The sequence below is a fragment of the Nakamurella alba genome (genome assembly GCF_009707545.1).
GTDB lineage: Bacteria > Actinomycetota > Actinomycetes > Mycobacteriales > Nakamurellaceae > Nakamurella > Nakamurella alba.
Genome location: NZ_WLYK01000003.1, coordinates 227,209 through 284,879, shown reverse-complemented (window position 1 = coordinate 284,879; position 57,671 = coordinate 227,209). Strand labels below are relative to the sequence as shown.

46 protein-coding genes, 3 tRNA genes and 1 riboswitch (2 of these 50 only partly in view) are annotated in these 57,671 nt (G+C 71.6%); of the genes, 28 read left to right on the top strand and 21 right to left on the bottom strand.

From position 1 onward, the window contains the following. Both GIS00_RS11555 and GIS00_RS11550 read right to left on the bottom strand, forming a co-directional pair. A protein-coding gene (locus tag GIS00_RS11555; protein ID WP_154768569.1) for an antibiotic biosynthesis monooxygenase crosses the window boundary here: on the bottom strand, nt 1–961 show its 5' portion. Its footprint begins 29 nt before the window's first position; 961 of the gene's 990 nt are visible here — the first part of the coding sequence; the start codon lies at nt 959–961; its stop codon lies off the left edge, out of view. A 19-nt stretch (nt 962–980) separates the two neighbouring features. Then, the gene (locus GIS00_RS11550) at nt 981–2,351 is read right to left on the bottom strand and encodes an amidohydrolase family protein (RefSeq protein ID WP_322097873.1); all 1,371 of its coding nucleotides are present in this window, start codon (nt 2,349–2,351) and stop codon (nt 981–983) included. Between the two features lie 404 nt (nt 2,352–2,755). Between GIS00_RS11550 and GIS00_RS11545 the strand changes: the two genes are divergently transcribed. Both GIS00_RS11545 and GIS00_RS11540 read left to right on the top strand, forming a co-directional pair. Continuing rightward, nucleotides 2,756–3,331, top strand: coding sequence for a MarR family winged helix-turn-helix transcriptional regulator (locus tag GIS00_RS11545; RefSeq protein WP_322097872.1), 576 nt, complete (start codon nt 2,756–2,758; stop codon nt 3,329–3,331). Beyond that, nucleotides 3,331–5,268: an MDR family MFS transporter gene (locus tag GIS00_RS11540; RefSeq protein ID WP_154768567.1), complete on the top strand. Its 1,938-nt coding sequence runs from the start codon at nt 3,331–3,333 to the stop codon at nt 5,266–5,268. The genes GIS00_RS11545 and GIS00_RS11540 overlap by 1 nt, the downstream gene beginning before the upstream one ends. 296 nt (nt 5,269–5,564) lie before the next feature. Here GIS00_RS11540 and GIS00_RS11535 read toward each other — a convergent pair whose 3' ends face one another. Then, the gene (locus GIS00_RS11535) at nt 5,565–7,013 is read right to left on the bottom strand and encodes an aminotransferase class V-fold PLP-dependent enzyme (protein WP_154768566.1); all 1,449 of its coding nucleotides are present in this window, start codon (nt 7,011–7,013) and stop codon (nt 5,565–5,567) included. A gap of 40 nt (nt 7,014–7,053) precedes the next feature. Beyond that, nucleotides 7,054–7,169, bottom strand: a riboswitch (SAM riboswitch). Nucleotides 7,170–7,361: 192 nt separating this feature from the next. On the opposite strand from GIS00_RS11535, the gene GIS00_RS11530 reads away from it, so the two are divergent. The 7 genes from GIS00_RS11530 (at nt 7,362) to GIS00_RS11500 (ending at nt 12,369) form a co-directional block, all read left to right on the top strand. After that, nucleotides 7,362–7,434: transfer RNA gene (locus GIS00_RS11530), tRNA-Glu, on the top strand. A gap of 32 nt (nt 7,435–7,466) precedes the next feature. Next, nucleotides 7,467–7,543 (top strand) — tRNA-Asp (locus GIS00_RS11525). A gap of 43 nt (nt 7,544–7,586) precedes the next feature. Next, nucleotides 7,587–7,663: transfer RNA gene (locus GIS00_RS11520), tRNA-Phe, on the top strand. A 114-nt stretch (nt 7,664–7,777) separates the two neighbouring features. After that, entirely contained in the window at nt 7,778–8,854 is a 1,077-nt protein-coding gene (locus tag GIS00_RS11515; RefSeq protein WP_196073231.1) for an acyltransferase family protein, read from the top strand. A 205-nt stretch (nt 8,855–9,059) separates the two neighbouring features. Continuing rightward, nucleotides 9,060–9,650, top strand: coding sequence for a DUF4956 domain-containing protein (locus tag GIS00_RS11510; protein ID WP_322097871.1), 591 nt, complete (start codon nt 9,060–9,062; stop codon nt 9,648–9,650). Continuing rightward, complete coding sequence (locus GIS00_RS11505; RefSeq protein ID WP_322097870.1) at nt 9,647–10,522, top strand: polyphosphate polymerase domain-containing protein; 876 nt, start codon at nt 9,647–9,649, stop codon at nt 10,520–10,522. The genes GIS00_RS11510 and GIS00_RS11505 overlap by 4 nt, the downstream gene beginning before the upstream one ends. Then, nucleotides 10,519–12,369, top strand: coding sequence for a carbohydrate-binding domain-containing protein (locus GIS00_RS11500; RefSeq protein ID WP_154768565.1), 1,851 nt, complete (start codon nt 10,519–10,521; stop codon nt 12,367–12,369). The genes GIS00_RS11505 and GIS00_RS11500 overlap by 4 nt, the downstream gene beginning before the upstream one ends. 166 nt (nt 12,370–12,535) lie before the next feature. Here GIS00_RS11500 and GIS00_RS11495 read toward each other — a convergent pair whose 3' ends face one another. From GIS00_RS11495 to GIS00_RS11485, 3 genes are all read right to left on the bottom strand, one after another. After that, nucleotides 12,536–13,381, bottom strand: a complete 846-nt coding sequence (locus GIS00_RS11495) for a metallophosphoesterase (protein WP_154768564.1) — start codon at nt 13,379–13,381, stop codon at nt 12,536–12,538. A gap of 193 nt (nt 13,382–13,574) precedes the next feature. Next, the gene (locus tag GIS00_RS11490) at nt 13,575–14,294 is read right to left on the bottom strand and encodes a GAF and ANTAR domain-containing protein (protein WP_154768563.1); all 720 of its coding nucleotides are present in this window, start codon (nt 14,292–14,294) and stop codon (nt 13,575–13,577) included. Nucleotides 14,295–14,519: 225 nt separating this feature from the next. Then, the gene (locus tag GIS00_RS11485) at nt 14,520–15,035 is read right to left on the bottom strand and encodes a tRNA (cytidine(34)-2'-O)-methyltransferase (protein ID WP_322097869.1); all 516 of its coding nucleotides are present in this window, start codon (nt 15,033–15,035) and stop codon (nt 14,520–14,522) included. Between the two features lie 138 nt (nt 15,036–15,173). Here GIS00_RS11485 and GIS00_RS11480 point away from each other — a divergent pair, with 138 nt between their 5' ends. After that, nucleotides 15,174–15,533 (top strand): PASTA domain-containing protein, encoded by a 360-nt coding sequence (locus tag GIS00_RS11480; RefSeq protein ID WP_154768561.1) that lies wholly within the window; start codon nt 15,174–15,176, stop codon nt 15,531–15,533. Nucleotides 15,534–15,619: 86 nt separating this feature from the next. On the opposite strand, the gene GIS00_RS11475 is transcribed toward GIS00_RS11480, so the two are convergent. The 7 genes from GIS00_RS11475 to GIS00_RS11445 form a co-directional block, all read right to left on the bottom strand. Then, nucleotides 15,620–17,101: a sugar porter family MFS transporter gene (locus tag GIS00_RS11475; protein ID WP_154768560.1), complete on the bottom strand. Its 1,482-nt coding sequence runs from the start codon at nt 17,099–17,101 to the stop codon at nt 15,620–15,622. Nucleotides 17,102–17,440: 339 nt separating this feature from the next. Continuing rightward, nucleotides 17,441–18,982: a malate:quinone oxidoreductase gene (locus GIS00_RS11470; protein WP_154768559.1), complete on the bottom strand. Its 1,542-nt coding sequence runs from the start codon at nt 18,980–18,982 to the stop codon at nt 17,441–17,443. 285 nt (nt 18,983–19,267) lie between these two features. Further along, entirely contained in the window at nt 19,268–21,283 is a 2,016-nt protein-coding gene (locus tag GIS00_RS11465) for an ABC transporter ATP-binding protein (protein WP_154768558.1), read from the bottom strand. Continuing rightward, nucleotides 21,280–23,013, bottom strand: coding sequence for an ABC transporter ATP-binding protein (locus GIS00_RS11460; protein WP_154768557.1), 1,734 nt, complete (start codon nt 23,011–23,013; stop codon nt 21,280–21,282). The genes GIS00_RS11465 and GIS00_RS11460 overlap by 4 nt, the downstream gene beginning before the upstream one ends. A 400-nt stretch (nt 23,014–23,413) precedes the next feature. After that, complete coding sequence (locus GIS00_RS27525) at nt 23,414–24,046, bottom strand: TetR/AcrR family transcriptional regulator (protein WP_230313453.1); 633 nt, start codon at nt 24,044–24,046, stop codon at nt 23,414–23,416. Between the two features lie 403 nt (nt 24,047–24,449). Continuing rightward, a complete protein-coding gene (locus GIS00_RS11450; protein ID WP_154768556.1) occupies nt 24,450–26,153 on the bottom strand; it encodes an MDR family MFS transporter in 1,704 nt (567 codons plus the stop codon). Then, nucleotides 26,150–26,830 carry a TetR family transcriptional regulator gene (locus tag GIS00_RS11445; protein ID WP_154768555.1) on the bottom strand — a complete coding sequence of 227 codons (681 nt, stop codon included), beginning with the start codon at nt 26,828–26,830 and terminating at the stop codon, nt 26,150–26,152. The genes GIS00_RS11450 and GIS00_RS11445 overlap by 4 nt, the downstream gene beginning before the upstream one ends. Nucleotides 26,831–26,938: 108 nt before the next feature. On the opposite strand from GIS00_RS11445, the gene GIS00_RS11440 reads away from it, so the two are divergent. The 4 genes from GIS00_RS11440 (at nt 26,939) to GIS00_RS11425 (ending at nt 35,762) form a co-directional block, all read left to right on the top strand. Then, on the top strand, nt 26,939–31,990 hold the full coding sequence (locus GIS00_RS11440; RefSeq protein ID WP_407666852.1) for an Lhr family helicase: 5,052 nt from the start codon (nt 26,939–26,941) through the stop codon (nt 31,988–31,990). Nucleotides 31,991–32,172: 182 nt separating this feature from the next. Beyond that, on the top strand, nt 32,173–33,099 hold the full coding sequence (locus tag GIS00_RS11435; protein WP_322097867.1) for a DNA-formamidopyrimidine glycosylase family protein: 927 nt from the start codon (nt 32,173–32,175) through the stop codon (nt 33,097–33,099). Between the two features lie 213 nt (nt 33,100–33,312). After that, nucleotides 33,313–34,383, top strand: a complete 1,071-nt coding sequence (locus GIS00_RS11430) for a DNA polymerase domain-containing protein (protein ID WP_154768553.1) — start codon at nt 33,313–33,315, stop codon at nt 34,381–34,383. 314 nt (nt 34,384–34,697) lie between these two features. Next, the gene (locus GIS00_RS11425) at nt 34,698–35,762 is read left to right on the top strand and encodes an ATP-dependent DNA ligase (RefSeq protein ID WP_322097866.1); all 1,065 of its coding nucleotides are present in this window, start codon (nt 34,698–34,700) and stop codon (nt 35,760–35,762) included. 66 nt (nt 35,763–35,828) lie between these two features. On the opposite strand, the gene GIS00_RS11420 is transcribed toward GIS00_RS11425, so the two are convergent. Then, complete coding sequence (locus GIS00_RS11420) at nt 35,829–36,341, bottom strand: M15 family metallopeptidase (RefSeq protein ID WP_230313452.1); 513 nt, start codon at nt 36,339–36,341, stop codon at nt 35,829–35,831. A gap of 526 nt (nt 36,342–36,867) precedes the next feature. Between GIS00_RS11420 and GIS00_RS11415 the strand changes: the two genes are divergently transcribed. Continuing rightward, nucleotides 36,868–37,602, top strand: a complete 735-nt coding sequence (locus GIS00_RS11415; protein ID WP_154768552.1) for a TetR/AcrR family transcriptional regulator — start codon at nt 36,868–36,870, stop codon at nt 37,600–37,602. Here GIS00_RS11415 and GIS00_RS11410 read toward each other — a convergent pair. After that, nucleotides 37,542–38,609 (bottom strand): GtrA family protein, encoded by a 1,068-nt coding sequence (locus GIS00_RS11410; protein ID WP_154768551.1) that lies wholly within the window; start codon nt 38,607–38,609, stop codon nt 37,542–37,544. The two genes, GIS00_RS11415 and GIS00_RS11410, sit on opposite strands and share 61 nt — an antisense overlap. A 141-nt stretch (nt 38,610–38,750) precedes the next feature. On the opposite strand from GIS00_RS11410, the gene GIS00_RS11405 reads away from it, so the two are divergent. Further along, entirely contained in the window at nt 38,751–39,629 is an 879-nt protein-coding gene (locus tag GIS00_RS11405) for an alanyl-tRNA editing protein (RefSeq protein ID WP_154768550.1), read from the top strand. Between the two features lie 151 nt (nt 39,630–39,780). Here the strand turns inward: GIS00_RS11405 and GIS00_RS11400 are convergent, their stop codons facing one another. From GIS00_RS11400 to GIS00_RS11390, 3 genes are all read right to left on the bottom strand, one after another. Next, entirely contained in the window at nt 39,781–40,680 is a 900-nt protein-coding gene (locus tag GIS00_RS11400) for an alpha/beta fold hydrolase (protein ID WP_154768549.1), read from the bottom strand. A gap of 202 nt (nt 40,681–40,882) precedes the next feature. Continuing rightward, nucleotides 40,883–42,037 (bottom strand): dipeptidase, encoded by a 1,155-nt coding sequence (locus GIS00_RS11395; protein WP_154768548.1) that lies wholly within the window; start codon nt 42,035–42,037, stop codon nt 40,883–40,885. Between the two features lies 1 nt (nt 42,038). Next, a complete protein-coding gene (locus GIS00_RS11390) occupies nt 42,039–43,217 on the bottom strand; it encodes a pyridoxal phosphate-dependent aminotransferase (RefSeq protein WP_154768547.1) in 1,179 nt (392 codons plus the stop codon). An 85-nt stretch (nt 43,218–43,302) separates the two neighbouring features. Between GIS00_RS11390 and GIS00_RS11385 the strand changes: the two genes are divergently transcribed. Further along, nucleotides 43,303–44,586 carry a DUF445 domain-containing protein gene (locus tag GIS00_RS11385; protein WP_154768546.1) on the top strand — a complete coding sequence of 428 codons (1,284 nt, stop codon included), beginning with the start codon at nt 43,303–43,305 and terminating at the stop codon, nt 44,584–44,586. A gap of 66 nt (nt 44,587–44,652) precedes the next feature. On the opposite strand, the gene GIS00_RS28390 is transcribed toward GIS00_RS11385, so the two are convergent. Continuing rightward, nucleotides 44,653–44,787, bottom strand: a complete 135-nt coding sequence (locus GIS00_RS28390; RefSeq protein WP_255454972.1) for a hypothetical protein — start codon at nt 44,785–44,787, stop codon at nt 44,653–44,655. A gap of 95 nt (nt 44,788–44,882) precedes the next feature. Further along, the gene (locus GIS00_RS11380) at nt 44,883–45,521 is read right to left on the bottom strand and encodes a helix-turn-helix domain-containing protein (RefSeq protein WP_196073230.1); all 639 of its coding nucleotides are present in this window, start codon (nt 45,519–45,521) and stop codon (nt 44,883–44,885) included. A 184-nt stretch (nt 45,522–45,705) separates the two neighbouring features. Here GIS00_RS11380 and GIS00_RS11375 point away from each other — a divergent pair, with 184 nt between their 5' ends. The 4 genes from GIS00_RS11375 (at nt 45,706) to GIS00_RS11360 (ending at nt 48,572) form a co-directional block, all read left to right on the top strand. Then, nucleotides 45,706–46,341 (top strand): nucleoside/nucleotide kinase family protein, encoded by a 636-nt coding sequence (locus GIS00_RS11375; RefSeq protein WP_154768544.1) that lies wholly within the window; start codon nt 45,706–45,708, stop codon nt 46,339–46,341. Nucleotides 46,342–46,429: 88 nt separating this feature from the next. Continuing rightward, nucleotides 46,430–46,993: a helix-turn-helix domain-containing protein gene (locus GIS00_RS11370; protein ID WP_154768543.1), complete on the top strand. Its 564-nt coding sequence runs from the start codon at nt 46,430–46,432 to the stop codon at nt 46,991–46,993. Nucleotides 46,994–47,120: 127 nt separating this feature from the next. Continuing rightward, on the top strand, nt 47,121–47,975 hold the full coding sequence (locus tag GIS00_RS11365; RefSeq protein WP_154768542.1) for a hypothetical protein: 855 nt from the start codon (nt 47,121–47,123) through the stop codon (nt 47,973–47,975). 276 nt (nt 47,976–48,251) lie between these two features. Further along, the gene (locus GIS00_RS11360; protein WP_322097865.1) at nt 48,252–48,572 is read left to right on the top strand and encodes a DUF2516 family protein; all 321 of its coding nucleotides are present in this window, start codon (nt 48,252–48,254) and stop codon (nt 48,570–48,572) included. A 100-nt stretch (nt 48,573–48,672) separates the two neighbouring features. On the opposite strand, the gene GIS00_RS11355 is transcribed toward GIS00_RS11360, so the two are convergent. Continuing rightward, on the bottom strand, nt 48,673–49,194 hold the full coding sequence (locus tag GIS00_RS11355; protein WP_322097864.1) for an inorganic diphosphatase: 522 nt from the start codon (nt 49,192–49,194) through the stop codon (nt 48,673–48,675). A gap of 261 nt (nt 49,195–49,455) precedes the next feature. On the opposite strand from GIS00_RS11355, the gene dacB reads away from it, so the two are divergent. The 7 genes from dacB to folP form a co-directional block, all read left to right on the top strand. Further along, nucleotides 49,456–50,895: a D-alanyl-D-alanine carboxypeptidase/D-alanyl-D-alanine endopeptidase gene (gene dacB, locus GIS00_RS11350; protein WP_196073229.1), complete on the top strand. Its 1,440-nt coding sequence runs from the start codon at nt 49,456–49,458 to the stop codon at nt 50,893–50,895. Between the two features lie 58 nt (nt 50,896–50,953). Further along, nucleotides 50,954–52,045 carry a zinc-dependent metalloprotease gene (locus GIS00_RS11345; protein WP_154768539.1) on the top strand — a complete coding sequence of 364 codons (1,092 nt, stop codon included), beginning with the start codon at nt 50,954–50,956 and terminating at the stop codon, nt 52,043–52,045. 20 nt (nt 52,046–52,065) lie between these two features. Then, a complete protein-coding gene (gene tilS, locus GIS00_RS11340) occupies nt 52,066–53,055 on the top strand; it encodes a tRNA lysidine(34) synthetase TilS (protein WP_322097863.1) in 990 nt (329 codons plus the stop codon). 180 nt (nt 53,056–53,235) lie between these two features. Continuing rightward, complete coding sequence (gene hpt / locus GIS00_RS11335) at nt 53,236–53,763, top strand: hypoxanthine phosphoribosyltransferase (RefSeq protein ID WP_407666851.1); 528 nt, start codon at nt 53,236–53,238, stop codon at nt 53,761–53,763. Nucleotides 53,764–54,026: 263 nt separating this feature from the next. Beyond that, nucleotides 54,027–56,615 carry an ATP-dependent zinc metalloprotease FtsH gene (ftsH, locus tag GIS00_RS11330; protein WP_154768537.1) on the top strand — a complete coding sequence of 863 codons (2,589 nt, stop codon included), beginning with the start codon at nt 54,027–54,029 and terminating at the stop codon, nt 56,613–56,615. Beyond that, nucleotides 56,612–57,202: a GTP cyclohydrolase I FolE gene (gene folE / locus GIS00_RS11325; RefSeq protein ID WP_154768536.1), complete on the top strand. Its 591-nt coding sequence runs from the start codon at nt 56,612–56,614 to the stop codon at nt 57,200–57,202. The genes ftsH and folE overlap by 4 nt, the downstream gene beginning before the upstream one ends. After that, a protein-coding gene (folP, locus tag GIS00_RS11320; RefSeq protein WP_230313451.1) for a dihydropteroate synthase crosses the window boundary here: on the top strand, nt 57,199–57,671 show its start. It continues 556 nt past the right edge of the window; only the first 473 of its 1,029 coding nucleotides appear in the window; its start codon is at nt 57,199–57,201; its stop codon lies off the right edge, out of view. The genes folE and folP overlap by 4 nt, the downstream gene beginning before the upstream one ends.

The following is a 57,671-nucleotide window of genomic DNA, read 5'->3' as shown; positions in this document are numbered from 1 at the left end:
ATTGCACGGTGCCGAAGACGGCCAGGCAGATCGCGATCACCAGGAGCGCGGCGGCCAGGCCGAGCAGGGTGATGCGGAGGCCGGCGCCGTCGACCGGGTCGAGCCAGCGCCGGAACCGGCCGGTCACGAGTGGCATCAGCAGGTAGGTCATCAGGCCGACGGAGAGGATCTGGCTGAGCCACATCGCCAACCATTCCGGTGCACCGGCGTCCGCGAGCAGCGGTCCGACGAACCGGGACAGCAGCATCACGGTCGGGTACAGCACCAGCAGGACCAGCAGGGCCGACTTCCACTGCGGCGTCGTCCGGGCCTGTCCGTCGGAGACCCGGACGATCGAGCCGAAGGGGGTGCTGGCGGTCAGTTCGGTGAAGTCCTCGCCGAGCGAGGACCGCAGGCCCGGCAGTTCTCTCGCCCGCTCGTCGGAGTGCATCCAGGTCTCCAGCTGGGCCCCGGTGCGGAACCGCAGTACCGAGATCCACCGGGTGCTGCCGTCCGGGCCGTCTCCCTGATCGGGCGCCGGCTGCACGGCGACGCCCTGGAACCCAGGGAATCCGGCGGCGACCTGGGACAGTCGGCGCTGACTGTCCAGGAAGTCCTGGGTGCGCGCGGCCTCGACGGAGTGCTCGAAGACGGCGGTGCCGGCCGGCGGCATGGTGGTGCCGCGGGCGGCCAGCTCGGCCGCGCGGTGCACCCCCCGCTCCCGCCCCTCCGCGAGAACCCGCTGCCGGTCCCCACTGTCGAGCCAGGCGTCCAGGGCGGACATGGACCCGAAGGCGATCCCGACGGACCAGTCCAGCTCGGTCGCGTCCGGCGTCGCCGAGCCGCCCTCACGGAACCCCGGGTGCGCACGCGCCGCGTCGATCAACCGGTCCGCCCACTCCCGGAACGCGGCAGGGTCGCCGGAACGGTGGTACACGGTCATGCCGACCGCTGCGGGTCCGGCCGCCGCCGGGCGGGTCATCTGCTCTCCGGGCACCGGATCAGGGTGCCACGACGCGGCGACCCTGCACCCACACCTGGCTGATGGCCGGCTCGCGCATCGTCATCAGCAGGGCGAACAGTGTTTGATCCCGGGCCATCTCGGGATCGTCGGACCGGATGCCGTGGTCGATCGCAGCGGCCGTCGGGCCCCAGCCCGCCGGGTCGACGACCAGGAAGTCGGCCTCCTTTCCGGCGTCGAGATTGCCGAACCGGTCCTCCATGTCGAGTGCGCGGGCGCCGGCCAGTGTTGCGGTGAAGAGCATCTCGGCCGGATGCATCGAGATCGCCGCGTCGCCGGGCTCGGAGATGTGCACCTTGAACGCGTCGGACATGACCTCGGAGATCAGCCAGGTGTCGCCGCCGCCGAAGTCGGTGCCCGCCGCCACGTTGACCCCGGACGCGATCGTCCGGCGCCACGGCATGGTCCCGGATCCGAGGAACTGCTGGGACACCGGACAATGGGCGATGGACGTCCCGGTCTCCGCCATCCGGGCGAGCTCGCCGTCGGTGCAGTGCACGGAGTGGGCCATGATGCTGCGCCTGCCGAGGAAGCTCTTGCCGCCGACCTGCGAACCGGGCAGGAACTTCCCGTCGTAGGTGTCGAGATAGGTCTCCACCTGGTAGCTCTGCTTCACCGAGTCGACCTCCCCGGTGCCGGGGCGGTTGTTCTCGTTGAGGTGGGAGTGGAAGTAGACGCCGTTGCCGCGCACCGAGTCGTACAGCTCGCCGAGGTTCTTGAGCGTCCCGGTGGTGACCGAGAGCGAGAACCGGGGGACCACCGCGACGTGCAGCAGTGCGGTGGCCACGTCACCGGTGTCGGCGGCGTGCCACTTGTCGATCTCCGCCTTGGTCAGCCGCAGCGCATCTGCTTCCGACGAGATGAGGGGCTTGGCGGAGTCCGGTCCGACGGTCTGGATCCCGCGTCCGCTGACGATCCGCAGCCCGGCCCGCTGTGTCTGCTCGAAGAGGGCGTCCTGGGCGTGCGGGAACGCGGAGCCGAAGACCATGGCCGCGGTGGTGCCGGCCGCCGTCCGCCGCCGGACGAACTCCAGTGCCGCCCGCTCGGCGAACTCCGGGTCGGCCAGCCGGGACTCGGACGGGAAGATGCAGGCGTTCAGCCACTCGAGCAGCTGCCCGCCGCCGTAGGCGTCGCCGGCGAAGGTCTGCGGGAAGTGGATGTGGGTGTCGACGAATCCGGGCAGCAGGAAGGCCGGTCGGTGGTCGTCGATCTCGACCCCGGCGTACTCCGCCGGCAGGTCGGCGTAGGCGCCGCTGAACAGGATGCGGCCGTCGTCGCCGATGACGAGTGCCCCGTCCTCGATCGCCACGAGGTGCGCGGCGCTCTCCTGCACGGTGGGCGATCCGGTCACATGGATGAGGTGTCCCCGATGAATCTGCACACGTAGAGCCAACCATCGGTGACCCGCGGTGGTCGAGGGTCGTCGTCCATCGGAGCAGCGGATACGTCCGACGGAGCAGCGGTGATCGCGGACGGTGACCGATGCCCCGGTCATCCACGGCTCTACCGGGTTCCGCCACTGGTGGGGACCGCCGGTGGTCCTCGGATCGCAGGCCGGGATCGGCACCGTCGGCGTCCGCAGGGGTACGTCGCGCGGCCGGTCGGTACCGGGGATGCAGAGCGGATCGTCCGCCGTCGGCGGATGTCGTTTGCGTTCCTCACGATCCGGTCGCATGATGGCGGGCGGCCAAAAGTTGCTGAGTGCACGCAACTAATCGTGGATGGAGTGTGGTGATGTCGGCAGCGGTGGCTCCCGTGGGTGCGCCTGATGTGGCGACCCTGCCTGCGACGTCCTGCGACGCGATCAGCGAGGCGATGGCCTCGCTGGTGCAGGCGCACGGGGCCATCAAGGTGCGGATGATGGCCTCTGACACCGAGCTGCCGGCGCTGTACCTGCTGTTCAGGCTGGTCAAGGGGGGCCCGAAGCGGGCGTCCGACCTGGCGGCGGAGATGAGCGCGGACCCGTCGACGGTGTCCCGCCAGGTCGCGTCGCTGGTCCGGTCCGGGCTCATCGAGCGGACCGCGGACCCCGCCGACGGGCGCGCCTCGGTGCTGGCGGCCACTCCGGCCGGTCTGGAGCACGTCCGCATCGCCCGCGAGCGCCGGCTCGAGGCGATGGCGCCGATCGTCGCCGACTGGCCGGAGCAGGACCGTGCCTGCTTCGCCGATCTGCTCGCCCGCTACACCGCCGGGCTGGAGATGCACCGCGACCAGGTGCTCTCCGTGCTGCTCGCCCCGATGACCGCTGACCCATCCCTCGCCCCACAGACCCCCGGGCCGGCCGCCGCCGCTCCGGTTGTGCTCCCCGACCCCGCCGAAAGGTCGATCTGATGTCCTCCGGTCCCGCCGAACCCGGCACCGCGGTACCCGCCGCGCCTGCTGCCGCTCCCGATGCCCCGACGCCCGCCGGTCTGACCCACCAGCAGATCCGCACCATCCTGATCGGCCTGGTCGCCGGCATGTTCCTGGCCGCGCTGGACCAGACGATCGTCACCACTGCCATCCGCACCATCGGTGACGAGCTGGACGGGCTGTCGGTCCAGGCCTGGGTCACCACCGCCTATCTCATCACCTCGACGGTGAGTACCCCGCTGTACGGCAAGCTCTCGGACATCTACGGGCGGCGACCGCTGTTCATCACCGCCATCACGCTGTTCATCATCGGGTCGGCGGCCTGCACGTTCGCCACGTCGATGTACGAGCTGGCGGCGTTCCGGGCGTTCCAGGGACTCGGTGCGGGCGGCCTGTTCTCGCTGGCGCTGGCGATCCTCGCCGACATCGTCCCGGCCCGGGAGCGGGCCAAGTACCAGGGCTACTTCCTCGCCGTCTTCGGCGCCTCGTCGGTGATCGGCCCGCTGGTCGGCGGTGCCTTCGCCGGCGCGGACAGCATCCTCGGCATCTCCGGATGGCGCTGGGTGTTCCTGATCAACGTGCCGATCGGCATCATCGCGCTGGCCATCGTGGCCCGGGTGCTGCACATCCCGCACACCCGGCACGACCACCGGATCGACTGGTGGGGGGCCACCACCCTGGTCATCGGCCTGGTGCCGCTGCTGATCGTCGCCGAGCAGGGCCGGGAGTGGGGCTGGGGCTCCGCGCGGGTGCTGATCCTGATCGCGGTGGGCGTGATCGGTGTCGCCGCCTTCGTCCGCGTCGAGTTCATGATGAAGGACGAGGCGCTGATCCCGATGCGGCTGTTCCGCAGCAGCACCTTCTCCCAGGGCATGGTGCTGAACGCGCTCGTCGGCATGGCGATGTTCGGCGCGATCAGCTGCCTCCCGCTCTACCTGCAGCTGGTCAAGGGCGCGACGCCCACCAGCTCGGGGCTGCTGCTGATCCCGCTGATGCTCGGCGTGATGGCCGGTTCGGTGATCTCCGGTCAGCTGACCAGCAGGACCGGGCGCTACAAGATCTTCCCGGTGATCGGCACCGGTCTGCTGGTGGTGGCCTTCCTGCTGCTGCTCACGGTGCAGGTCGACACGCCGTTCTGGCTGCTCGACATCTTCTTCGTGATGGTCGGTCTCGGGCTGGGCCTGAACATGCAGACGCTGCTGATCGCGGTGCAGAACGCCGTCCCGGCGCGGGACATCGGCGTCGCCACCTCGTCCGCGACGTTCTTCCGGTCGGTCGGAGGCACGCTGGGTGTCGCGGTGTTCCTGTCGCTGCTGTTCAACTCGCTGCCGGACAAGATCATGTCCGCGGTGTCGGCGAAGTCGTCGGACCCGGTGTTCCAGGCCGCGGTGGCGCAGGCCTCGGGTGCGACCACCCCGGCCGCCGCGCAGCAGTACCTGGGCGGGCTCGGCGCCGAGCTGCAGAACGACTCCTCGTTCCTCTCGACGATCGACCCGATCATCGCCCACCCGTACCGCGAGGGTTTCGTCTCCTCCACGCATCTCGTGTACATCGTCGCCGCCTGCCTGACGGCGCTGGCCTTCGCGATCGTGCTGTTCCTGAAGGAGACGCCGCTGCGCACCATGTCCGCGCTGCAGGAGCGGCAGGCCGAGGAGGCCTCCCTCAAGGCCGAGACCCTCTCCGCCGACGCGCCTGTCGCTTCCTCCGTGTCGACGGGAACGGTCTCGGTGGGGGCGGCCGCGGCCGGTGCCGTCGGAACGGCGGAGGTCTCGTCGGGCGTGTTCGACGAGTCGGAAGATTCTGATCCGGGCGCCGGCGCGCACGCAGGCGCCGGGATCCCGGTGCAGGATCTGCTCGAGAAGTCCGACACCCCGGTCGATCCAGAGGGTGAGGGCACCGGCCGGCACGAGGCCTGACCCTTCACGCCGCCCCACACGCCCTGGTAAGGCGAGGATCTGGCCCCGGGTGGCGCGAGGATCAACTTCGCCTGCGCGTGCGAAGTGGACGACTCGCGCCCCACCAGTCCCAAACGCGGCACTTTCACACGCGTCGGGGAAGTTGATCCTCGCGCGGGTGGGGGGGGCAGCGTCGACGCTCGCGGCCGGGGGCGAGAGTCCGCCTGCACGTATGAAAGTGGCGACTCGCGCCCCACCAGTCCCAAACCCGGCATTTTCACACGCGTCGAGGAAGTTGATCCTCGCGCGGTGGGGGGTCAGGACTGCCAGGCGGCGATGCGGGGGAGCTCGCGGTCGTCGGCGACGGGGGCGGGGCGGCCGCTCGCGGTGGTGTAGCGCAGACGCGGCCCGCGGGAGGCGATGTCGGACACGGCGGCGACCAGCCGGTTGACGTGCTCGGTGGTGGTACCCAGGCCGATCGAGGCGCGCAGGGCATGGCCGCTGCCGTCCGGGGACGAGCAACCGGCCGCACCGAGCAGTCTGCGGACCAGCGGCTGGGCGCAGAACGCGCCGTCGCGCACGCCGATGCCGTGCTCCGCCGACAGCGCCGCGGCCACCTCGGCCGAGGACTGGCCGGCGATGGTGAAGGTGACGACGCCGATGGTCTGGGCGTCGGCGGCGGCGAAGAGTCGGTGCACGGTCACCCCGGGGATGTCCGCGAGACCCTGCTGCAGTGCCTCGGTCAGCCCGGCCTCCAGGCAGGCCAACCGGTCCCGGTCGGCGCCGGCGATCAGGTGGCAGGCGGTGGCCAGCGCCACGGCGCCCGGCACGTTCGGCGACCCGGCCTCGTGCCGCTCCGGCACCGGCTTGAAGGTGACCTCGTCGTCGGTGACCGTCGCGGTCGCGCCACCACCGAGCCGGTACGGCGGCGCCGCCTGCAGCCAGTCGGTCCGGCCGATCAGCGCGCCGGCGCCGAACGGGGCGTACAGCTTGTGACCGGAGATCGCCACGTAGTCGACGCCGAGCTCGTCGATGGAGAAGGCGCGGTGCGGTGCGAGCTGCGCGGCGTCCAGGGCGATCCGGGCGCCGCGGGCCCGGGCCACGGCCGCGAGCCGGGCCACGGGCCACAACTCGCCGGTGACGTTCGAGGCGCCGGTGACCACCAGCAGTGCCGGACCGGCCGGCCGGGTGCGCAGGGCCTCGTCGGCGGCGGCGATCGCGGCGGCGGGGGAGGCCGGCGCCGGGAGGCGCAGCACCCGCGCGGCCGAGCGCTCCCAGGGCAGCAACGCGGCGTGGTGCTCGGTCTCGAAGACGACGACCGTGGTGCGGGCCGGCAGGCAGTGCGCCAGCAGGCCGAACGCGTCGGTGGTGTGCTGGGTGAAGACCACCGCGTCGTCCGCGCGGCCGCCGACGAAGGAACGGATCGGGCCGCGGGCGCCCTCGTAGAGCGAGGTGGAGATCTGCGAGTGCCAGCCGGCTCCGCGGTGCACGCTCGCGTAGGTCTGCAGCAGTCGCTCGACGGTGTCGCTGACCTCGCGCAACGCCGGGGCGGAGGCGCCGTGGTCCAGGTTGGCGTACTCGATCCGGCCACCGCCGGTCAGCGGGACGGTCGCGCCGGCGCCGGCGATCTCCAGACCGGGGGCGTGCGGGTGGCCCACCCGGGGCAGCCGGGCGATCGGGACGACGGCCAGCGGGTCGATCAGCCGGTGGGTGCGCAGCGCGGACGTCGCGTCGGGACGGTCGAGCAGGGCGGTTTCGGTGGGCATCGGACACCTCCGGGGTCAGGGACCACCGGATGCGATCGGAGGCCCGCGCTTGTCCGGGCACGACATGTGCCGGACCAGGTCTTCACCCGGGGCACCCCACCGCGGTAGGAGGGTTGCCGGCCAGCAAGCCGGGGCTGTCTGCTGGCACTCATGACCTTCGCCGCCGACTGTAGCAACGACCGGCGGCGCTGGGAACCCCGGTGTGACACGACCCGCCGGCGAACCGCGCCTGGCGCGACGATCGGCGCCCGAATCGCCTCTGACGTGCTGTTTTGTTAGTCCCGAACCCGTGTCGTATGCTTTCCGGGCTCCCAACGGATAGCCGTTGGAGCTGAGCCGCGAGGTTCAGCCCCCATCGTCTAGCGGCCTAGGACCCCGCCCTTTCACGGCGGTAGCACGGGTTCGAATCCCGTTGGGGGTACGGGCAGGTCTTCGTGACCTGTTCAGCCACGAGGCCCCGTGGCGCAGTTGGTTAGCGCGCCGCCCTGTCACGGCGGAGGTCGCGGGTTCAAGTCCCGTCGGGGTCGCCACCAGGGGCCGGGTTCGAAAAATCGGACCCGGCCTCATGTGTGAGGCCAGGTAGCTCAGTTGGTACGAGCGTTCGCCTGAAAAGTGAAAGGTCGCCGGTTCGATCCCGGCCCTGGCCACCACCACACGCTCCGGGTTTCCGGACGCGTCGCGCGATCCGTCGGTCAGTCCCGGATCACACCGTCTCCCACCCGGGTTCCGCGATCGGTGGGGCCGCTGCCGAGGGGGCGTACGAGTTGGGCCGGATCCAGGGTCTCGATCTGCTCCGTGGGCTCGCCATCTTCCTGGTACTGATCCGGCATTCCTGGCCGGGCACCTTCGGCGGGGCCGGCATCGTCGGCGTGGTCATCTTCTTCGCGCTGTCGGGCTACCTGATCACCGGCCTGCTGGTGAAGGACCTGCAGCACTTCGGCCGGGTCCGCTGGGGCCGCTTCTACTTCCACCGCGCCGTCCGGCTGCTGCCCGCGCTGTACGTGCTGCTCGCCGTCTACGTGCTGGTCAACATGACGTGGAACTGGCTCGGCGAGACGACGGACCAGACGGTCTGGGGCGTCATCACCGGCGTCACCTACACCGCGAACATGCCGTACCTGACCAAGGGTGCGGCGCTCGGCCACCTCTGGACACTGGCCACCGAGGAGCAGTTCTACCTGCTCTGGCCGCTGCTGCTGGGTCTGGGATTCCGCTACCGCAAGGTCCGCATCGCCGCTGTCATCGCGATCGTCGTGGTGTTCGCCGGCCTGATCTGGCAGCTGTGGTGGCGCTCGGACAACGTCGCGGCCATCTACACGATGCCGTTCTCCTTCTCCCCGGCCATCGTGCTCGGCTCGGTCGCCCGCCTCGGCAAGGCCCGGCTGCAGCGGATCCTGCCGCCGGCCGGCGTCGCGCGGGCGGCGCTGTCCACCCTGGCGATCGGCATCCTGTTCGCGCTGTGCCTGCTGCCCGAGGTCAAGCAGTACCCGGTGATGTACGTGCTGGGCGGTCCGCTGATCGCGGTCTGCACCATCGTGCTGGTGCTGCACGTGGAGCACTGGCGCACCCTGCCGCGGGTGTTCGCGCCGATGCTCTGGCTGGGCACCATCTCGTACGCGGCCTACCTCTGGAACTACCCGATCATGCGCTGGGTGCTGCACGAGTACGGCCCCCGCCACCCGTGGTGGCCCTGGCTGACGATCCTCTACACGCTCGCCGCCGCCACCGCGTCCTGGTTCCTCATCGAGAAGCCCCTGCAGCGCTGGCGGCGTCGGGTCGACGCGCGGCACGCCGAGCGGAAGGCCCCGGCCCCGGTGGGTCGGCACGCCGTCGCCGGCTGATAGGGAACCTCGACGACGCCGCGGCCGGATCCGCGGCCCCGAGCCGGCGGCGACCGATGGTCGTGCCGGGTAGCGGCGGCCGCACTGCGACGGCTGTCGGGGACCTGAGCAGATGCTGTCCGGGGTCATGGCCGGCGCACAGGAAGCTCAAAGCCCGGCCCGGATGAATGGGCGGTGAACAACCACCGACCCCCGGGAGAACACCGTGACCACCGCCGTCTTTCTCGCTCTCGACCTCGTCGCCGTCGTCGCGCTCGTGGCGGTCTACTTCCGCCGGCACCACCGGCGCGACCTCGTCGTCTCCTACCTGTGCGTCAACATCGGCGTGCTGGCGGTGACCCAGGTGCTCGCGGTCAGCACGGTCGGTGCCGGTCTCGGTCTCGGACTGTTCGGGGTGCTGTCGATCATCCGGCTGCGCTCCTCGGAGATCGCGCAGCACGAGGTCGCCTACTACTTCGCCGCTCTCGCGGTCGGATTGCTCGCCGGCTTCGGTGCGGTCGGCAGCACCTGGGTGCCCGCGGCGCTCATCATCCTCGTGGTGGCGGTGATGGCGGCCGCCGACCACCCGCGACTGCTCCGCCGCTACCGGCAGCAGGTCATCGTGCTGGACCGGGCCATCGCCGACGAGACCGAACTGGCAGCACATCTCGGGCATCTGCTGGGCGCGGAGGTCAAGGGCGTGACGGTGCAGCGGCTGGACCTGGTCAACGACACCACCACGGTCGACGTCCGGTACCGCACGACCGCCGGTGTCCCGGCGGCCGCGGCGCGCCCCCGGCTCGAGGTGGCCTCGTGACGGCGGCGACGATCGACACCGAACCCGAGGTGCTCGCGCCACTGCTCGGTCTCGGGACGATCCAGCTCGACGAGCTGATCGAGCGGGCCGCGCTGCAGACCCGGGTCGACCGCAAGTACCTGGTCGACATCGACCGACTGGCGGTGGTTCTCGCGGATCTCGACGGGACCACGCGGGTGCTGGAGGTGGACGGGCGCCGGGCGATCGACTACGCCTCGACCTACTACGACAACGCCGAGCTGCACAGCTACCACCTCGCCGCCCACCGGCGGCGCCGTCGCTACAAGGTGCGGGCCCGGCGCTACGGCCAGGGAGCGACCTTCCTGGAGGTGAAGACCCGCGGCGCGCGCGGCAGCACCGTCAAGGAGCGCACCGAGCGGCCGATCCCGGAGGCAGACCTGCTGCTGGACGACGACGGGATCGCCTACGTGGACACCGCTCTCGAGGCCGCCGGCATCGGCGCACTGCCGGACCGGCTGCTGCACCCCACGCTGCGGACGCACTACACGCGCACCACGGTGTTCCTGCCGGCCACCGCCTCCCGGGCGACCCTGGACATGGACCTGCGGTGGAGCGACTCGGTCGGCCGCGGCGCCGGTGTGCCACGGCTGGTCGTCGTCGAGACGAAGTCCGGGGCCACCCCGTCCGGGTTGGACCGGTTGCTCTGGTCGCACGGCCACCGGCCGGTCGGCCTCTCGAAGTACGGCACCGGTATGGCGCTGCTGCACCCCGGACTGCCCGCCAACCGCTGGCGCCGGGTGATCGACCGGGTGCTGCTCCCGCAGCTCGCCCCCGCTCAGCCCGCCGCCATCACTGACATCCCGAGCAGCACAGCATCTCTCGACCACCACAACCCCTGGAGTACCCGATGAGAACCCCTCGCATCCGCCGCGCGGCGCTGGCCGTCGGTGCCGCCCTCACCCTGGCGATCACCGGCTGCACGGCCGCCGCCACCGACACCACCACCGCCACCACCGCAGCAGCCACGTCCGCCACCACCACGACGACCACCGGCACCATCACCACCGAGACCTCCGACGGCGGCACCGTCACCTACGACGCGGTGCCGTCCTCGACCAGCGCCGAGGAGGTGCTCGCCGCCGACGAGACCACCGCGTCGGTCGACGCGGAGTACGACGCGGCCGATGCGGTCACCGTCACGCTGTCCGGCGACACCGCCACGGCCGACGGCGACGGCGTGACCGTCGACGGCACCACCGTCACCATCACCGCGGCCGGGACCTACGTGCTCACCGGCACTCTCGCCGGCCAGGTCGTCGTGGACACCGCTGACACCGAGGACGTGCGCATCGTGCTGGACGGCGCGAGCATCACCAGCAGCACCACGTCGGCGCTGGCCATCACCTCGGCGGAGAACGTCGCGGTGGTGCTGGCCGACGGCACCGACAACGCGCTGAGCGACACCTCCTCCTACGCCGAGGATTCCGAGGTCTCGGCCGCGCTGGACAGCTCCGCCGACCTGACCATCACCGGTACCGGATCGCTGACCGTCACCGGCCACGGCAACGACGGCATCTCCAGCAGCGACGGCCTGGTGATCGAGTCCGGGACGATCACCGTGACCGCCGTCGACGACGGCATCCGCGGCAAGGACCACATCGTCATCTCCGGCGGGACGGTCACCGTGACCGCCGGCGGTGACGGCCTCAAGTCCGACAACGAGGAGGACGCCGACCGCGGCTACATCTCGATCAGCGACGGCGCGGTCACCGTCACGGCCGGCGCCGACGGCATCCAGGCGCAGACCGACCTGGCGATCACCGGCGGCACCGTGGATGTGACCGCCGGCGGCGGGTCGGGGCAGACGGTCGCCGAGGACGCGTCGGCGAAGGCACTGAAGGCCGAGGTGTGGATCGGGATCGAGGGTGGCACGGTCACTCTCGACGCGGCCGAGGACGGCATCAACTCCAACGGCGCGGTGCGGGTCAGCGGCGGCACCGTGACGATCGCGGCGGGCGACGACGGGGTGCACGGCGACGCGGAACTGCTGATCGCCGGCGGCACGGTCGACGTCACCACGTCGAACGAGGGCCTGGAGAGCGCGGTCATCACCATCTCCGACGGAGACGTGCAGGTGACGTCCTCCGACGACGCGATCAACGGCTCCGACGGTTCCGGATCCTCGGGAGGTGGCATGGGCGGCGGCGACCAGGCGATCGACGGTGTGTCCGTGACGATCTCGGGCGGCACCACGGTGCTGGACGCCGGGGGCGACGGCCTCGACTCCAACGGCAGCGCCACCATCACCGGCGGTGTGGTCGTGGTCAACGGGCCGAGCGGCAACGGCAACGGCGCGCTGGACGTCAACGGCGACTTCACCATCACCGGCGGGACCCTGCTGGCCGCAGGCAGTTCCGGGATGGCGGTCGCACCGACCGGCACGGACCAGTCGGTCATCGCGGCGACCTTCGACAGCGTGCAGGCGGCCGGGACGGTGGTGCAGATCTCCGCCGCCGACGGCACGGTCATCGCCTCCTTCGCCGCCACCAAGGACTTCCAGTCGCTGGTGTACTCCTCCGCCGACGTGGTCGCGGGCGAGACCTACACGTTGTCGGTCGGCGGTGATGTCGCCGGGACCGTGGTCGGCGGGCTGGGTGATGCCGGCAGCACCGAAGGGGCGACCGCGGCGACCACGGCGGTGGCCGGGGAGCAGCCGGCCGGCGGCATGGGCGGCATGGGCGGTCCGGGCGGGCGCTGAGACGCCGGCAGGTCGACCCGCTGGTGACCGACAGGTACGTGTACGACCTCCGGGCCGCACCGCTCCAGCCGGGCGGCGCCGCACTGCGGGATCGGCGCCCCGGCGGCCGCGGTCCGGGCGGTGCCCGGGGCGCCCGGACCGCCGGGGGCGGTGTGCGGGACCGCGATCAGGCCGGCTGGACGACCAGGGCGTCGGTGAGCACCAGCGGCGCCCAGCGCGGGGCGGCCTTCGCGCCGTGACCGGGGTCGATCCCGGTCACGGTGTGATCGCCGATCTGCACCCGGACGTGGCGGTGCTGCTCGTCGATCTGCAGGTGCGGCCGGAGTGCCTCGTCGCCCATCACCTGCTTGCGGCGCCAGTTCCACGCCGAACTGTGCCCGTGCACCAGGTCGAAGGGCAGGTCGCCGGCGATCAGCCAGGACGGCAGCAGCTCGAGACCGGAGGCGGCCCAGACCGGCCCGGCGGTGAAGTCGACCGGGTCGCCGAGCATCGTCCCGGCGCGGAACACCGGGCGCTTGAAGACCGAGGCCATCGAGTTGATCCGCTCGGCGGCCTCGGCCGCGCTCTCCGGGGCGCCGAGCATCTTGCGCCAGAAGCCCTCGGTGAGTCCGGCGTGGGTGACGAGCACCTGACCGTCCGGCAGGTCCACCGCGGCGGCCACCGCCATCTGCCGGCTGCGCCACCACCAGCGGATCAGGTCGCCGTGCTGCTCGTCGAGGTGCTCCGGCCAGTGGAACCGCGGCGGCACGAAGAGGTACTGCTCCTCGTGGTTGCCGGTGAGCTGGACCCACTGGTCCCCGGAGGCCGACAGGAACCGGGCCACCAGGTCCAGCACGCCGGGGGAGTCCGGCCCGCGGTGCACCAGGTCGCCGAGCTGGATGACGGTGAGGTCGGCGGGCAGCAGGCCGGCGGCGACGTCGGCGCCGAGATCGGTCAGTGCCCGGGAGAACTCGCCGAGCTGGCCACCGATGTCGCCGAACACGGCCACCCGGCCGCGTTGTCGTGCCGCCACGTCATCCCCTCCCGTGCGCCGGGCGGCGCGCCGGGGAGCATTTCATCACGGACCCGACGGGATGTCGCCGACCGGGCAGGTCCTGGCGCGCACAGCAGAGGGCGCAGCGCGCTGCCCACGCCGGCTCGACGGACGTGGTTCCGAGCGGGATGTCGGCGCCCGACCCCGGGGCACGACGAACGGGTGGGGAGGGTCAGCGACTGCGGGACCGCTCGTGGTCGAGGACCTCCCGGGCGACATCGGCGATCTTCAGGTTCATCTGCTGGGAAGTGGTGCGCAGCATCTCGAACGCCTGGTCCTCGCCGACCTTGTGGAAGGCCATCAGCAGACCGACGGCTTTGCCGATCTCGCGGTTGGACTCCAGCCCGAGCCGCAGCGAGGACGCCTGATGGCGCTGGTGCGCGGCGAGCAGCGCGACCGAGGCGAACGCCGTCAGCATGATGGCGTGGTGGACGGACTCCTCGTCCAGACCGCCTGCGGTGTCCGAGAAGACATTGAGCGCACCGACCTTGTCCTGGTTGACCCGCAGCCGGAAGCCGGCGACGGAGCGGACCGGGGTGAGGGCCAGCACGTCGGCGGCGAGGGTGGGCCAGGTGGGCGAGATGGTGAGATCAGGATCGAGCTGCGGGTTCTCGTCGACGATGGCGTCGACGCACGGCCCTTCGCCGTGACGCTGTTCCAGCATGTCGACGGTGCGGGCCGTCTCGTCGGAGGCGGCCACCGTCTGGAAGCCGCTGCCCCGGCGGAGCATCATGCTGGCGTGGTCGCACCCGGGCACCAGCATCGGTGCCGCTGCACACAAGGCACCGTGGATCTGGTCGAAATCGTCGTAGTCGTAGATGATCTCGGCCAGCCCGGCGAACACGGTGGCCGGGTCGCCCGACCGACGGGGCACCTCACGGGACACGGACATCTGCACTCCTCGACACCTGAACCGGAACCGGTCGACCCAGGGATCTTCGCATGAACGCCCGGGGGGAGGTCGGCCCGTCCGGGCATCCACGCGACGTGATCGGCCCGACCGGCACATGGGATGAACCAGTCGGACCTCGACCTCCGGTGTCCCCGGGTCGCACCCCGGAGGTCGTACGCATCCGGTACCCGGTCGGTGGCGATCCAATCGGGAGGCCGGGCCCGCTCAGCCCTCGACAGGGTCGGGCAGCGCCGTCGTGGTGTCGGCGGCCCCGGGGTAGCCGAGCTGGCGCCAGGCCTCGTAGACGACGATCGCGGCCGCGTTGGACAGGTTCAGCGAGCGGCGCCCGGCGAGCATCGGGATGCGCACCAGACCGGTGATCCGCGGGTCGGCCAGCACCGGTCCGGGCAGTCCGGTGGGTTCGGTGCCGAAGAGCAGCACGTCGCCGTCCCGGTAGTCGACCTCGGAGTGCAGCACCGTGCCGGACGCGGTGAAGGCGAACACCCGCGGCGGTGTCCCTTCCCCTTCGGACCAGGCGGCGAACGCGGCGTCCAGGTCGTCGTGCACCGTCACCGACGCGAGGTCGTGGTAGTCCAGCCCGGCCCGGCGCAGCTTGGCGTCCGACAGGTCGAACCCGAGCGGGCGGATCAGGTGCAGCTCGCTGCCGGTGGCCGCGGCCGTCCGGATCGCGTTCCCGGTGTTCGGCGGGATGCGGGGTTCGTGGAAGGTCAGCCGGAGCACGAGCACCGATGATGCCATCCCACTGGGCGCCGCCGAACCCGGCCGACCTGCAGGGGAGACGTCCGGAGGTCGCGCTGCCACGCGCGCGCCGACCTGCGGGGACGGGCGGGCGCGGCCCGCTGTCCCTACAGTGGGGTGATGAGCCCGGCGACGATCACCGTGCCCGACCTGATCGGGTTGACCTTCTCCGAGGCCTTCCGGATCGGTACCGGCATCGGACTCTCGGTGGTCGGAGTCGCCCCGGACGGCACCCCGGTGGCCCCCACGTCCGAGGGTGCGGTGGTCGAACAGGAACCCGTCGCCGGCGCGGCCCTCAAGGTCGGCCGGACCCTCTCCCTCCGGGTCGGTCGTCCGCCCGGCGGGTCCGGTGACCGGGTACCCGTCGATCCCGGGCCGCGAGGGCTGGAGGGGGAGTCCGAGTCCGATCCGACGCTGCCGCCCGGGGACCGTTCCCGCAATGCCGACCCGGACAGCGATCCGGATCTGGTGCCGGCCTGACCCGTCGCGGCCCTGACAGACCTCCGGCCCCCGTCGATCCGCGGATCGACAGGGGCCGGAGTGGTCTCACAGTGGTCCCGCAACGGTCAGCGGCCGGCGCCGGCCTTCCGGTCGACGACGACGTCCATGGTCATGTCCTCTAGCTCCTTGCCCTTGGTCTCCGGGATCTTGGCGAGCACGAAGAAGAAGGACAGCAGGGCGAACAGCGCGTAGAGGCCGTAGGTGAGGCCGAGCGAGAGGTCGCGCAGCGGCGGGAAACTCACCGTGACGACGAAGTTCGCCAACCAGTTCGCGGCGGTGGCCAGGGCCATCGCCTTGGCCCGGATCCGGTTCGGGAACATCTCGCCCAGCAGCACCCACATGACCGGGCCCCACGAGGCGCCGAAGAACACGATGAAGCCATTGGCGGCGATCAGCGTCGCGGTGCCCCAGAAGCCCTCGAGCACGGGCTGGGCGACACCGTCGGCGTCCGGCGGCCCGAGGGTCGCCTGGGCGAACCCGATCGCCATGATGCCCAGGGTCACGAACATGCCGATGGAGCCGATCAGCAGCAGCTTGCGCCGACCGAGGTTGTCCACCAGCAGGATCGCGATCACGGTGACGACGACGTTGACGATCGAGCTGATCACCGAGGCGGTGAACGCGAACGAGTCGTCGAACCCGACCGACTTCCAGAGCGAGGTGGAGTAGTAGAAGATCACGTTGATGCCGACGAACTGCTGGAAGATCGCCAGCAGGATGCCGACCCAGACGATCGGGTGCAGGCCCAGTCTCGACCCGCGCAGGTCGGCGAACGAGGCCTTGTCCTCCCGCTCCATCGACTTGCGGATGTCGACGATCCGGGTGTCGATCTCGGCCGGGGTCTCGCCCAGCACCCGGCGCAGCACCTTGGCCGCGGCGGCGTCCTTGCCCCGGGCCACCAGGTAACGCGGGGACTCCGGGATGCCGAGGGCGAGCACGCCGTAGATGACCGACGGGATCACGCCGACCAGGAACATCCAACGCCAGGCCTCGAGGCCGAACCACAGCTCCTGCAGGGCGCCGCCGTCGCCGGAGGCCAGCGCCTTGTCCGACAGCAGCGCGACGAAGATGCCCAGCACGATCGCCATCTGCTGCAGCGAGGCCAGCCGGCCGCGGAGCGAGGCGGGGGCGATCTCCGAGATGTAGGTCGGCCCGATCACCGATGCGATGCCGATGCCCAGACCGCCGATGAACCGCCAGATCGCGAGATCCCAGGCGGCGAAGGCGATCGCGGAGCCGATGCTGGACACCACGAACAGCACCGCGCCGGCCAGCATCACCTTCGGGCGGCCCCACCGGTCGGCCAGCGAACCGGCGAACCAGGCACCCACCGCCGACCCGATCAGCGCGATGGCGACCACCAGGCCGGTCACCCCGGAGGTCAGCGAGAAGTTCGACTCCACCGCGTCGACCGCGCCGTTGATGACGGCGGTGTCGAAGCCGAAGAGGAAACCGCCCACGGCCGCCGCGATCGAGATGCCGACCGCGCGGGCGGGGTGCCGTTCACCGTCCTCGGGTCGCAACGGCAAGTTCGTCCGATCGGACATCGTGGCACCTTCTTCTCCCGGGCCGGCGCCGACGACGGCCCACTGTTCTGCTGACCCGGCGACGCTGCCGGACCACCTGCACTGCTGCCCACCGGGATCCGCTCTGCCGCATGCGTTCCCCGCCGGGTCACCCCGAAACCGCGGATCGCCGGACGCGAAGATCAACTTCCGGCGGGATCCACGATATTCCGACCGCGGCGACGGCGCGCGGCGGGGTGGTCACCGGGTGTTCCCGGCCGGGCACCCTGCGGAAACGCCGACGGCCCGATCCGGGTGTCGGATGGGGCCGTCGGCGGTGGTCCGGGTTGTTGTCAGGCGCCGGGGAGTACGGGCGGGAGGTCAGGCGACGGTCTGCGCGGAGCGCAGCTGCAGGGTGCGGTCGCTCCAGTCGGTGAGCTCGGCGAGCAGCTTCGGGTCGTCGTCGAGGGTGCGACCGAAGGACGGTACCAGCTCGGTGAGCCGCGAGGTCCATGCGTCCATCCGGCCGGGGAAGCAGCGGCGCAGCACGGTGAACATGATGTCGACCGCCGAGGAGGCACCGGGGGAGGCGCCGAGCAGGGCGGCGATGCTGCCGTCCGCCGCGGAGACGACCTCGGTGCCGAACTGCAGGGTGCCCTTGCCGTCGGCACCCTTCTTGATGATCTGCACGCGCTGGCCGGCGGTGATCAGCTCCCAGTCGCCGGACTGCGCGGTCGGCACGAACTCGCGCAGCGCGCCGAGCCGGCCGCTGCTGGTCTGGGCGACCTCGCCGACCAGGTACTTGATGAGATCCAGGTTGCCGCGGGCGACGTCGAGCATCGGCGCCAGGTTGTTGCCCCGCACGGAGGCGGGCAGGTCGAAGATGGACCCGTTCTTCAGGAACTTGGGGGAGAAGCCGGCGTACGGGCCGAACAGCAGTGACGGGGCGCCGTCCACCCAGCGGGTGTCCAGGTGCGGTACCGACATCGGCGGGGCGCCGACAGCGGCCTTGCCGTAGACCTTGGCGTGGTGCTGCTCGATGATCGCCGGATCGGTGCAGCGCAGGAACTGGCCGCTGACCGGGAACCCGCCGAACCCACGGGCCTCCGGGATACCGCTGGACTGCAGCAGCGGGAGAGCGCCGCCGCCGCTGCCCAGGAACACGAACGGGGCCGAGACCAGCGTCTTGCGCCCGGTGCGGGTGTCCTCGGCGAGCACGCCCCAGTTGCCGTTCTCGAGCCGGCGCAGCTCGGTGACCCGCTGGCCCAGCCGCAGGTCGGTGCCGCGGGCGGTGAGCTCGTCGAAGAGCAGCCGGGTGAGCTGGCCGAAGTTGACGTCGGTGCCGCCTTCGGCGCGGGTGGCGGCGACCGGCGCGCCGGGATCGCGGCCCTTCATCACCAGCGGCATCCAGTCGGCCAGCGTCGACGGGTCGGTGCTGAACTCCATGCCCTGGAACAGCGGGTGCGGGGCGAGCGCCTCGTGCCGCTTGCGGAGGTAGTCGACGTCGTCGCCGAACACCAGGCTCAGGTGCGGGATCGGGCGCAGGAACTGGCCCGGGTCCGCCAGCCGGCCGGAGTCGACCAGCGAGGACCACAGCTGCCGGGACAGCTGGAACCACTCGTTGACCTGCAGCGCCTTCGAGACGTCGATCGACCCGTCGGGCCGCTGCGGGGTGTAGTTCAGCTCGCACAGGGCGGCGTGGCCGGTGCCGGCGTTGTTCCAGGCGTCGGAGGACTCCTGGGCGATGCTGTCCAGGCTCTCCAGCACGGTGATCGACCAGTTCGGCTGCAGCTCCGAGAGGAGCGTGCCCAGGGTCGCGGACATGATGCCGCCACCCACCAGGACGACGTCGGTGGTGGTCACCCAGGGCGCGGGGACCACGTGCGGGTCGACGGCGGGGCGGGCGTGTCCGGGATCGGTCATGACATCTCCGTGCGACGATGCAGCAGGGCGGCCGCCGGTTTCCGACTGCTCCCGAGCGGCCCTTCGGCCGGGCCGGGACATGATCGGGGACGACCGATCCGACCACGGTAGGACCACTGCCCGGTGCCCGGTCGATGATCAACCCCGGACCCGGTGTGGGTTCCGCCACGTCACCCTCGTACCCCTGCTGACCAGCGCCGACCTTCCCGCGATGCGGTGTGCCGTGCATCACGGGAAGGTCTTTTGCGGGTTGGTCGTCGGGGGTCGGGCCCGTGCCGGGCCGGGTCAGCCGGTGGTGGCCGCGGAACCGGCGGCGAACTGCGAACGGTAGAGCCGGGCATAGGCGCCGTCGGCGGCCAGCAGGTGCTCGTGGTCGCCCTGCTCGACGATGTGACCGTCCTCCATCACCAGGATCAGGTCGGCGTCCCGGATGGTGGAGAGCCGGTGCGCGATCACGAAGCTGGTCCGGTCGCTGCGCAGCGCCGCCATCGCGTGCTGCACCAGCAGCTCGGTCCGGGTGTCCACCGAGCTGGTCGCCTCGTCGAGGATCAGCAGCGCCGGGTCGGCCAGGAACGCCCGGGCGATGGTGATCAGCTGCTTCTCGCCGGCCGAGACGTTGCTGCCCTCCTCGTCGATCACCGTGTCGTAGCCGTCCGGCAGCGAGTGGACGAACCGGTCGACGTAGGTGGCCCGGGCGGCATCCAGGATCTGCTCCTCGGTGGCGTCCGGGTTGCCGTAGCCGATGTTGTCGCGGATGGTGCCGCCGAACAGCCAGGTGTCCTGCAGCACCATGCCGATCCGGGACCGCAGCGCGTCGCGGGTGAGGTCGCGGGTGTCGACGCCGTCCAGGGTGATGCGGCCGCCGTCGATCTCGTAGAACCGCATGATCAGGTTGACCAGGGTGGTCTTGCCGGCCCCGGTGGGCCCGACGATGGCCACGGTCTGGCCGGGTTCGGCGACCAGCGACAGGTCCTCGATCAGCGGCTGGTCCGGGCGGTAGCGGAACGAGACGTCCTCGAAGGCGACCCGGCCCTCGGTACCGGTGACGGCGGCCGGGTGCTCCGGGTCCGGGGTCTGCTCGGGCTCGTCCAGCAGCTCGAACACCCGCTCCGCGGAGGCGACCCCGGACTGCAGCACGTTGGCCATCGACGCGACCTGGGTGAGCGGCTGGGTGAACTGCCGCGAGTACTGGATGAAGGCCTGTACGTCGCCGATGGTGATCGCGCCGGTGGCCACCCGCAGGCCGCCGACCACGGCGATGAAGACGTAGGTGAGGTTCCCGATGAACATCATCGACGGCGTGATGATCCCGGAGACGAACTGGGCGCCGAACGAGGCCTTGTACAGCTCCTCGTTCTTCGCGCCGAACGCCGCCTCCACCTCCGGCTGCCGGCCGAACACCTTGACCAGGCTGTGCCCGGTGAAGGCCTCCTCGATCTGGCCGTTGAGCGCGCCGGTGTGCCGCCACTGCGCGACGAACATCTTCTGCGACCGCTTCGCGACCTGCGCCGTGACGACGAAGGACAGCGGCACGGCGATCAGCGCGATCAGGGCCAGCAGCGGCGAGATGACGAACATCATCACCACCACCCCGACCACCGTCAGCAGCGAGATCAGCAGCTGGGACAGCGTCTGCTGCAACGACTGCGAGATGTTGTCGATGTCGTTGGTGACCCGGCTGAGCACCTCGCCGCGCTGCTGCCGGTCGAAGTAGGCCAGCGGCATCCGGTGCAGCTTGGACTCGACGTCGGCGCGCAGCCGGTAGATCACCCGCTGCACGATCCCGTTGAGCACGTAGGCCTGGATCCAGGTGAACAGCGAGGAGGCCAGGTAGAGCCCGAGGGCGAGCAGCAGGATGCGGCCCAGTTCGCCGAAATCGACGCCCTGGCCGGGGATCAGCGTCATCCCGGACAGCAGGTCGGCGTAGGTGTCGTTCCCGGCGGCGCGGGCCTCGTCGATCGCCTGCTGCTGGGTGAGCCCGGCCGGGAACCGGGACCCGATCACCCCTTCGAAGATGGTGTCGGTGGCGTTGCCGAGGATCTTCGGGCCGATCACCGAGAAGGCCACCCCGGCGATCGCGAGCAGCGTCACCACCACCAACCCGACCCGTTCCGGGGCCAGCCGGCCGAGCAGCCGGCGGGCGGAAGGGCCGAAGTTCAAGGACTCCTCGGTCGGCATGCCGGCGTTCGCGAACGGGCCACCGCCCCGCGGGCCGCCGGAGTTGGACCGGATCGTCTTCCGGTCCTCCTCGGAGCGACCTGCTGCTGTTCCTGTTCCTGTTCCTGCTCCGGGGCGGGTCATGCCGACACCTCCGCCGCCAGCTGGGATTCCACGATCTCGACGTAGGTCGGGCAGTGCTCCAGCAACTCGGCATGGGTGCCGGTGCCGACGACGATCCCGTCCTCCAGCACCACGATCCGGTCGGCGTCCAGCACGGTGGACACCCGCTGCGCCACGATGATCACCGTCGCGGTCCGGGTGACCGGTTTCAGCGCGGCCCGTAGTCGGGCGTCGGTGGTGAGATCCAGTGCGGAGAAGGAGTCGTCGAACAGATAGACCGACGGCGTCCGGACCAGGGCGCGGGCGATGGCCAGCCGCTGCCGCTGCCCGCCGGACACGCTGGTGCCGCCCTGGGCGACCGGGGTCTCGAGCTGTTCGGGCATCTCGCGGATGAAATCCTCGGCCTGGGCGATGCGCAGCGCGGCCCACAGCTCGTCGTCGGTGGCGTCCGGGTTCCCGTGCCGCAGGTTGCTCGCGACGGTGCCGGAGAACAGGTACGGGCGCTGCGGGACGAGGCCGATGGAGGACCAGAGGTCGTCCGGGGCCAGGTCCTTGACGTCCACCCCGTCGAGCCGGACGGCGCCGCCGGTGACGTCGAAGAGTCTGGGGATCAGCGAGATCAGCGTGGTCTTGCCGGCACCGGTGGAGCCGATCACCGCGGTGGTGGTGCCGGGCGTGGCGGTGAACGAGATGTCCTGCAGCACCGGTGTGCTCGCCCCGGGGTAGCCGAAGCTGACGTGGTCGAAGGTGACCTCCCCCGCGGTGGTGGCGCGGCGCTGCGGGTGCTCCGGCGGGGCGACGGAGCTCTCGGTGCCGAGCACCTCCTCGATGCGCTCGGCGCACACCGCGGCGCGCGGGACCATCACCGCCATGAAGGTCGCCATCATGACCGACATGAGGATCTGCATCATGTAGGACAGGAACGCCATCAGCGATCCGACCTCGATCTGCGCGTCGTCCACCCGGTGCCCGCCGAACCAGAGGATGGCCACCGACGACACGTTGAGCACCAGCATCACGGTCGGGAACATGAGCGCCTGCAGCCGTCCGGCACGCAGCGCGGTCTGCGTGACGTCCTGGTTCGCCTTCGCGAAACGCTCTGTCTCCCAGGGCTCTCGGACGAACGCGCGGACCACCCGGATGCCGGTGATCTGCTCCCGCAGCACCCGGTTGATCGCGTCGATCCGGGTCTGCATGAGCCGGAACTGCGGCACCATCCGGATCACGATGGAGCCGATCGCGATCACCAGCACCGGCACGCTGACCAGCAGCAGCCAGGACAGACCGGCATCCTCGTTCAGCGCCATGAAGACGCCGCCGATGCACATGATCGGCGCCGCGACCAGCAGGGTGCAGGTCATCAGCACCAGCATCTGCACCTGCTGCACGTCGTTGGTGTTGCGGGTGATCAGCGACGGGGCGCCGAACTGGTTCAGCTCGCGCTCGGAGAACCGGCCGACGCGGTGGAAGATCGCCGCCCGGACGTCGCGGCCGAAACCCATGGCGGTGCGCGCGCCGAACCAGACCGCGGCGATCGAGCAGACGATCTGCACCAGGCTGACGGCGAGCATCAGCCCGCCGCGGGACACGATGTAGCCGGAATCGCCGAGGGCGACGCCCTTGTCGATGATGTCGGCGTTGAGGCTGGGCAGGTACAGCGAGGCGATCGTGCCGATCAGCTGGAGCACGATCACCACGGTCAGGGCGCCGGCGTAGGGGCGCAGGTAGGTGCGGAGCAGGCGGACGAGCATGGTTCTCCCCGGGGTTGCTGCGGAATGCGGCGGGTCGTGGTCGTTGTGCTGCGGGCGGCGGAAGGGTGGTGCTCTGCGGTGGTCCGGCCGGTGCCTCGACGCTGTCGGGCGGTGGTGGAGCGGCGACGGTGGTGGCCTGTGGGCGGCGGTGATGGGCCGGTGGGTGGAGCCGGTGACTGTCCGGCGTTGTAGCGGCGGTGGTGGCGGGTGGCCGCGTCGTCGTCGGCGGTGCGTGCCGACCGGATCGGCGGTGGGCGGGTGCCGGCGGATCGGCTGTTGACGGGTTGTCGCAGCAGAGTCGATCAGCGGCGATCCGGATCGGCCGGGCGGCTCAGTCGGAATCCTGCCGGCGGCAGCGTATGTGGAGTTGTGCCCGGCCCGCGGGGCCGGCGGGACCGGATCAGGGGGAGTGCGCGCGGACCCCGTCGAGCAGGATCGAGACGATGTCGGCGGTCTCCATCGGGTGGCCGTTGGTGATCCGCTGGTTGGTGCCGGCGAAGACGAACATCTGCAGCACCCGGGTCACGTACTCCGCGTCGAACCGCAGGAAACCGCTGGGCGGCTCGAGGATCTCGCGGATCACCGCGTTCATCGACTCGTCGGACAACTTCGGCTGGGTCCAGCGGCGGCCGGACTGCGGCTCCGGCGGGCCGAGCATGCGCAGCGCGCCGAGCAAGGTCCAGACCTGCGCCAGCCGCTCGCGCAGGATGTCCACCACGGCCGTCATCCGGTCCGGGTAGGGCGCATCACGGTCGATCCCGGAGAGGGCGGCGAAGGTGGGGGCGGGGTCGAACACGGACTCGACGACCGCGCGGATCAGCGTGTCCTTGTCCTGGAAGGCGCGGAACAGCGTGCCCTCGGCGATGCCCGCCGCCTCCGCGATCGACTTCGTGCTGACCGCGGCGCCGTCCCTGGTGATCAGCGGGATCGCCGCGGCGATGATCGCCGCCCGCCGCTGCTCCACCGGTAGGGGTGCCGCACGCCCGCCCGGACGGGCGGTGCCCTTCGGCGCGGCGACGGTGGATTCCTGCATGCCAGGGAGAGTAGCTGAGTGAGTACTCACTCACAACACTTTTTCGCCGCCGGCTGAGTGTCCGGTTCCGGGGGTGTGGCGGTAGGGCGGGGCGGTTGGTCGCCGCCGGGCGTCGGGTCGCGGTCGGCGGGTGGAGCAACCTCTGCGGGTGGGTCGGGTCGGCGCCGATCAGCAGATCCGTTGCGGTGGGCCACGTGCAACGAGGCTGACGGCAACGGATCTGGGATGGGCCGGGCGGCATGTGGACTTCGGGACCGAATCCGTCGGTGGCCGAGGGAAATGGTCCCGGATGTGCCGGCTGGGTGGTCCTCTCTCCGGCAGGCCCGTCGAGGATCGCTGACAGCACTCGGCCCCGCGACCGAGGTCGCGGGGCCGAGGTGATCAGGTCCGGAGATCCTTCGGATCAGCGGCGGTCGGCGTCGGGCTGCCGACCGTCGTCGGATGCCGCGCCGGACCCGGATCCGGCGCCGACAGTGGCGGCAGTGTCGATGTTCTCGTCATCGGAGCGCGATGTGCTGTCGTCCTCCGATGCCACCGGGAGCCGCTCCGGGCCGCCATCGGCGACGGCCTCGCCCCGCGCCACCATGCCGGCGACGTCGGAGAGCGGAACCTCCTTGAGGAACAGGGACAGCACGAAGGCGAGGGCGATGGCCGGCAGCAGGTACCAGAACACCGGGGCCAGGGCGTCGGCGTAGGAGTCGACGATCGCGGTGTGCAGCGGATCGCCGACGGCCCGCACCTGCTCGGGGATCAGGTTGGCCGGGTCGATGCCGGAGGCCGCTGCCTGCCCGGCGTTCGCGGTGAACGCACCGGTCAGGTTGTCGACCAGCCGCGAGGTGAAGATCGAGCCGAAGATCGCCACGCCGAGCGAGGCACCCACCTCGCGGAAGTAGTTGTTGGAGCTCGTCGCGGTGCCGATGTCGGCGGGGGAGACGGCGTTCTGCACGGCCAGCACGATCACCTGCATGATCAGGCCGAGACCGGCGCCCATCACGAAGATCATGCAGCAGATCAGCCAGATCGGTGTGCTGCCGGTCAATGTCGTCAGCCAGAGCATGCCGGCGCCGGTCACCAGGGTGCCGACGATCGGGTAGATCCGGTAGCGGCCAGTCCTGGTGATCATGGTCGAGGACGCGATGACGGTGATCATCAGGCCGACCATCATCGGGATCATCAGCAGGCCGGAGGTCGATGCGGAGGTGCCGGAGGCCATCTGCAGGAAGGTCGGCAGGAAGGCGATCGCGGAGAACATGCCGACGCCGAGCACCAGGCCGATGGCGGTGGCGATCACGAACACGCTGTTGCGGAACAGGTACATCGGGATGATCGGCTGCTCGGCGCGCAGCTCGACGACCACGAACAGCACCACGGCGAGCAGGAAGGCCGCGATCAGGCCGAGGATGGCCGGCGAGCTCCAGGCGTACTCCTTGCCGCCCCAGTCGGTGAACAGGATCAGCGTCGTGGTGGCCGCGCTGAGCAGGACGACACCGAGCCAGTCGACCTTGGCCGTGTTCTTCCGGCTGGGCAGGGACAGGGTGCGCCAGGCGATCACGAAGGCGGCGACACCGATCGGGACGTTGATCCAGAAGCACCACTCCCACCCGAGGTGGTCGGTGAACAGGCCGCCGAGCAGCGGGCCGGCGACCGCGGTGACACCGAAGATCGCGCCCAGCGGGCCGAGGTACTTGCCGCGGTCCTTGGCCGGGACGATGTCGGCGATGATCGCCTGCGACAGGATCATCAGACCGCCGCCGCCCAGGCCCTGGATGCCGCGGAAGGTGACGAACTCCCAGAACGACGTGGAGATCGCCGCACCCAGCGAGCCCAGGGTGAAGATCGCGATCGCGAACAGGAAAAGCCCGCGGCGGCCGAAGATGTCGCCGAACTTGCCGTAGATCGGCATGGCGATGGTGGTGGCCAGCAGGTAGGCGGTGGTCACCCAGGCCATGTGCGCGACGCCGCCGAGATCGCCGACGATGGTCGGCATCGCGGTGGAGACGATGGTCTGGTCCAGGCTGGCCAGGAACATGCCCGCGACAAGTGCGGAGAAGATCAGCCAGATCCGCTTCTGGGTCAGGACCAGCGGTGCCGGTGCGGTGGTGGTCATCGGATTCCTTCTGCTGCAACGGGAGTGGGGGTGGTGGCGGCTGTGGGGTCTGCGGGCACCATGGGCACTGTGGGCTCGGCGACCAGGGCTGCGGTCTCCTGTCGGATCGCCACGAGATGCTGTGCGAGGGAGAGGCTCTCGTCCTCGAACCAGGCGAAGACCACCCGCGACATCAGGCCCATGAGCAGGGCGGCCCGGGTGCGGTCGGCGGCGGCCGGTGCATCTCCGTGCCGGCGCCGGACCAGCAGTGCGGCCAGCTGCTCCTCCTGGGCGACCGCGCGGGTGAGGATCGCTGCCAGCACCCGGGGTTCCTTGCGACCGATCTCCATGATCTGCCGGAGGTCGTCCCGATCGTCCTCGCCGAGCGAGCCTTCCAGGTCGGCGAGCACGAAGGTGTCGATCAGCAGGTCGCCGGTCGGGCCGCCGGCGACGAACAGGTTGCGGCTCTCCGGCGTCCCGAGGTCGGTCTCGCCGCTGAGGACGGCCTGCTCCTTGGTCTCGAAGTAGTTGAAAAAGGTGCGGGCGCTCACCCCTGCCTCGGCGGCGATCTGTTCGGCGGTCACCGCGTCGAAGCCGTCGGCGGCCACCAGGCGCCGGGCGGCCGCGCCGAGGGCCTTGCGGGTCGCCTTCTTCTTGGCCTCGCGCAGGCCCGGTGTGCTGCTGGTGGAAATGCTCACGGATCAATGGTGCACTCACTGCAAAGTTGCAGCAACTGCATGTTCAGTCGGATGTGTCACACCGCCCGATCGGCCACTGTCGGTGGTCTCGCGGACAATGGCCGGGTGATCGACGACGAGCAGGATCCGGGGACCGCCGCGGGGAGCGGCGACAGCACCCTGGGCGCGCTCGACCGGTTCACTCCGCTGGTGCGCGACTGGTTCACCAGCACGTTCGCCGCGCCGACACCGGCGCAGGCCGGCGCCTGGGACGCCATCGGCAAGGGCGAGCACACCCTGGTGGTGGCCCCGACCGGTTCCGGGAAGACGCTGTCGGCGTTCCTCTCGGCCATCGACGGGCTGGTCGCCCGGCCGGTGCCGGAGACCGCGCAGCAGCGGTGCTCGGTGCTCTACCTGTCGCCGATCAAGGCGCTGGCCGTGGACGTCGAGCGGAACCTGCGGTCCCCGCTGACGGGCATCGCGCAGCTCGGCGCCCGCTCCGGGACGAGCACCCGCGAGATCAGCGTCGCCGTGCGGTCCGGGGACACCCCGGCCGGCGACCGGCGGTCGTTCGCCCGGGACGGTGCCGACATCCTGATCACCACGCCGGAGTCGCTCTTCCTGCTCCTCACCTCGCGAGCGCGGGAGATGTTGACCGGGGTGCACACGGTCATCGTCGACGAGGTGCACGCCGTCGCCGGCACGAAACGTGGTGCCCATCTGGCGGTCTCGTTGGACAGGTTGGACCAGCTGCTGGAGCGGCCGGCGCAGCGGATCGGCCTGTCGGCCACCGTGCGGCCGCTGGAGGAGGTCGGGCGGTTCCTCACCGGCGGTCGCCCGGTGACCCTGGTCCGGCCGCCGTCCACGAAGCAGATCGACGTCGACGTGGTGGTGCCGGTCCCCGACATGAGCGCGATGGGCGCACCGACCGGTGAGCTGACCGGCCCGGCCGCCGGGGAACCGGAGCGGACCAGCATCTGGCCGCATGTCGAGGAGAAGGTCGTCGACCTCATCGAGGCACACCGGTCCACCATCGTCTTCGCCAACTCGCGAAGGCTGGCCGAGCGACTCACCGCCCGGCTCAACGAGATCCATGCCGAACGGGCCCAGGCGGCGGCCGCGCTGCCGGACGAGACCTGGCACGAGCCCGGGCTGGGATCGCCGGCGCAGATCATGGCCCAGTCCGGTGCCAGCAGTGGCGCCCCTGCGGTGCTGGCGAGGGCGCACCACGGGTCGGTGTCCCGGGAGCAGCGGGCGCTGATCGAGGACGAACTCAAGACCGGCCGGCTGCCGGCCGTGGTGGCGACGTCGTCGCTGGAGCTCGGCGTCGACATGGGCGCCGTCGACCTGGTCGTCCAGGTCGAGGCACCGCCGTCGGTGTCCAGCGGGCTGCAGCGGATCGGCCGGGCCGGGCACCAGGTCGGCGCGCCGAGTCACGGCGTGATGTTCCCGAAGTACCGGGGTGATCTGGTGTCGGCCGCGGTGGTCGCCGATCGGATGCGGACCGGCCGGATCGAGGCGCTCGCGGTGCTGTCCAACCCGCTGGACGTACTGGCCCAGCAGATCGTGGCGATCACCGCGATGGACCCGATCACCGTCGACGAGCTGCACGAGCTGATCCGCCGGTCGGCGCCGTTCGCCCAGCTCGGCCGGGTCGCGCTGGAATCGGTGCTGGACATGCTGTCCGGTCGCTACCCGAGCGAGGAGTTCGCCGAGCTGCGCCCGCGGCTCACCTGGGACCGGGTGACCGGCGAGCTGACCGGTCGGCCCGGGGCGCAGCGCCTCGCGGTGACCTCCGGCGGCACGATCCCGGACCGCGGGCTGTTCGGGGTGTTCCTCGCCGGCCAGGAGGGCGCCGGCCGTCGGGTCGGCGAGCTCGACGAGGAGATGGTCTACGAGTCCCGGGTCGGCGACGTGTTCGCGCTGGGGTCCTCGTCCTGGCAGATCGTGGAGATCACCCACGACCGGGTACTGGTGCTGCCGGCCCCCGGCCTTCCCGGCCGGCTGCCGTTCTGGAAGGGCGACACCCTGGGGCGGCCCGCCGAGCTGGGGATCGCGCACGGAGAGTTCGTCCGGGAGATCGGTACCGGGGCTGATGCGGAGGTGCGCGAGCGGCTCGGTGCCGGAGGTCTGGACGCCTTCGCCACCGAGAACCTGCTGGCGTACCTGCGCGAGCAACGCGAGGCGACCGGTCTGCTGCCGGACGAGAACACCGTGCTGGTCGAGCGTTTCCGGGACGAGCTGGGTGACTGGCGGCTGGTCGTGCACTCGCCGTACGGCGCCGCGGTGCACGCGCCGTGGGCGCTGGTGGCGGCGGCCCGGATGCGGGAGCACTACGGCGTCGACGTGCAGGCGATGCACGCCGACGACGGGATCGTGCTGCGGCTGCCCGATGTCGAGTACGAGGGCGACGGGCCGCAGGTGACCGAGGCGCTGGTGCTGGACGCGGAGACGCTCGAGGCCGAGGTCACGGCGGAGATCGGTGGATCGGCGGTGTTCGCATCGCGGTTCCGCGAGTGCGCCGGCCGCGCGCTGCTGCTGCCCCGGCGGCAGATCGGCAAGCGACAACCGTTGTGGCAGCAGCGGCAACGGGCCTCCCAGCTGCTGGAGGTGGCGTCCAAGTACCCGTCCTTCCCGATCGTCGCCGAGGCGGTCCGCGAGGTGTTGTCGGATGTGTTCGACGTGCCGGCGCTGGGCACGCTGATGCGCCGGATCGCCGCGCGGTCGGTGCAGCTGGTCGAGGTGACCACGCAGCAGCCGTCGCCGTTCGCCCGGTCGCTGATGTTCGGCTACGTCGCGCAGTACCTGTACGAGGGTGATTCGCCGCTGGCCGAGCGCCGGGCGGCCGCGCTGACGGTCGATCCCACCCTGCTGGCCGAGTTGCTGGGCAGTGGTGACGGTCTCGCGCTGCGGGACCTGCTGGACCCGGCCGCACTTGCCTCCACCGAGTCCGACCTGCAACGGCTCTCGGAGAACCGGCGGGCCCGCAACCTGGACGAGATCGCAGATCTGCTGCGGATCCTCGGTCCGCTGACCGACGAGGAGATCGCCGCCCGGACCGTGCCCGAGGTGGACGTCGCCGCCGCGGTGGAGGAACTGGTGGGCACCCGGCGGGCGATCGGTGTGCGGATCGGCGGGGTGGCCCGCTGGGCCGATCCGACGGATGCGGCCGTGCTACGGGACGCGCTCGGCACTGCGCTGCCGCCCGGGATCGCCGGCGCTTTCCTGGAGGCCGTGCCGGACCCGTTGGGACGACTGCTGTCCCGGTTCGCCCGTACCCACGGCCCGTTCGTGCCCGCCGAACCGGCGACGTTGTTCGGGCTGGGTCAGGCGGTGGTGCTGGACGGGCTGCGCCGGCTGTCGGGCAACGGACGCGTGGTGGAGGGGGAGTTCCGGCCGCTCGGGGGCGCCCCGGATCCGTCCCGTCGCTCCGGCACGGACGGGGTGCGGGAGTTCGTCGACGCCGAGGTGCTGCGGCTGCTCCGCCGCCGCTCGCTGGCGGCCTTGCGCGCCGAGGTGGAGCCGGTCGCCCCGGTCACCCTGGCCCGGTTCGTGCCGGCCTGGAACGGCATCGTGGCCAAGGGGTCCCGGGGCAGTCGGCAGCGCGGCGTCGACGGGGTGCTGCGGGCGGTCGAGCAGCTGGCCGGCGCGGTGCTGCCGGCTTCCGCGTTGGAGTCGCTGATCCTGCCGGCCCGGGTCGCCGGGTACCAGCCGTCGCTGATGGACGAGCTGACCGCCTCCGGCGAGGTCATCTGGACCGGGCACGGCGCGCTGGCCGGCGACGACGGCTGGGTCAGTCTGCACCTGGCCGACACCGCACCGCTGACCCTGCCGTTGCCCGAGAAGGACGCCGCGCTGGGTGGTCCGCCGGACAGGGCCCGACCACCCCGCCGGGATGCCGTGGCCGCGGTCCGGGCCTCCGCTTCTGCTGCTCCCGGAACTGCTGCTTCCAGTTCTGCTGCTTCCGGTGCTGCTGCTTCCGGTGCTGCTGCTTCCGGGTCTGCAGCGGGCGGCGGAGCCGCGGTGGGCGACACCTTGGCCGGGGCCGCGGTGGGCGAGAGGGCGGCCGGAGCGGCGACGGACGAGGTACCGGGCGGGCCGGATCCGGCGCCACAACGGATCGCGGAACCGGCGACCCAGCACGGCGTCTGGCACCGCCGACTGCTGGAGGTGCTGTCCCGCGGCGGCGCCTTCTTCTTCCGGGACCTGGCCGACGGCGTCGCCCGGGCCGCCGCGGACGAGGGCGGTCCGGACGGCGCGATCGATGACGCATCGCTGGCAGAGGTGTTGTGGGACCTGGTGTTCGCCGGTCTGGTGACCGGTGACACCCTCGCGCCGCTGCGCGCCCGGCTGGCCGGTGGCCGCACCACCCACCGGGCGAAGCGGGCGGCACCGACCGCGCGGCGGCGGACACCGTCCGGCCTGTCGATGCTCTCCGCGCGGACCGGCCGGGTCGGGCCGCAGGTGCGCCGGACCGGGCCGCCGCACGTCGCCGGCCGGTGGTCCCTGCTGCCCACCGCGGAGACCGACCCGACGGTGCGCGCGCACGCGCTGGCCGAGGTGCTGCTGGACCGGCACGGCGTGGTCACCCGCGGGGCGGTGGTGGCCGAGGAGGCGCCGGGTGGTTTCGCCGGGGTCTACCGGGTGCTGTCCGCCTTCGAGGAGACCGGGCGGGTGCGGCGCGGCTACTTCGTCGAGGGGTTGGGGGCGGCGCAGTTCGCCACCACCGGTGCGGTGGACCGGTTGCGCGGGCACGGTGTGGACCCGGATGCGGCACCGGACCTGGCGGCGATCGTGCTGGCCGCCGCGGACCCGGCCAACCCTTACGGTGCGGCACTGCCCTGGCCCGCCGGCGATCCCGCGCTGCCGGACAAGCACCGCCCGGCCCGGCGGGCCGGTGCCCTGGTGGTGCTGGTGGACGGCGAGGCCGTGCTGTTCGCCGAGCGCGGCGGCCGCACCCTGCTCTCCTTCACCGACGATCCCGCGGTGCTGGGTGCGGGGGCCGCGGCGCTGGCCGAGCGGGTCACCTCCGGTGCGATCGGCGGCCTGACGGTGACCAGGATCGACGGTGCGGAGGTACAGGGAGCCGGCGGTCCGGCCGTCGATGCCCTGTTGGCGGCCGGGTTCTCGCTGACCCCGCGGGGCCTGCGGATCCGGCCGTTCGCCGGGGGGGCCGGGTGAGACCGAGCTGGGTGAGTCCTCGCAGAGGATCGGAAAGCGGGACTCGGAGGAGATCTGTTCGTGCGGATCGGGGACCGAATCCATCGGCGGGCGGGGGAAACGGTCCCGAATCGAGGTCGGGCGGGCTCGGCCGCCACGATGGTGGGTTTGTGCCCGGCGACGGGTCAGGACGGTGGTGAGTAGTGCCCGAGGGTGACACCGTGCTGCGCACCGCCCGGCGCCTGGACCAGGCGCTGACCGGGGCGGTGGTGCTGCACGCCGATCTGCGGTGGCCGGGTCTGTCCGAGGTCGACCTGGCCGGACGCACCGTGCTCGGCACCGTCGCGTACGGCAAGCACCTGCTCACCCGGTTCGGTCCGGAGCCGGACGGCGGCGGATCGCGGATTCCCACGGCCCCGCCGGGTCCGCTGACGCTGCACTCCCACCTGAAGATGGAGGGGCGGTGGGCGATCGAGCCGCCGGGCCGGTCGGTGCCGTCCGGCGGTGTGCGGGTGCGCGCGGTCATCGCCACCGCCGAGTGGACCGCCGTCGCGACCTGGCTCGGGCAGCTGGATCTGGTGCCGACCGAGCGGGAGCACGAGCTGATCGGTCATCTCGGGCCGGACATCATGGTCGACGACTTCCTGCCCGGTGGGCTGGCCGATGCGGTCGCCCGGATCCTCGCCCGGCCGGACCGGGAGATCGGCGCCGCCCTGCTCGACCAGACCAACGTCGCCGGGATCGGCACCATGTACATGGCGGAATCCCTCTTCCTGCAGAAGGTCTCGCCGTGGACGCCGACGGCCGAGCTCGGTGCCGACGGTGTGGCGGCCGCGCTGGAGCGGGCCCGACGATTGCTGCTGAACGGTGCCACCAGCGCCACCCCGACCACCACCGGCGACCAGCGGCGCGGGCACGAGGTCTGGGTGCACGCACGGTCCGGCCGAACCTGTCACCGATGCGGCACCGTCGTGCGGGTGGCGACGATCGGCGACCCGACCCGGGAACGCACCGCCTTCTGGTGCCCGTCCTGCCAGCCCGGACCGACCCCGACCGACAACGGCCGCCCGCAGGCGCCGCTGGGTTCCTCGCCGCGGCGCAGCGCCACGGGGTACCGGCGGCGCCGCTGATCGGAGCAGGGCGACGTGCTCGACAAGGATCCGGACCGGATGGATCCGGACCATGTGGACCGGAACGACGGGTCCGCCGGGTCGAGCAGCTCGGACGATCGTCGAGTGCGACTGGATGATCGGGACGGGGTGGAACCACGTGGATCCGGGCAGGACGCCGATCAGCACCGGCTCGGCCGGGTGGCGGTCGGCGGTGATCGGTAGGGTGCGGCCATGTCTCCGTCCAGGACTCCTGCGGTCGAGATCGACGTGGCCGGCCGACCCGTGCGCGTCACCAGCCCGGATCGGGTGATGTTCGCCGGGCCCGGGCTGACCAAGCTCGACCTGGTGCAGTACTTCGTCTCGGTCGGCGACGGCATCCTCGGGGCCCTCAAGGACCGGCCGACCACGCTGGAGCGGTGGCCGAAGGGGTGGTTCGAGGGGGCGACCCTGTCCACCCGGATGGACAATCAGGGTGATGCCTTCTACTCCAAGCGCGTGCCGAAGGGGGCGCCGGACTGGGTCGAGAACGTCACCATCACCTTTCCCAGCGGCCGGACCGCCGAAGAGGTCTGCCCGACCGAGCTGGCGGTGGTGGCCTGGGCGTCCAACCTGGGCACCCTGCGGTTCCATCCGTGGCCGGTGCGCCGGCCGGAGACCGAGCAGCCCGACCAGCTGCGTGTCGATCTCGACCCGCAGCCGGGCACCGACTTCCGCGACACCGTCCCGGTCGCGGCCGAGCTGCGGAACCTGTTGTCGGAGTTGGGGTTGGAAGGTCACCCGAAGACCTCCGGCGGCCGCGGCCTGCACGTCTACATCCCGATCGCCCCGCGGTGGAGCTTCGTCGATGCCCGGCACGCGGTGATCGCGCTGGGCCGGGCGCTCGAGCGGCGGATGCCGGACCAGGTGACCACGGCGTGGTGGAAGGAGGAGCGCGGGGAGCGGATCTTCATCGATTTCAACCAGATGGCGCGCGATCGCACCATCGCCAGTGCCTACTCGATCCGGCCCAACGCCCGGGCCACCGTGTCGGCGCCGCTGCGCTGGGACGAGATCCCGGACGTCACGCCGGAGGACTTCGACGTCACCACGATGCCCGCCCGGTTCGCCGAGGTGGGTGATCTGCACGCCGCGGTCGCCCAGCAGGCCTTCGACCTCGACCCGCTGCTGGAGCTCTGGGAGAAGGACCTGGCCGACCGGGGTCTGGGCGAGATGCCCTACCCGCCGGACTATCCCAAGATGCCCGGCGAGCCGCCGCGGGTGCAGCCGAGCAAGAAGAACCCGGCGAACTGGACGGACGAGTAGGGGCAAGGTCGACGTCGACCGCCGGTGCGAAGCCCGACCGGGGAGTTGCCGGTCGCTCCACAGGTCCTCGAATCCGGCCCGGGACATCGCCCGGACCCGGGCCTTCGGTGGTCGATCCGCGCTGCAGCCCGGCTCCGGTCGTCGGGAGCAGCACCCGAAGGCGGATGGTCCCTTCGTCCCGGCTGGACCGATCAGACCTGGGACGGCGGCCACCGCGGTCCGATCGGTCAGGCGGGCGGAATCGGTCATGGGCCGGGGCCGGGAGGGGGCATGCCGGCCGCGCGGCTGTCGGTCCGACCCGGCAGACTGGGCGGGTGCAGCTGCCCGTGATGCCCCCGGTCCCTCCCATGCTGGCCAAGCCGGCCGCGGCGATCCCCGCGGGCCAGCTGTACGAGCCGAAGTGGGACGGGTTCCGGTCGATCATCTTCCGCGACGGCGACGACGTGGAGATCGGCAGTCGCAACGAGAAGCCGATGACGCGATACTTCCCCGAGGTCGTGCAGGCGGTGCTGGAGAACTTCCCGGAGCGGGCGGTCATCGACGGCGAGATCATCATCGCCGACACCGAGCGCAACACCCTCGATTTCGAAACTCTCCAGCAGCGGATCCACCCGGCCGCCAGCCGGGTGAAGATGCTGTCCGAGACCACGCCTGCGTCCTTCGTGGCCTTCGACCTGCTCGCGCTCGGCGACGACGACCTGACCTCCGTGCCGCTGCTCGAGCGGCGCCGGATGCTGGAGCAGGCACTGGCGGACGCACGCCCGCCGATCCACATCACCCCGGCCACCCAGGACGCCGAGCTGGCGCAGCAGTGGTTCGAGCAGTTCGAGGGGGCCGGCCTGGACGGGCTGATCGCCAAGAAGCTCGACCTGACCTACCAGCCGGACAAGCGCGTGATGACCAAGATCAAGCACGAGCGCACCGCCGACTGCGTGGTCGCCGGGTACCGCGTGCACAAGTCCGGTGACGACGCGATCGGGTCCCTGCTGCTCGGCCTGTACGACGAGCGCGGCGTGCTCGCCTCGGTCGGTGTCATCGGTGCCTTCCCGATGGCGAAGCGGAAGCAGTTGTTCACCGAGATGCAGGAGTACGTCACCACTTTCGACGACCACCCGTGGAACTGGGCGGCGCAGGAGGACGGTAAGCGGACACCGCGGAAGAACGAGTACAGCCGGTGGAACAACGGCAAGGACCTGTCCTTCGTCCCGCTCCGGCCGGAGCAGGTCGTCGAGGTGCGGTACGACTACATGGAGGGCGTGCGGTTCCGGCACACCGCCCAGTTCGTGCGGTGGCGCACCGACCGGGACCCGGAGTCCTGCACCTACGACCAGCTGGAACGCCCGGTGTCCTTCAGCCTCGCCGACGTGCTCGGGGTCTGAGTGTCGTTGGCGGGTAGCGGATCTGCCCGACGATACGGGTGCCCGCGGGATGGTGACCGGCCGGGTTCAGCGGCCGTTCTGCGAGAAGTGCTGGTAGTCCACCGGATCCGACCAGTCGCCGCCCCACGACCAGCCGACGGAGGCGAAGGCCTGCACACACGCATCGCCGTCCCGGATCACCCCCGGAGCCTCGGGTCGGTCCACGAACTCGTCGGTCGGTAGTACCAGATCATCACTCAAGTAGGGATTCTCGACCGGATTGATGTCGATCGCCCGGCCGTAGGAGTGCTGTGACCAGCCGCTGCCGGAGGTCGTCCGGCGGCAGTTGAAGGCGGAGGTGTTGTCGGCGGCCATCGACGCGTCGTCGTCACCGCCGAAGTCGTCCACCAATCGCATCCGGGCGATCGGGAACCCGGCGGCGTACAGCTGCCGGAACACCTCGACCACGTCATCGGCGACCGCCGTGGCCACCACCATCTCTCCGGTGTGCGCCTCCCCGTCGAACCCGCGGTAGGTCATCGTCAGGTAGGTCAGCTCGGACAGCGGGACCGGGCAACCCGCGCGCCACGAGGTCGACATCCGTGCGGCCAGAGCGGTGTCGATCCCGGACCGGGTGCTGGTGAAGGCGCCGGTCGGGGTCGTCGTGGGCCTACTTGGGGTGGGTGGTCCCGTCGGGGATGGCGTTGTGGTGGATACCCGTGTCGTCGCCGGTCGTGTGGGCGTGGCTGTCGTGGTTGCTGTCGAGCCTGTCGGGCCCGCCGGGGTGTTGATGGTGGCCGGAGGAAGGGTCCTCTCCGACGGGGTGGACACGGGCAAGGAGCTGCCGATGGAACTGGTCGCTGATTCTCCGGTGGTCGGGACGGTCGGGCCGCCCGGCGGAGTGGCGGAGCTCGTCGGCCCGGCGGACACGGCGGTTCCGGTGTCGCGGCCCGGCAGCGACGCCGACAGGCCCGGCCCGTACACCTCGGCCGGGCTGCACGCGCCGGCCAGGATCAGGCAGCCGAGGAGCACCAGCAGTCGCCGCACCCCGCCAGCCTCTCACCCGGCGCCGACGAGGTCAGCGCTCGCTGTTGCGTGCGGTGCTCTCGTCTGGTGGCATGGACCGATGACCGCACCCCGACCCAGTGCCGCCCGCACCGCCCGCGAGCGGGCCCGGGCGAGCCTGACGGCAGACCTGCTGGACACGGCCCGCCGACACATGGCGGAACTCGGTGCGCCCGGCCTCTCGCTGCGGGCGGTGGCCAGGGACCTCGGGCTGGCGTCGTCGGCCGTCTACCGCTACGTGAAGAGCCGGGACGAACTGATCACGCTGCTGATCGTCGACGCCTACGAGTCGGTGGCCACGGTGGCCGAGCAGGCGGACCTGGCCGGCGCCGCCGCCGGCGCGGATGCAGGGGAGCGCTGGCTCGGTGTGTGCCGGGCGGTGCGGGGGTGGGCGCACGAGCGGCCGCACGAGTACGCGCTGATCTACGGCTCGCCGATCCCCGGCTACCAGGCACCCCGGGAGACGGTGTCGATGGCCGTGCGGCTGTGGCGGGTGATCATCGGCATCGTGGACGCGGCGATCGCGGCGGGCACCCTGCGCCCGCCGCGGCGGCAGTTCGCGGTGGACGGGCTGCTGACGCCGGAGACGCTGGTGGTGGCCGGTCGCCCGGGTCCGCCGTTCTCCGATGCCGTGGTGCGCGCGGGGGCGCTGTTCACGTCGATGATCGGCTCGGTGTCCGCCGACCTGTTCGGGCACCTGCGCGGCATGGCCCACGACGGGGACCGGTTGTTCGACTACCTGATCGCGACCGCTGCCGAGGGCGTCGGGCTGGACGTCCCGGTCCCGACGGTCTGACCCGCGCCGGTCGCGAAGGGCCCGCGCTCGCCCTCAGCGCCGCGGGATCCGGCCGGCAGCGCGCGGTCCGCCAGGGCACGGGCCGGGCACAGCGGGGCACGGGCCGGGCACAGCGGGGCACGGGCCGGGCTCAGCGGGGCGCGGCCGGATATCGGGGAGAAGCCTGGGGCCCCGGCGGGAATGTTCCGTCGGGGCCCGTGGCGGACAACGTCCCCGGGGGGCGACGTCGGCTCGGCGGTGGAAGCCGTCCGAATGCCCTGCCCGCAGATCCGGGGGGACGCCCCGGACCGCCGCCGGCGCCGCACCGAGGTGTGGTCGGCCGGTCGGGCGACCGCTGTACCGCGTCGAGGATCCCGGGACGGGCCCGCATCCGGCGTCGACCGGGGGTGCACCTGACCGACCGCGACTGACGGTGGCGCGGTGCAGGACCGCCCGCTCCGGAACCTCGACACATCCGATGTGCCGTTCGCACGTCGTGCGACGCTGCCGTCGGTGAATCCCGACACATCGGATGTGATGTAGGTCCTACCGAATGCGGGCCGTGACGGCAAGTTCGGAATCGATACACCGGCGTCATACCGACGGGTAATCCCCCGTTCGGCGCCCCGCGTCATCCATCGGCGCAGGATCACGAAGCGTGCGATCCCGGCGACCGCATTGGCCATCAGCAGTGCGATCAGCGCCGTGGTGGTCGCGTCCTCCGGGACCGTCGCGGTGACCGCGGTGGTCAGTGCCAGGCCGAGCAGGCAGGTCACGAAAGCCACCAGTTGGTCGGCGCCGGCGCTCTCCTTGCGGTGCACGCCGAAGGTGAAGGCGCGGTGCGCGAGGTTCGTCGCGACGGTGGCCGCGGTCCAGCTGGCGACGCCGGCCAGGGTGGTGCCGAGCGGTCCGGTCAGCGCGACGTAGAGCAGCAGTTGCAGGACGGTGCCGGCGCCGCCGACGGCCGCGAAGCGCACGCCCTGCCGGAGGAGGGCGGCCGTGCGGCCGGTGGGCACCGTGATCGTCATGTCAGGGATCCTCTGCTTGCCGGCCGTGTGCACCGTGGGCCGGAGCTGTGCCGTTCCTGTGCCTCTGTTCCACGGCCGAACATCTCCCGGACCGTGCCGTCCACCGGCGCCTGACGTGCGTGGGCGCCGACGCGTGGTCAGATGGTGCCCATGCCGCCGGCCGTCACCGAGACCATCGTCGAGTTCCCGTCGGGGAGCACCCGGAGCCGGGCGACGGTGCTGGCAGTGCAACCCATCGGGCCGGACCGGGTCGCGGTGGTCACCGACCGTACGTGTTTCCACCCGGTGGACCCGGGCTGGCCGGATCAGGGCGCGGATCGCGGGGTGCTGGTGTCGGACGGCGTGCCGTGGCCGGTGCTGGACTGTGTGATCGGTGCCGAACGCGAGGGCGAGCTGTTCGTCGGTGCTGATGTGCCGGTGCGCCGCGGTGCCGAGGGCTGGACCTTCGTCGTGGTCCATCTGCTGGCCGCCGATCGGGAGCCGCCAATGGTCGGCGCCGAGGTCGGCCTGGAGGTCGACGAGACGTACCGGCATGCGCTGTCGGCCGGGCACACCGCTTGCCACCTCGCCTCCCTGGCGTTGAACGGTGCGCTCGCCGGCTTCTGGCGCAAGGAGGTCGCGGTCGACGGTCTGGGAGCCCCCGACTTCGACCGGGCGGCCATCGTGCGCTCGGAGATCCGGCCGTTCGGCTCGGAGGACGTGTACCGGCTGGGGAAGTCCTTGCGCAAGAGCGGTTTCGAGGCCGAGTCCGCGATGCTGGACCTCGGTGCGGTCCAGGGAGCGGTGAACGACACGCTGCGTCGCTGGATTTCCGGCGGCGGGTCGGTGCGGGTGGAGACCGAAGGGCCGGGGTTCACCGCCCGCCGTACCTGGGTCTGCGAATTGCCGGAAGGCACGGCTCGCATCCTCTGTGGTGGCACGCATCTCGGTGACCTGGGGGAGTACGGCGAGATCAGCGTGGCGCTGGACGAGGCCGGTCAGGAACTCCGGATGACCACCACCGCCGTCCTCGCCCGCTGACCCGTCCCTGTGTGTCCGGCGCCGCCGGTGCGAGGTTCAACTGGTACCCGCGCGTACGAAGTTGTCGCTTGCTGTCACATCCGTATCATCGGAGGCACTTTCGCACGCGTCGTGGAAGTTGATCCTTGCGCTGGGCGGGGTCAGGGGCTGGTCAGGGGAGGCGGGTGAGGAAGTCGCGGATCAGCGGGACCATCACCGGCAATGAGGTCTCCAGCGCCCAGTGGCCGGCGTCCAGGACGTGCAGCTCGGCGTCGGGGAGGTCGCGCAGGTAGGCGCGGCCGGACTCCTCGGGCATGTAGCCGTCGTGCGGACCCCACAGGATCAGCGCAGGCGGGCGGTGCTCGCGGAGATACGCCTGCTGGCACGGGAAGTCGGCCAGTGTGTGGCGCTGGTCCTCGAACAGGTGCACCATGCCGGCGCGTCGGGTCGGTGCGTCCATCAGCAACCAGTGCAGTCGCCAGAGATCCGGTGGGACGCGCTCGGCGAGACGCCCGGGCAGGTCGCCGACGAACTCGTCACGGAAGCCCTCCTCGGTGACGTTCGAGGCCAGCTGCGCCCGCCCCTCATCGGTCGGATCCGCCCAGAACTCCTTCAGTGCCGCATATTTCGGACCGAGTACATCCTCGTAGATGTCGCCGTTGGCGATGATCAGCCCGGTGACCCGCTCCGGGTCCGCCATCGCCAGGCGCAGGCCGAACTGTGATCCGTAGTCGTGCAGGTAGATGGCGTAGCGGTCGAGCTGCAGCGTTCGGCAGAAGGCACCGAGGAACCGTCCGTAGGCGTCGAAGGTGAAGTCCTCCGGAGCCGGATCCCCGCTGTACCCGAATCCGGGCAGGTCGGGCGCGATCACCCGCCATCGATCCGCCAGCGCCGGCAGCAGGTTCCGGAACTCGTACGACGAGCAGGGATACCCGTGCGGCGCGAGCAGGACCGGTGCGTCGGCCCGGCCCGCCTCGCGGACGAAGATGTCGTTGCCGCCGACCCGCACCGTGTGATGCCTGGTCGTCAGGTGGCCCGCGTCGGTCGGATGGTCCGTCTCGGAGGTCCGCATGGCGGTGCAGTTCCCCGTCGTCGGCGTTTCGACCCCGGCCCGGGTCCGGAACGAGCAGCCCGCGGGCTCCCCGTCGAACCGCTCGGCCCGGTGCCAGGCTCAGCTGAGGCTGCGCGTGCGAAGTTGTCGACTGGTGTCACATCCGTACCATCGGAGCCACTTTCGTACGCGTCGTGGAAGTTGATCCTCGCGCCGGGCGGGGTCAGGGGGTGGTGGCGGTGTGTTCGGCGGCCTCCATCACGCGCAGGATGTTGCCGGAGGTGAGGGCGGCGAGATCGTTGTCGGACCAGCCCCTGTCGGCGAGCTCGGCGAGCAGGGCGGGGTAGCGGGAGACGTCGCCGAGGCCGTCGGGCAGGTCGCCGGTGCCGTCGTAGTCGCCGCCCAGCCCGATGTGCAGCACCCCGGCGCGCTCCCGGGCGTGCTCGACGTGGTCGGCCACGTCGGCGAGGGTGGCGCGCGGCGCCGGGTGCTCGGCGCGCCAGGCATCCAGGGCCGCGGTCGCCTCCGGGTCGGGCGCGGATGCGCCGTGCACCGGATGATCGGCGATCCCGAGGGAGTCGCGGAACTCGTCCTCGGCCCGGTCGTGGTCGGCGCAGGCCTGGTTCACGAAGGCCGGCACGAAGGTGATCATCTGCACGCCGCCGTTGGTCGCCAGCCGCGCCAGCACCTCGTCCGGCACGTCCCGCACGTGGTCGGTCAGCGCTCGGCAGGAGGAGTGGGAGAAGATCACTGGTGCCCGCGAGACATCCAGCGCCGCATGCATCGTCGATACCGCCACGTGCGACAGGTCGACCAGCATGTTGATCCGGTTCATCTCGGCGACGATCTCCCGGCCCAGGTCGGAGAGCCCGCCGCAGTCGGGCACGTCCGTCGCCGCGTCGGCCCAGCCGACGTTCTGGTTGTGGGTCAGTGTCATGTACCCGACGCCCAGGGAACGCAGCACCCGCAGCACACCGATCGACCCGCCGATGCTGTGTCCGCCCTCGGCGCCCATCAGAGCCGCGATCCGGCCGGAGCGGATGACCGCCCGCACCTCGGCGGCGGTGGAGGCGACCGCGAAGGCGGCCGGGTACCGCTCGATGATCCGCTGCACGCAGTCGATCTGCTCGAGGGTCGCGATCACCGCGGCGCCCGGATCCAGCGTCCCGGGGACGAACACCGAGAAGAACTGCGCACCCACCCCGCCGGACCGGAGTCGCGGGATGTCGGTGTGCAGATCCGGCTGCAGCACGGCGATGTCGCGCCGGTCCAGGTCGTAGGCGACCTGGTTGCGCAGCGCCCAGGCGATGTCGTTGTGCCCGTCCAGCACCGGTGCCCGGTCGAGGAGCTGCCGGATGCGGTCGTCGGTGTCGGTCATTTCAGGCTCCCATCGCCGTCAGTCGGGACACGGCCTCGTCGATCACGGCGTCCTGCTTGCAGAAGGCGAAGCGCACGAACGGCGCGCCGTCGGCGGGATCGTCGTGAAACACCTGCTGCGGCACTGCGACCACGCCGGCCCGTTCCGGCAGCTCCAGGCAGAACTGCAGGCCGTCCTTCCAGCGCCCCGGATCGCCTGCTCCGCCGCGGATGTCGATCACCACGAAGTAGGTGCCGGCCGGCTTCGACACCGGGAACCCGGCGGCCGCCAGGCCGGCGCACAGCCGGTCCCGCTTGCCCTGCAGGTCCTTCCGCATGCCGTCCACCCAGCCCATCTCGTGCTCCAGGGCGTGGGCGACGGCCGGTTGGAACGGAGCCCCGCCGACGAAGGTGAGGAACTGCTTCGCCGCCCGGACCGCCGCGACCAGCCCGGCCGGACCGCACACCCAGCCGATCTTCCAGCCGGTGACGTTGAATGTCTTGCCGGCGCTGGACACGGTGAGCGTCCGCTCGGCCATGCCGGGGAGGGTGGCGATCGGCACGTGCAGGACGTCGTCGAACGTCAGGTACTCGTAGACCTCGTCGGCGACGACGACCAGGTCGTGCTCGACGGCGACCGCGGCGATCCCCTCGAGTTCCTCGCGGGTGAACACGGTGCCGGTGGGGTTGTGCGGGCTGTTGATCAGGATCATCCGGGTCCGGTCGGTGACCGCGGCGCGGAGGTCGGCCGGATCCAGTCCGAACCGGCCGGCGGCGTCCGGACGCAGCTTGACCGAGACGTGCCGGCCACCTGCCATCGCGACCACCGCCGGGTAGGAGTCGTAGTACGGCTCGATGAGCAGCACCTCGTCGCCGGCGTCGACCAGCGCGAGGACGGCGGAGGCGATGGCCTCGGTGGCGCCGACGGTGACCAGCACCTCGGTGTCCGGGTCGAAGGTCTGGCCGCGGTCGCGCAGCCGGGCGGCGGCGATGGCCGACCGCAGCGCGGGGATGCCCGGGCCCGGTGGGTACTGGTTCACGCCGTCGTCGATGGCGGACTTCGCCACCTGCAGCATCCCCGCCGGGCCGTCGGAGTCCGGAAAACCCTGGCCCAGGTTGATCGACCCGGTGCGGACGGCGAGCGCGGACATCTCGGCGAAGATCGTCGTGGTGAACGGCCGCAGCCGGGGGACGAGGCTCATGCCGACATTCCTACCCCGAGCCGCGCCACGCCGAACCGGGACCTACCCCGATGGTGTCCGCACCCGTGGCGGGGAGGATGGCGGGATGAGCATCTCCACGACCCGCCCGGGCGCACCTCCACCCGGGACCTCCCCGGCAGATGTGGAACGGCGGGTCCGGCTGCGCCGGATGAAGCTGATCGCGGCCGGTCTGCTGCTGCTCATGGCGGTGATCTTCGTGATCGCCCACCTGCTGGAGCCGCAGCACCCATGGGCCGGCTACGTCCGCGCTGCGGCGGAGGCGGGCATGGTCGGCGCGCTGGCCGACTGGTTCGCGGTGACGGCACTGTTCCGGCACCCGCTCAGGCTGCCGATCCCGCACACCGCGATCATCCCCAAGCGCAAGGACGCCATCGGCTCCGCGCTGTCCGAGTTCGTGGCCACCAACTTCCTGTCCGAAGAGGTGGTGCGGGAGAAACTGGCCCGGTTCTCGCTCGCCTCCCGGGTCGGCGGGTTCCTCGCGGACACCGGCGCGGAACGGATCACCGCCGAGTTGGCGGGGCTGGCCCGCGGGGTCACCACGGTGCTCCGGGACGACCAGATCGCCGCGCTGCTCGAGTCGATGGCGCTGCGCCGGCTGGACGAGGTCAAGGTCGGGCCGCTGATCGGCCGGATCGGCGCGGATGTGGTGGCGAAGGGCGATCACCACCGGCTGGTGGACGTGGTGATCGAGAAGGCGCATCAGTGGATCGACGACAATCCTGCCGTCATCATCGGTGTCGTCACCGAGCGGGCGCCGGTCTGGACCCCGAAGTTCCTCGACGACAAGCTCGCCGAGCGGGTCTACCGGGAGGTGGAGTCGTTCGCCCGCGCGGTCCGGTACGACCCGGAGCATCCGCTGCGGGCCGCGGTGGACCGGTTCCTGGCGCAGTTCGCGCAGGACCTGCAGACCGACCCGGACACCATCGCCAAGGCGGAACGGATCAAGGAGCGGATCCTGGCGAACGCCTCGGTCCGGTCGCTGGCCGGTTCCGCCTGGGAGTCGGTGAAGAAGGCGGTGCTGGCTGCCGCCGAGGACCCGGAGTCGGACCTGCGGGTCTCGCTCACCCAGGCGCTGCGGTCGCTGGGCCGCCGGATGCAGACCGATCCGGATCTCGCGGCCAAGATCGACAATTGGGTGGCGGACGCCGCCGGCTACCTGGCCCGGCACCACGCCCGGTCGATCACCGGGATCATCGACGAGACCATCGCCCGGTGGGACGGGGAGGCGACCAGCCAGCGGATCGAGCTCCAGGTGGGGCGGGATCTGCAGTTCATCCGGATCAACGGCACCGTGGTCGGCGCACTGGCCGGTCTGGTCATCTACACACTGGCGCAGTGGCTGCTGTGAGCAGGTGGATCTGAGTCGGTGCCGGGCGGGAACCCGCTGACTGCAACGGATTCCCGTCCGGAGATGTCAGAAGGACCGCGGGGTGGACCGGCGCAGCCGGGCGTTCCGGCGCTCGGTGCTGCGGCGGGAGTCGTCCTGCCGGCGGCGGTTCTCCTCGCGGTGGTGCCGCAGGAACGTGTCGGGATCGACGGGGTGGGACATGATGTGCTCCTTCGGGTCTCGGCGCTGGGGTGGGTGCTGGGTGGGTGCTGGGTGGGTACTGGTGGTCCGGTGCTGCTGGGGAGCGCCGGTAGGTCTCAGTGCTCGGACGGGCCGGGGTCGGAGTTGCCCGGACCCGGCTCGAGGTGGGGAAAAGCGAAGTAGGACATGGTGATCGGCCGGCGGTCCGGATCGGAGTCCTTGCGGTCCACGGCGACCAGCGGGCGGACCAGCTCGGTGATCCGCCGGCTCAGCTCGGTGAGCTCGGCCGGCGTCGCGGACAGGGTGACCGCGTTGTCGAACCCGGCCTCCTGCCACTCCTCCGGCGCGTCCGGGGCCTGCTCCATCCAGCGGGCGAGCTGGGTGAGGCGGTCCTGGTGCAGGACCTGGGAGGCGGTGGCCAGTGCGGCCATCGACTCCGCCGTGCCGTCCGGCTCGAACCGCACGCCCCAGGTCGTCTTCCGCCACACCCGGGAGCGGGCGTCCGGACCCGGAGCTTCCTCGATGAGGCCGGCGGCGGCGAGCTTGCGCAGGTGGAACGAGCAGTTCGACGGGCTGTCGTCCACCAGCTGCGCCGCCTGGGTCGCCGTCATCGGGCCGTGGACCGCCAGGACCGACATCAGGCGCACCCGCAGCGGGTGGGCGTAGGCCCGCAGGGTCTCCGGGTCCCCGATGCGCCGGGCCCGGTCGGGCCAGCCGTGTGCATCGGTGGTGTCGGGGGTGGTCCTGTCGTCCATGGATCTGAAACTACTCTCTCGAAAGAGAGCTTTCAAGAGTTTTCTTTCAGATTCTCCGAGGAGTCTTCGACAGCTGCGGCCGTGGGCGGGACGGACGGGGCAGATGGCTGTTCCCGTGCAGGTCGCCCGGGGTCCGGCGGCAGTGGCGACCCGGTGCGCGCTCGGCGTGGGGCAGGCTGGGGGCATGCGCTTCACCCCTGTGTCCCCGGACCGACTGGCCAGGGCGATCGCGGACCGGGTCGCGACCGGGAGGTCTGTGGTTGTCGGGATCGACGGGGATCCGGCGATCGGGGCGGGGGAGTTGGCGGACCGGGTCGCGGAGGCGGTGAGGGCGGGTGGTCGGCAGGTGATCCGGGCCGATCTGTCCGACTGGTGGCGCCCGGCGTCGGTGCGCCTGGAGTACGGCCACGAGGACGTCGACTCGCTGCTGGATGCGTGGGTCGATGTCGGTGCGCTGGACCGGGAGCTGCTCGTGCCGCTCCGGGAGGGTCGGCCGATCCGGGTGCGGAACTGGGATGCCCTGGCGGACAGGGCCTTTCGTGAAGCGGCCGTGGATGTCGCACCGACCGCGGTGCTGGTGCTGGCCGGCGCGTTCCTCGGCCGGGTGGTGCCGGATGCGGACCTCACGGTGCAGTTGCAGGTGAAGGAGTCCACGCTGCGGCGGCTCCTGCCGGGCGATCGTGGGTGGTGGCTCGAGGGTCATCGGCTGGACCGTGAGCAGCGGTCGTTGTCCGGCGATCCGGTCGGCCCTGACCGGATGGTGGTCTCGTACGACCATCCAGCCGCGCCGGCGATCGGAGACGCGCTCCCGATCGGGTGAGTGCTAGCAAGTCTGCTTGCAGGAGCAAGCATTCCTGCCTACCCTCGACAGCGACAGATGACGTCGACGGATCGGGAGGTGGCAGCGGATGGATCTCGGACCCGTGCTGTCGCCGCTGAACGATCTGGGAACGTTCATCCGGGACCAGCGGACCAGCGCGCAGATCTCCCTGCGGGCGCTGGCCGTCAAGGCCGGGGTGTCCAACCCGTACCTCTCCCAGGTGGAGCGCGGGTTGCGCCGCCCGAGCGCGGACATCCTGGCGCAGATCGCGCGCGGGCTGTCCATCTCCGTCGAGTCCCTCCTGGCCAAGGCCGGCGTGCTCGATGCACCCGGTGATCCCGCCGGTGGGGTGGAAGCTGCGATCCGGGCCGACGAGGTGCTCTCCGAGCGGCAGAAGGCCTCGCTGCTGGAGGTGTACCGGGCGCTCCGCGCGCAGGCGGTGGCCGAGGCTGCGGTCGCAGCAACCGACCCGGTGGCCGACCCGGGGGTCGGTGAACCGCTGATCGCGGGCGGGGTCAAGGACCTCGCGGAGGAGGGTGCGGACTTGCCCGACCACCGGATCCCGTCGGTGCCCGGATCCTCCGACGACGAGGTGCCGACCGACCTCCGGCGGCCGACCGACAGCGCGGAGCCGACCGAACGGGCCGGCTGATCGGCGGGAGGTCCGCCGCAGCGGTCCGGTCCCCGGCGCGGACCCGCACCACGTGCAACACGACGCATCACCCCAGAGACACCACCGAGAACCACACACAGATCCGTACGAGAAGAAGGAGACGACCATGTCGCTGTTGAGCGATGTCCGCCACGCATCCGAAGGGTTCGTCGACCAGCTCGCGGCCCGGTTCCCGGAGCTGCCCCGCCCGATGCTGGCGCTGCTCGGCGCCGGTGACATGGCCGCCGAGCGGCTGATGGAACTCGGCGACACCGCGCGCGAGCGGATCTCGGGCGACACCCCGGACCCGGCCGCCGTGGCCGCCGATGTCCGCGAACTCGCGGGCGACCTGCCGGCGCGGGCGCAGAAGGCCGCCCAGGACGTGGCCGCCGGTCTCGAGCACCTGGCGACCCGCGGCCCGGCGAAGGTGCAGGAGTTCCTGTCCGACCTCCCGGGTCACCTGTCCGGGCTGAAGGACAAGGCCGCAGAGGTGCCGGGCAAGGTGTCCGAGTTCTCCCAGCAGATGGATCCCGAGACGGTGAAGCAGACCGCGGGCGCGTACGCCCAGCTCGCCGGGATGATCTACGGCAACCTCGCCAAGCGTGGCGGCAAGATCTGGGCCCAGACCCGGGCCGGCGATCTGCGTCCCGGGACCGTCGTGCCGGCCGCCGAGCCGACGAAGGCCGAGCCGGCAGCGAAGGTCGCCCCGAAGCCGGCGGCACCCCGGACCCCGAAGGCCGCCGCTCCGAAGGCTGCGGCTCCGAAGGCTGCGAAGGCCCCGGCTGCGACCACGGTGACGCCGAAGCCGGCCGCGACGCCGAAGCCGGCTGCCGCACCCAGGCCTGCCGCCGCTGCGAAGCCGGCTGCGGCCAAGGCGGCTCCGAAGGCCGGGGCGGCCGCGAAGGCCACCCCGAAGCCGGCGGCGCCGAAGACCCCGCGGGCGACCCGGCCGAAGCCGGCCGTCACCGATCCGACCAACTGATCCTGTGCTGCATCTGCTCTGACTCTGTGCTGCCGAGGTCCCGACCGCCTGTGTGCGGTCGGGACCTCGGCGCCTTCGTGAAGGCGGGGCGGGGCGAGGCGGGTGCCCGGGACGGATCGCCCGACGGGCAGCCGGAACGTTCCCGCTGGAACGTGAGGGTGCACCGGCGGCCGGCCCACCCGCCGGCGCGAGTGATCGCGCAGGGACCGGGCTGTCGGCGGGATCACCACCCGACGGACACAAGGGCGGGGTACCCCGCCCCCGTACAGTGGAGGGGTGCAGCTCTTCATCTCGCCCGTGATGGACGCCATCACGATCACGCTCGCGGTGCTGGGCGCGATGGCCGGGGTGTTCGCCGCCGCCGATTCGGCCACCCGCCGCCCCGATGCGTTCACCGCCGCCGACAAGCAGACGAAGAGCGTGTGGGTCGGCATCACGGTCGCCTGCGCGGTGGTCATGGTCTTCGGGGCGCTGCAGCCGTACAGCCTGTTCGGCCCGCCGTCGCTGCTCTGGCTCGCGGCCCTGGTCGGCAACCTGGTCTACCTGCTCGACGTGCGTCCGAAGCTCAAGGAGGTCCAGCGCGGCAACCGCTGGTGACCCCCGCGGCCGCGGCCGGACGAGACCCGCGGCCGGACGAGACACTACGACGAAGGCCCCGACCATCGGTCGGGGCCTTCGTCGTACGACTGCGGGAAGGTCAGTGCGCGTGCGCCGCGCCGGACTCCGCCTCGGCGGCCAGGCGCTTCTTCTCCCGGTCGAAGGAGATGCGGATCTCGGTCTCCGCGTCGCCGCGGCCCACCCAGTTCGCGCCCTCGACGCTCTTGCCCGGCTCCAGGTCCTTGTAGACCTCGAAGAAGTGCTGGATCTCGAGCCGCTCGAAGATGGCGAGGTCGCCGATGTCCTGCAGGTGCGCCTGCCGCGGGTCGTTCGCAGAGACGCAGAGGACCTTGTCGTCCGGACCCTTCTCGTCGGTCATCCGGAACATGCCGATCGCGCGGGCCAGCACCAGGCAGCCCGGGAAGGTCGGCTCGGTCAGTAGCACCAGCGCGTCCAGCGGGTCGCCGTCCTGGCCCAGGGTGTTGTCGATGTAGCCGTAGTCCGCCGGGTACTGCGTGGCGGTGAACAGCGTCCGGTCGAGCCGGATGCGACCGGAGTGGTGGTCCACCTCGTACTTGTTCCGGCTGCCCTTGGGGATCTCGATCGTGACGTCGAACTCCACGGTGTCACCTTCCTCGCGTCGCTGCGGTTGCCGCTCGTCGTCCGTCAGCAGTGTCGTTGTCCAGCAGTGTCATGAGTTGACCCCCGCCGGGGCGGACCGTGGCGGCACCTCGCTCCGGGGCCGGCCCCGACCTCACCGGAGCCACCCGGGTGAGACTCTAGTCTGCAGAGCAGCGCCCTCCGTGCCCGTTCGGAGGTGACGCTCATGACCCGTACCCGAGCATGCTGCGCCGGGGACGGACGCCAGGAAAGGATCCGACCGATGCACCACGGCACGCCCCCGCGGGGTCGACGCAGCCGTCGAGGCCTGATCATCGCCCTCTCGGTGACGCTGGTCGTCGTGCTCGGCGCCGCCGCCGCCGTCGTGTTCTGGCCGCGATCCTCCGGAGGAGGCACAGCGGGGCCGTCGACGCTGACGGTGACCGGTTCCAGCGTGGTCGACCCGCCGGTGCAGATCGACGGGCCGGGACTGCAGGCGATGACCGCGCAGCGGGGCAAGAACCCGACCGCGGCGAAGGTCGCGGCCCGGCTCGCCCCGGCGCTGGCCAACCCGGCGCTCGGCCAGTTCAAGGGCATCGTGCTGGACGGCGCGACCGGCAACCCGCTGTGGCGGCAGGCCCAGGGCGACCTGATCCAACCGGCGTCCACGCTGAAGCTGCTCACTGGTGCGGCCCTGCTGACCTCGGTCGATCCCAGCAAGCGGCTGACCACCAAGGTGGTCGCCGGGCCGGAGCCGGGCGACATCATCATGGTCGGCGGCGGCGACGTCACACTGTCCGCAGCGCCCGCCGGCGTCACCGGGGTCTACCCGGGTGCGCCCACGGTCGCCGACCTGGCCGCCCAGGTGCAGGCGTCCGGGTACGAGGTCAAGCGGATCCTGCTGGACACCACCTACTGGAGCGGTCCGGAGCTGGCCAACGGCTGGTCGACCGCGGACATCACCGGCACGCCGACCGTCGGCAAGGGCTTCATCACCAACATGCAGCCGCTGATGGTCGACGGCGACCGGCTGGACCAGGGCAACCTGGAGTCCCGGCGCAGCGGCCTGCCGGCCCGGACCGCGGGCACCGCCCTGGCCCGGGCGCTCGGCCTGCCGGACATCGACGTGGTCCCCGGCGCGCAGGCCACCGGCGACGAGCAGGTGCTCGGCCAGGTGCAGTCGCAGCCGGTCTCGATCCTGCTCTCGCAGGCGCTGCTCAACTCCGACAACGTGCTGGCCGAGGCACTGGGCCGGGAGGTGGCGATCGCCAAACAGGCGCCGCCCACCTTCGACGGCATGGTCGCCGCGATCGCCCAGGGCCTCAACGACATCGGGCTGGACACCACCGGTCTGGTGATGGCGGACGCGTCGGGCCTGTCCACCGAGAACCGGGCGCCCTCGACCCTGCTGGCCGAGGTCATGCAGCTGGCGGTCAGCGGCACCATCCCGAACCTGGCCGGCATGCTGTCCGGCCTGCCGGTGGCCGGGGTGTCCGGGACGCTGGCCGAGCGCTTCCAGACCGCAGGCGGCCGGCCCGCCGTCGGCTGGGCGCGGGCCAAGACCGGGACCGTCGACGTCACCTACGCCCTCGTCGGCTACGTGCCGGACGTGGACGGCCGCGTGCTCGTCTTCGCGCTCAACACCAACGGCGCCTCCGGCACCCCGTCGCGCACCGCCCAGGACGTGGTGGTCGCCGCGCTGCGGTCCTGCGGCTGCACCTGACGCCGAGCAACCGGGCAGGGGCCGGACCGCCGGGGCCGGCGGTCGGTAGCGTGACGGGATGACCGGTACCGCGGTGACCCCGCCCGCCACCGTGATCGACTGGGCCGCCGCCGTCCGTGCCGGGCAGCGGTTCGCCCCGACCGGCCCGTCGGTCACCCCCGACGAGGCGCGTCAGGTGGTCGCCGATCTGCGCGAGTTCTCCGTCCGCGCCGAGCGGATCGTCCGCGAGGTCACACTTCTCGGCACCGGGCTGCCCATCGGCGAGGCCCTGGTGGTCGACCGTCGGCACTGGGTGGAGGCGACCGCAGAGGGCATGGCGATCCTGGCCGAACCGCTCGCCGCCCGGCTCTCCGAGAAGCTCACCGAGAAGCTCGCGGAGAAGGCGGGTGACACCGGCAAGCCGGCGAAGCCCGGGAAGCAGCGGGGCAGTGGGGCGGCCGGTACCCAGCTCGGGGCCGTGCTCGGGTTCCTGTCCGGGCGGGTGCTCGGCCAGTACGACCCGCTGGCCGGCGTCGAGGCCGACGGCACTCCCGGACGACTGCTGCTGGTGGCACCGAACATCGTCAAGGTGGAACGGGAACTCGGGGCCGATCCGGAGGACTTCCGCATGTGGGTGTGCCTGCACGAGAGCACCCACCGGCTGCAGTTCACCGCGGTGCCCTGGCTGCGCGAGTACTTCCGCGGCCTGGCCGCCGAGTTCGCCGAGACCTCGGACGTCGACGCCGGCGAGATGCTGCGGCGGGCCTCCCGCGCGCTGGGGTCGGGCGGGTCGTGGATCGAGCGGATCCAGACCCCGGAGCAGCGGGTGGTCTTCGACCGGATGATGGCGCTGATGACCCTGCTCGAGGGGCACGCCGACCACGTCATGGACGCCGTCGGGCCGTCGGTGGTGCCGTCGGTGGCGAGCATCCGCGAGGGCTTCTCCGAGCGCCGCCGCAAGGGCCGCGGCCCGGTGGACCGGCTGATCCGGGCCATGCTCGGGATGGACATGAAGCTCGCGCAGTACATCAAGGGCGCCGCCTTCGTCTCGACCGTGGTGGAGGAGGTCGGGATGGCCCGGTTCAACCTCGTCTGGTCGTCGCCGGAGACCCTGCCCACCCGTGAGGAGACCACCGACCCGGCGGCCTGGATCCGCCGGGTCCTCGGCTGAGACGTCCGCCGGTGACCCCGGTGTCGACGGCTGCACCCGGCACCGCCTCGGTCCGGCGGGCGGTGCGGGCATTCGCCGACGCGCACCCCGGGCCGGTGGCCGGCGGGGTGCTGGTGGCCTGCTCCGGGGGTGCCGACTCGCTGGCCCTGGTGGCCGGCTGCCTGGCCGAGTTCGGGCCAGCCGCCACGCATGTCGCGACGGTCGACCACGGGCTGCAGGCCGGCTCGGACCGCCGCGCGGTCGAGCTCGCGGACCGGTTGCGAGAGCGAGGCGTGCCGGTGGTGCACGTGCTGACCGTGCAGGTCGGCACCGACGGCGGACTCGAGGCGGCCGCCCGGTCGGCCCGGTACGAGGCGCTGGTGGCCGCGGCCGGTGGCCGGCCGGTGCTGCTCGGGCACACCGCCGACGACCAGGCCGAGACGGTCCTGCTGGGCCTTGCCCGGGGATCGGGACCCCGGTCGGTGGCGGGGATGTCGGCCTGGCGCACACCGTGGGGGCGTCCGCTGCTGGGGATTCGCCGTTCCGACACCGAGAATGCCTGCCGCGAGCAGGGACTCGAGGTGTGGAACGACCCGCACAACAGCGAGTCGCGGTTCACCCGGGTGCGGCTGCGGCGCGAGGTGCTGCCGCTGCTGGAGGACGTGCTGGGCGGCGGGGTCGGACCGGCGCTCGGCCGTACCGCCGCCCTGATGGCCGACGACCTGGCCGCGCTGGACGAGCTGGCGGCCGCGGTGCCGGCGGTCGATGTGGACGGCGGACTGCTGCTCGCGACGCTGACCGACCGGCCGCGGGCGATCCGCACCCGGGTGCTGCGTCGCTGGGCCGGTGCCGGGGGAGCGGGGCAGCTGACCGCGGACCTGCTGGGCCGGCTGGACCGGTTGGTCACCGACGGGCGTACCGGACAGGCGGTGCGGCTGCCCGGGGCGGTCGACGCGGTGCGCCGGCGCGGGCGGCTGGTGCTCGAACCGGTGACCCGCGTGGACCACACGGCCGTCCGGATGGAAAGCTGACCGCGTCCGCCGTACGTCCCGCGGGACCGGCCCCGGCCGCCCGCGATCCTGCACCCCGGGAGAGATGTGTCCGGTCCCGCCGACCCCGGCACCCTGACCACCACCCTCACCTCCGACGACGCGGTCCGGTTCGGTCCGGGCGACGTCGACCCGGGAGCCGGGTACGGCTACCCCGGTGAGCTGGCCGCCACCCTGATCGCCGAGAACGCGTTGCAGGAGAAGATCCGCGCGCTGGCCGCGGCGGTCGCGGCCGACCACGACTCCGAGCAGCCGCCGCTGCTGGTCTGCGTGCTCAAGGGTGCGGTGATGTTCGTCACCGACTTCGCCCGGGCCATGCCGATCCCGTGCGAGCTCGAGTTCATGGCGGTCAGTTCCTACGGCTCGGCGACGTCGTCGTCCGGCGTCGTCCGCATCCTCAAGGACCTGGACCGGGACATCACCGGGCGCCGGGTCGTGATCGTCGAGGACATCATCGACTCCGGGCTGACCCTGTCCTGGTTGCTGAAGAACCTGGCGAGCCGGGGCCCGGCCGCCATCGACGTGGTCGCCCTGCTGCGCAAGCCGGAGGCGGTCAAGGTCGAGGTGGAGGTCCGCTACATCGGTTTCGACATCCCCACCGACTTCGTCGTCGGGTACGGGCTGGACTTCGCCGAGCGCTACCGCGACCTGCCGTTCGTCGGGCTGCTCGGCGAGCACATGTACCGCTGACGGCGCCCTTGGTGTTCGCCCTGCGCTGAACTTGCGCGGGCGCGGGCTGAACTCGCGCGGGGCACGTGGCCTGCGGCGACGAAACCGGGAACCAATCGGCTGCGCGGTACGCTCAATCGACTGGTCGGAGCCGCTATCCGGCGGTGCCGACCGGGTGGACAGGGCAGGCAGCGCGCCGCAGTACTGCGTCCGGCACGGTCCACCGCACCGCACCGCCTTGCTCGAACAGGAAGGGTGGAGGCCGCTCGCCGGCCGCACGCCATATGGACCGTAAGCGCCTGATCCGATCCCCGCTGCTCTGGGTGGCCGTGATCTTCGCTGCCTATCTGCTGTACAGCTACCTGTCGGACGACACCCGTGGGTACAAGGCCGAGCCGACCTCCGTCGCGCTGGCCCAGCTCGATGCGAAGAACGTCGGCTCCGCGGTCATCGACGACAAGGAGCAGCGGATCCGGCTGGTCCTGAAGACCGAGGTCGACGGCACCACGCAGATCTATTCGCAGTACCCGGCCGCCGCCGCCGACGACATCTTCGTCGCCGTCCAGGAGGCGCAGCCGACGGAGAACTTCAACACCGAGGTGAGCAGCGAGTCGGCCCTGTTCTCGCTGCTGATCTACCTCATCCCGATCGGCCTGATCATCCTGTTCCTGCTCTGGATGATGAACAACGCCCAGGGCGGCGGCAACAAGGTCATGTCCTTCGGCAAGAGCAAGGCCAAGCTGCTCACCAAGGACATGCCGACGACGAAGTTCACCGACGTCGCAGGTGCCGACGAGGCCGTCGAGGAGCTCGACGAGATCCGTGACTTCCTGGCGAACCCGGCCCGCTACCAGGCCCTCGGCGCCAAGATCCCGAAGGGCGTCCTGCTCTACGGCCCGCCCGGTACCGGTAAGACGCTGCTGGCCCGTGCGGTCGCCGGTGAGGCCGGCGTGCCGTTCTACTCGATCTCCGGCTCGGACTTCGTCGAGATGTTCGTCGGCGTCGGTGCCAGCCGGGTCCGCGACCTGTTCGAGCAGGCCAAGGCCAACTCACCGGCCATCATCTTCGTCGACGAGATCGACGCCGTCGGCCGGCACCGCGGTGCCGGCATGGGCGGCGGTCACGACGAGCGCGAGCAGACGCTGAACCAGCTGCTGGTGGAGATGGACGGTTTCGAGGCCAAGGGCGGGATCATCCTGATCGCGGCGACCAACCGGCCCGACATCCTGGACCCGGCATTGCTGCGGCCCGGTCGGTTCGACCGGCAGATCCCGGTCGGCTCGCCGGACCTCAAGGGCCGCCGCGCGATCCTCGAGGTGCACGGCAAGGGCAAGCCCTTCGCCCCGGACGTCGACATGGAGCCGCTGGCGAAGCGCACCGTCGGCATGTCGGGCGCGGACCTGGCCAACGTGATCAACGAGGCGGCGCTGCTCACCGCGCGGACCAACGGCACGCTGATCACCAACGAGGCGCTCGAGGAGTCGGTCGACCGCGTCGTCGGCGGTCCGGCCCGCAAGGGCAAGATCATCTCCGAGAAGGAGAAGAAGATCACCGCCTACCACGAGGGCGGGCACGCCCTCGCGGCCTGGGCGATGCCGGGGCTGGAGCCGGTCTACAAGGTGACGATCATGCCGCGCGGCCGCACCGGCGGCCACGCCCTGGTGGTGCCCGAGGACGACAAGGGCCTGATGACCCGCAGCGAGATGATCGCCCGGCTGGTGATGGCGATGGGCGGCCGCGCTGCCGAGGAGCTGGTGTTCGCCGAGCCCACCACCGGTGCCTCGAGCGACATCGCCCAGGCGACCAAGATCGCCCGGGCCATGGTCACCGAGTACGGCATGTCGTCCAAGCTGGGCGCGGTGAAGTACGGCTCCGGCGACGACGAGCCGTTCCTCGGCCGCACCTACGGTCACAGCCCCGACTACTCGCTCGAGGTCGGCGCCGAGATCGACGGCGAGGTGCGGGCACTCATCGAGGCGGCGCACACCGAGGCCTGGGCCGTGCTCAACCACTACCGCGACGTGCTGGACGAGCTCGCCAAGCAGCTGCTGGAGCGGGAGACGCTGGAGCGCAAGGACCTCGAGGTCATCTTCGCCTCCGTCGAGAAGCGGCCGCGGATCACCACCTTCGACGAGTACGGCTCGCGCCCGCCGAGCGACCGGCCGCCCATCAAGACCCCGGGCGAGCTGGCCATCGAGCGCGGCGAGCCGTGGCCGCCGCCGGAGCCGCCGAAGCTGGTCAAGGCCGTGCAGCCGGCACCGCAGCCGGTGCCGGTGGGCGCCGGGTCCTACCCGGTCCCCGGTGTGCAGGGTGGTCCGCCGTACCCGCAGTACGGGCAGCAGTCCGGCTGGACCGGTGGCGTGCTCCCGGGTCCGCTGGCCCCGCTGCCCGGTACCTACCCGAACGGCAACGGGGGTGCTCCGGTGAACGGTGGCGGCCCGAACGGCAACGGTGGGCAGAACGGCAGCAACGGCGTGCAGGTCGGCAACGGCTTCCCGCCGGCACCGAACGGACAGCACGGCCAGCCGGGCCAGAACAATCAGTATGGCCAGCCGGGACCGAACGGCCAGGGTTACCCGCAGGGCGGGTACCAGCCCGGCGCGTACCAGCCGGGCGGCCCGCAGACCGGCGGCCACCAGTTCGGTCCGCCGACGGGCGGTCACCAGTTCGGGCCCGCGACCGGTGGGCAGCCGTCGGTGCAGGGCACCGGTGCCTACCCGGTGCCGAACGGCCAGGCCCCCCACGGGCAGGCCGCCGACGGGCAGGTCCCGCCCACCGGGCGGCACCAGCACCCGGGCACGGCGCCGAACCCGCCGGTGGCCGGCCCCGAGGATCCCTGGGCGCCGCCGCCGTCCGGTGATCAGCGCCGATGACGGCGGTGGAGGCCCGGCCGGTGTTCGACCAGGCCCGGGCGGAGGCCGCCGTGCGCGAGCTGCTGCTCGCCGCCGGTGAGGACCCGGACCGGCCTGGTCTGAAGGACACGCCGGCCCGGGTGGCGCGGGCCTACGCGGAGCAGTTCGCCGGGCTGTACGACGACCCGGACGACGTGCTGGACACCGTGTTCGACGAGAACCACGCGGAACTCGTGCTGGTCAAGGACATCCCGATGTACTCGACCTGCGAGCACCACCTGGTGCCGTTCTTCGGCAAGGCGCACGTCGGGTACATCCCCGGCCGCTCCGGCCGCATCACCGGGCTGTCCAAGCTGGCCCGGGTGGTCGAGGGCTACGCGAAGCGGCCGCAGGTGCAGGAGCGGCTGACCACGCAGGTGGCCGACGCCCTCGTGCGCCGGCTGCAGCCGGCCGGCGTGATCGTGGTGATGGAGGCCGAGCACCTGTGCATGGCGATGCGCGGGATCCGCAAGCCCGGCGCCTCCACCACCACCTCCGCCGTGCGCGGCATCTTCCAGTCGCAGGCCAGCACCCGTGCGGAGGCGATGAGCCTCATCATGGGCAGATGAGCGACGGTCCGCTGCGCCTGCCCTGGTACGGGACCCGTCCGTGGGTGATGGGCATCCTCAATGTCACCCCGGATTCCTTCTCCGACGGCGGCCGGTGGGACACCACCGAGGCCGCGGTCGCACGCGGCCGGGCGCTGGCCGCACAGGGGGCCGACATCATCGACGTCGGCGGGGAGTCCACCCGACCGGGTGCGCACCGGGTCGACGCCGCGGAGGAGTCCGCCCGGGTGGTGCCGGTGATCCGGGCACTGTCCGCCGAGGGCATCCTGTGTTCCGTCGACACCACCCGCGCGACCGTGGCCGCCGCGGCGGCCGAGGCCGGCGTCGGGCTGATCAACGACGTGTCCGGCGGGCTCGCCGATCCCGGGATGCTCGACGTGGTGGCCGGTGCCCGGCTGCCGTGGATCCTCATGCACTGGCGCGGGCACAGCGACGTGATGGCGCAGATGGCCGTGTACGACGACGTGGT

Excerpts from the sequence above, each read along its gene's own strand:
- GIS00_RS11400 (WP_154768549.1), bottom strand. The coding sequence starts at position 40,680 with ATGCGGACCTCCGAGACGGACCATCCGACCGACGCGGGCCACCTGACG.
- GIS00_RS11490 (WP_154768563.1), bottom strand. The coding sequence starts at position 14,294 with ATGTCCGTGTCCCGTGAGGTGCCCCGTCGGTCGGGCGACCCGGCCACC.
- GIS00_RS11395 (WP_154768548.1), bottom strand. The coding sequence starts at position 42,037 with ATGACCGACACCGACGACCGCATCCGGCAGCTCCTCGACCGGGCACCG.
- GIS00_RS11385 (WP_154768546.1), top strand. The coding sequence starts at position 43,303 with ATGAGCATCTCCACGACCCGCCCGGGCGCACCTCCACCCGGGACCTCC.
- GIS00_RS11430 (WP_154768553.1), top strand. The coding sequence starts at position 33,313 with ATGTCTCCGTCCAGGACTCCTGCGGTCGAGATCGACGTGGCCGGCCGA.
- GIS00_RS11380 (WP_196073230.1), bottom strand. The coding sequence starts at position 45,521 with ATGGACGACAGGACCACCCCCGACACCACCGATGCACACGGCTGGCCC.
- GIS00_RS11470 (WP_154768559.1), bottom strand. The coding sequence starts at position 18,982 with ATGACCGATCCCGGACACGCCCGCCCCGCCGTCGACCCGCACGTGGTC.
- GIS00_RS11460 (WP_154768557.1), bottom strand. The coding sequence starts at position 23,013 with ATGCTCGTCCGCCTGCTCCGCACCTACCTGCGCCCCTACGCCGGCGCC.
- GIS00_RS11475 (WP_154768560.1), bottom strand. The coding sequence starts at position 17,101 with ATGTCCGATCGGACGAACTTGCCGTTGCGACCCGAGGACGGTGAACGG.
- GIS00_RS11415 (WP_154768552.1), top strand. The coding sequence starts at position 36,868 with ATGACCGCACCCCGACCCAGTGCCGCCCGCACCGCCCGCGAGCGGGCC.
- GIS00_RS11420 (WP_230313452.1), bottom strand. The coding sequence starts at position 36,341 with ATGTCGACCTCGTGGCGCGCGGGTTGCCCGGTCCCGCTGTCCGAGCTG.
- GIS00_RS11465 (WP_154768558.1), bottom strand. The coding sequence starts at position 21,283 with ATGACCCGCCCCGGAGCAGGAACAGGAACAGGAACAGCAGCAGGTCGC.
- GIS00_RS11390 (WP_154768547.1), bottom strand. The coding sequence starts at position 43,217 with ATGAGCCTCGTCCCCCGGCTGCGGCCGTTCACCACGACGATCTTCGCC.
- GIS00_RS11365 (WP_154768542.1), top strand. The coding sequence starts at position 47,121 with ATGTCGCTGTTGAGCGATGTCCGCCACGCATCCGAAGGGTTCGTCGAC.
- GIS00_RS11540 (WP_154768567.1), top strand. The coding sequence starts at position 3,331 with ATGTCCTCCGGTCCCGCCGAACCCGGCACCGCGGTACCCGCCGCGCCT.
- GIS00_RS11500 (WP_154768565.1), top strand. The coding sequence starts at position 10,519 with ATGAGAACCCCTCGCATCCGCCGCGCGGCGCTGGCCGTCGGTGCCGCC.
- GIS00_RS28390 (WP_255454972.1), bottom strand. The coding sequence starts at position 44,787 with ATGTCCCACCCCGTCGATCCCGACACGTTCCTGCGGCACCACCGCGAG.
- folE (WP_154768536.1), top strand. The coding sequence starts at position 56,612 with ATGACGGCGGTGGAGGCCCGGCCGGTGTTCGACCAGGCCCGGGCGGAG.
- GIS00_RS11345 (WP_154768539.1), top strand. The coding sequence starts at position 50,954 with ATGACCGGTACCGCGGTGACCCCGCCCGCCACCGTGATCGACTGGGCC.
- GIS00_RS11405 (WP_154768550.1), top strand. The coding sequence starts at position 38,751 with ATGGTGCCCATGCCGCCGGCCGTCACCGAGACCATCGTCGAGTTCCCG.
- dacB (WP_196073229.1), top strand. The coding sequence starts at position 49,456 with ATGCACCACGGCACGCCCCCGCGGGGTCGACGCAGCCGTCGAGGCCTG.
- GIS00_RS11375 (WP_154768544.1), top strand. The coding sequence starts at position 45,706 with ATGCGCTTCACCCCTGTGTCCCCGGACCGACTGGCCAGGGCGATCGCG.
- GIS00_RS11370 (WP_154768543.1), top strand. The coding sequence starts at position 46,430 with ATGGATCTCGGACCCGTGCTGTCGCCGCTGAACGATCTGGGAACGTTC.
- GIS00_RS11535 (WP_154768566.1), bottom strand. The coding sequence starts at position 7,013 with ATGCCCACCGAAACCGCCCTGCTCGACCGTCCCGACGCGACGTCCGCG.
- GIS00_RS27525 (WP_230313453.1), bottom strand. The coding sequence starts at position 24,046 with ATGCAGGAATCCACCGTCGCCGCGCCGAAGGGCACCGCCCGTCCGGGC.
- GIS00_RS11480 (WP_154768561.1), top strand. The coding sequence starts at position 15,174 with ATGAGCCCGGCGACGATCACCGTGCCCGACCTGATCGGGTTGACCTTC.
- GIS00_RS11410 (WP_154768551.1), bottom strand. The coding sequence starts at position 38,609 with ATGACGATCACGGTGCCCACCGGCCGCACGGCCGCCCTCCTCCGGCAG.
- GIS00_RS11450 (WP_154768556.1), bottom strand. The coding sequence starts at position 26,153 with ATGACCACCACCGCACCGGCACCGCTGGTCCTGACCCAGAAGCGGATC.
- ftsH (WP_154768537.1), top strand. The coding sequence starts at position 54,027 with ATGGACCGTAAGCGCCTGATCCGATCCCCGCTGCTCTGGGTGGCCGTG.